Genomic DNA, 55,711 nt, shown 5'->3' on the forward strand with positions numbered 1-55,711 from the left:
CTGATTGGACGCAGAGCTTACAAAGGCGGTTCGCCAAGACCGGCAAGATTTGCTGCCGATCGGGTCTCAAAGGGATAGCGCGCCATCTCAACATAGTCCGGTCGTTCGGCGGCGCTGCTGTTACGGTGCGCGCTTACGACTTGCCCGCGATAGACCAAAAATATACCCGGCATTTGCGTGACGTCGCCCATCACCGGGCCCTGACGAACTCCGCCCAACAGTCGCAATGCAAGAGCGCGCGTCCAGACCTTCCAGCCAAGCATGCGACGGCCCCAACCGCGCTGCAATTGGAAGGCGCGGTAGATCTTCTGTCCGGGATCGCTGAGATGGATTACGTCGCGCAGTCCGTAACGCTCAAAGACTTCGGCAGCCTCTTCTGGCGAACTCATATGCACCAGCACGATTGCCGAACCCTCCAGCTCGATGGCCTGTCTCTGCTTGCCAAGGTCGATCAAGGATTCGCGACAGAAGATGCAGCCCAGCTGTCGCAAAAATACAAAAAGCAGCGGCAGCTCATGAGTCAGCTCAGCTATGTTGTGGCCGCGGTGGCAGTAGTGCGTGCGGAGTATGCCGTCAACGTCCATGAGAAGATTGCTATGGCCGCCTCAACTTTCTGAGCGGCTTGAAACCGACGTTATTGCGGTCAGTATAACACAGCGCCCGCTCGCGGCATTGAAAAAACGTACAGGGCGCATTCATTTGCTTTCAATATTCGCTCGTTCTTGCCGGCTTTCACGTAACAAAAATGCAGTAACTGCACAAAGCGAGGCCAAAGAGGAGGCCAGCAGCCCGTAGAAAAGCGACATGATCCAGACCTGTTCGCGCTGCCAGGCCAGAGCAAATCCGAGGCCCAGCAGCGCGCCGCAGAGGCCGCCCAGCCACCAGGCCAGGCACCGGGAGCAGGAGGCCCAGAGATACGCCAGGCGCCAGCCGCCCCGCAGCTCGCCCCGATCCCGGTGCAGACGACGCAGCAAGCGTGGCTGACCGCGTCGCCCGGCCAACCAGCGCAGTAGACAACGAGTCAAGGCTTTGCTTTCTGCAAGTCGATCCGAGAGCAGGCCCACAAACAGGGCCCCTGCGAACAGCAAAAGCAACAGTGCGGCGTTACGCTGCAGCCAGAGCCGCCAGTCCTCTGCAAGCCGCAGCGGAATCGCTGTCAGCAGCAGCGTGGCCAGAAGATGCCGGAGCAAAGTGCGCGGCGTGTAGTCCATCGCAGTTGTATGAGCAGCGGTGCGCGGCTATTTTACAAACTCAGCGAAATCGCGAAATTTGTAGCCTGGTCCGGGCTTTTGCTCGGTGCCAAAACGCTCCAGATTTCGCGGGTGACGCAAGCCGCCGCTGCGATGTAGCGCTTCGTTTTGCTGGATGGTTGACTTCTCCGGAGCGCCGCCCGGTTTGCAGCAGCGGTAGGCCTCCTGAATCAAGCGAGTGCGTTCATCAGAGTCCCAGATGCGCGCCGCCTTCAGTTCCGCCTGATAGGTCTCGTGCGTCCAGATATCGTCCCAGCGCAGCCCAAAGTATTCGTGGAAGACGGATTCGCGGACGGCCAGGCGACCCGGCTGACATTCCTTGGTGCGCGCAATGTTGATCGGCGTGCGCGATGGATCGATAGGATCCAGCCAGCGTTCATCGCGCGGAGCAAATTCGCAGTGCGCATCCAGCCAGTCTGTAACCATGCTGATCATTCTTTCCCAGCGATCCAGAATTCCCTTCCAGCGAGCCAGGCGCGGCGCGTATTCCCATTCTACCTTCTGGCGCATCAAACGGAATTCCAGGGGATCGGCAATGTGAAAGGGGTGTCTGGCGCAGAGCTCTTCGAATCCCTGCTTGATCTTGCGCTTCATCTCCACTTCCAGCGGATAACCCATGACTTCTGCACAGTGCAGTTCAAATTCAATGTTTGGACCAGGGCTGCCGGCATTCATTTCGGCAAACAGTCCCTGCTCTTCGGCCTTACGCAGAAAGACCGGATAGCTGACGCCAGATTTTCCCAGGGCCAGCAGCTTTTGCAGTGGCGGTAAGAGATGCTGATTTTTGGGATCAGACTTGAGCGTATTGTAGCTGTTTTCGTAAGCGCCTAGACTTTGTTTGAGCAGACTGTCGTCATCTGTGGCCTGTCCCTGACTCTGGGCGGCCGCAGCCAGCGCTTTAGAGTAGGCGTTGCTGAACTTAACAAAAAGATCCTCAGTAGTGAGCTTCGTAGTATAGGAGATGATATCATCCATCTCCTTGGCCAGGCGCTCCATCTCTGCCAGCACGGCGTTCATGTCGTCTACCGCCGGACCGCTCAATTTTCGCGCGGCCACGTCCCTGGCCATTCCACGGAAGGTTCCCAGAATCGAATCGGCGGTACTCTGGTCGATTGGCATCTCAGATCCCCAGATATTTCTTGTGCTCAGGAATGCGGCGTTTCACGCTCTCATCGGGAATCGGAATCAACCGGCGGTGCCGATCTTCCCACACCAGGTCGTGATCCATTTGCCAGTCTGGCTTCCATTCCCTGGCGCGCGGCAGCGTAACCTCGCGAAATAGCTTGTGCGCTTCTTCATAGGCATGGCGAACAGCCTCGTCGCGCTCCTTGCGCCAGCGCGCAGGAACTTCGCCCTTCTCGTCTTCTTCAATGTTTTCGATGCCAATGAAATCGCTATAGAAATAGTCCGCAAATCCATCGACGGAGATCAATTTGCTGGTTTCCTGGCGCAGCAAGTTGGTCGCGTCGATCATTTGCATCACGTCGTCAAAGGAGTCGATGACATCCAGAATGCGCTGGCAACCGGCGGCGCGAATTGGCTCCTTCAATTCTTCCCAGTGCTTCTTTTCCGCTGTCTCCTGATCTTTGACCAGCGCCAGGGCGACCTTGAGATTCAGCTTGCCCGCTTCGAGTTTTGACTTGAATTCGGCTAGTTCTTTGCAGCTGGCAAGCGCTTCGTAAATCGCTTTTTCGGCGGCATAGGAGTGCGGGTACAGCGGATTGCCCTCGTACTTTTTCATCCGCGCTTTGTAGTAATCAATGTAATCCTGGTGTCTTTGATCCATAGGCCAAATCGCTGTGTAAGAGTGCGCTCCCGCTAGCAGCACAGTCTACCAGTTTTTACGGGACGATTGACAGGAGCGGGGCAGGTCGCTGCAATGCAACATGTACCAGAGGGGCAGGAGCTTTGCTGAAATCAACGTCGGCGACAGCGCCTTCTTTGCCAAAACGATCAGCGAGAGCGATATCTATCTTTATGCGGGCATCAGCGGCGACTTCAATCCAGTGCACGTTGATGAGGAATATGCGAGGACCACGCCCTTTGGGGCTCGTGTAGCGCACGGCGGTTTGACAGCGTCCCTGCTTGCTCCGGTGCTCGGCATGCGTTTGCCAGGACTGGGGACCGTTGCCCTCGAGGTTTCGCAGCGCTTCAAACGACCGGTCTATCCCGGCGATACCATTACCTGCCGCGTTGAAGTCATACGAAAGATTGCACGCCTGCAGGCAGTGGAAATGAAAGTTGAATGGAAAAATCAACGCGGCGAAGTGGTGGCCTCGGGCGCCTGTAAGGTTCTGCCGCCGGTTGCGGCGACGGGCGGTCCATGATTAACTGGCGCGCCAGCCAGATCGCGCAGCGAGCTGCGATTCTTGTGCTTATTTCTCTTTTTGCCTTCGCCTGTACGCAGAGCGCAGAGGAGGCCTCGGGCCCGGACGCCTCGCCGCGACGCATTGACCAGTGGGCTTACCTGATTCCGGAATCCTTTCATGCTTCGCATCTGCAGCGAAGACTGGCGGGCTACAGTACGCTGTGCCTGGGCGTTTATCGATTGAATGCGCGGGGCGAACTCTATGCACGACCGCAGCTCAGCGCTGCCGCACAAAGGCAGCTTGCTCAGTTGCGTCGGGGGCGTCGGCTTTTTCCATTGATATCGCTGCGCGGCGCCCGCGATGGCGCGGCGATGCTGCGATCGTCGTCGGCGCGTCGCAATGCCGCTCATCGCCTGGCCGCCCTGCTGGAACGGGAGAGCTTCGATGGGCTGCACATTGATTTTGAATATCTGGGCGCTGCCAGCAGCACGGATTTTATCAGTTTCCTTGCAGAACTTCGCCAGCAAGTCGTCAGGCAAAATAGCGTCTTGAGCATCGCAGCCACGCCGCCGCTACAGGGTACGGCAGATCAGATTGCCTTTTTTGATTTGCCGCGCATCGCTGCGCATGTCGACGAACTGGTGTCAATGACCTACGATTACCATATGCTCAGTCCAGGTCCTGTTACCCATCTGTACTGGGTGCGAAAGAACATGGAGCTCACGCTGCAGGCCTTCCCTGCCGGTCGGATCTGGATGGGCGTGCCGGGCTATGGCTACGAATGGCGCCGTCCCGGAAAAAAGCCGCGCCCGCTCAGCGAATCGCACGGCGAGGAATTGTGCCGTCGTTACAGCTGCCGCCGAGAAGATTCGGGAACGCTCACCGTGATCGGCGCCGCCTATCCTGCCAACTTTGCCGATGCTGAAACGCGCCGGCGTATGCAATCGCTGGCTGGCGAGCTTCACTTGCGCGGCACGGCGCTCTGGCGTATCGGCTTTGAAAAGTTGCCGGCCGAAGCAGACGATGCTCAACCCTGAGGCGGCGGATAGTAAATCAATTCCAGGATCAACGAGCCGTCGAGACGCAGGCCCAGGTTCCAGCCAGTTTTCAAGAAGGCGTCCAAACGTTTCAGTTCGCGCAGACACTCGCTGGCATCGCGACAGGGATAGCGCAGGGCGTGCGGCATGGCGTGATAGGCCCAGTAGCGTGCATGCACAACAAGCATCGTAAGATAGCTGTGTCCGTCTTCGTTCTCTATGAGGATATGACTGACCTGACGCCGGTTGAGGACGCGCGTTTCAAAACTGGCGCCGGGCCTGGGGTAAACGACGCCGCGTTGGAGGCCGACGCTTGGTCCGGAAGGACCTCCAGGCGGCGCATCGGCGCCAGGCAAGGCCTGCGCCGAAACTTCACCGGCGCCCAGGAGCAGCGCAAGCAGGACGCTGCTGCAGGCGGCCCTCTTCATGAACCCGGCTTGCGCTTTTTTAGCAGGTCGCCCAGACCCTCTAGCGACGCGGGCGCGCTTTCTGCGGCGCGTTTGTTCTGTTCCTGGATCTCGCGATAAACTTCGGACCGATGCACGCTGACGTTGCGCGGCGCGCGTATGCCCAGCTTGATCTGATCGCCCTTGATATCGACGACGACGACTTCGATGTCGTCGCCGATCATGATCGATTCGTTAACTTTGCGCGCCAGAACCAGCACGTCAGCCTTCCAGTTGTTCCATAATCGATACGCGTACCAGATGCTCCGGATGATTGGAAATGACCTGGCGACCGCGGCGCGACCCTTTGTGGATCAGTACCGGGCCCTGGAGGTTGGCGGTCATGCCGCGCGGATTGTTTTGCGGAATGGTCACAATGAGATAAACCGAACACTGCTCCACGCCATCGACGCCAAGCGACTCCAATTCGCCAGCCGCCGGTTGCGGACGATAGGCCTGGCGCAGAAAAAGTTCAGGTTCGATCACCACAAAGGCCAGGCCGGGCTCCTCTGTCGACTGCAACCATTTGAAGACCGACTCGCCGGATTCAGCCAGCAGCACAAAGTCGCGTCGATCGCCAAAGCCCAGCAGGCCGTCGGCGAAGGTGATCACATCAGTCGCAGCTATTTCAACTTCGCCAAGCGCTTTCGTTGCCAGTGTCGTCATCTTCTTTGGTTCGAGGGCGTTCAACGGAGGAAGTCCATCAATTGCGGACGTATGATCCGGGCGCCGACATTCATTGCATAGTTGTTCACTGTTTCCAGCCACTTCAGGTTGATGATAGTTTCCGGAACATCAATGCCTTCGCTTTGCGCCAGCAACTCGGTCATATAGCTCTTATCCCACGAGACCCGCTTGTCATGTTCATCGACGCGATTCTGTCGTGCGCCCACTTCGGAACGATAGCGGAGAACATTGTTCAATGACTCATCGAGGTTGCCCAGGTCGCGGCCGGAAATCTCCAGCTGATCGCCGGCCAGGAGGTCATTGCGAAATTTGATCAGAACATCAAAGATCGACAGGCCGGACAGGCGCGCCGTTTCGCTGTAGTTGTTGGGCGGCTGCGATTTCTCGGGATTGATCAGTCCGATGTCGCGCAGCGTGGTGCCGCCCTCGACATCCTCCAGCCAGATCTGGTGCGGCGTCGTCGTATGCAAGGAAACAAAATCCTGACCAATCTTGGAGGCGCGTACTTCCAGATTGGCATTGTTGATTTTGTCGATGATATCATCGATGGTGTCGCCGGCCGCCACGCGAATTTCTACGCCGTCGATTTTGAAACTCTGGTCGGTGGTCGCGCTGTAGCCGGAATTCTCGACGCTGCCAGTGAGCGTCATGTTTGTTCCCCAAAAAACGCGGTTGCCCGGGATGTTTACGTCGAGGTACTGCCCGCGTTCTACTTCACGCAACTGGCGACCAATATCGCCGCGGTATTCTACAGAAATGATCTGGTTGGCCAGTTCCACGCCGCGCAAACCGCGGATGTTCGATTCAATGGGCTCGAAGGGCGGACGCTCCGCCACGTGGCCGCCAAAAAGCGGCCGGCCGACGCCATCGCGTCCATTGGCAATATCGATCAGCGCCCGCAGATGCTGATCTACTTCCTTGGCAATTGCATTCTTCAGCTCAAAAGCATTGTCGCCCTGATAGATGCCGTTAGAGGCCTGCACGGCCAGTTCGCGCACTCGTTGGAAGATCGAGCCAACTCGATCCAGCTCGCCATCCATCAGATTCAGCCGGTTGCGCGCTTCGGAAAGCGTACTGTCGAACTGCGAAAGCTCCTCCAGGCGCGTTCGAAAATGCATCTGGTTGGCGGCGGCTGATGGGTCGTCGCCGGGCCGCTCGATGCGCTGACCGGTGGCCAGCTGATTCTGCACGCGGTCGAATTCGTACTGCTGGCGACTCAAGTTGCGCACCAGTTGTCCGTTTTTCATCAGGTCGGTGACTCGTATCATCGTTCCTGTCCTCTCTGATCGCTCATTTTTGTTTTAGATAACGGGCTCAAATCTTTAGCCGGTTGATGATCGTATCCAGAATCTGATCCTGGGTGCTGATCACCTTCGCCGAGGCATTGTAGCTGTGCTGAAACTGCACCATATTGCTCATCTCTTCGTCGAGACTGACGCCCATGACGCTCTGTCGCATTTTGTTGAGGTGAACAAGGTCGTCCTTCTGGCGCAGCACGTTGTTTTCCGCGGCGCGCGATTCCGTACCCAACCTGGCGATCAGCTGTGTGTAGAATTCCTCGGTATTTGCAGCGTCGCCGATCATACGCCGTTCTTGCTTGAGGGCGGCGGCAATCAAGAGGGCGTTGGAACCATCGCCGGCCCCGCCGGCCTGGTTGTAGTCGCCGGTGCCGCCGATGTCGGCGCCGCGTCCTGCAGCTATGGAGGCCGGATCGCGTGCAACCTGTGCTGAAAGCTGCATATAGGCCGAGGGATGAAAGATCGGCGTCAGAGTGATGTCCTGGAGGGGCGAGCGCAGCTTGGCGATCTCATTGACTCTACGGAAGTCATAGGCGCCGGCTTCTCCGGCGCTATTCAGAATTCCGGCATAGCCGACCAGCAGTTCGCCGGAATCTTCCAGATGGCGGATCATGAAGTTGGAGCGTCGATCATCGCTGGCGGTGAGGGCCTTGATCGCCAGCTGGTTGTCATGGCTCATGTAGGCGACTACGCCAGCATCGCTGTCATTGATACGGCGAATGATATCATTCATCGTGTCGTCGCGCGAGTAGTCGATGCGCACCACTGTATTGGCCGCGTCATTGCGCATCAGAGAAAGCGTACCATCGACGCCAACGCGCCGCGTTGGATCGACCACATTGGTTCCGGTCACGCGAAAGACGGCGGTGACTTCGGCTGTTCCGTCCTGATTCAGGTCAAAATTGGCCGCCGCATTTTGCAGCTGGTAGCTGCCGCGCGCATTGGGCGAAAGCGGCTGCAGATGAAAGAAATCGCGATTGGTCGAGCCATTCAAGCCAAAACCGTCGCGATGCGCTTCATTGACCACGTCCGTGAGGTTTACGGCGAAGGTATCCACGGCATTGATGCGCTCGACGATGGCGTGATCGCGCACGTCAAGCAAGCCCATCAGCTTGCCGCCGCCAAGAATCAAGTCGCGATCATTGTGGGCCCAGACAATGCGCGACATGCCTTCGTTGTTGGCATCCGGCTCGGTGCGCAGCTTATGCAGAATCTCGCCCTGCACCAGCGCCTGCTCGCCGATGAATACAAAGACCTCGTCGCGATCGTTGCGGCCCACGCGCACATTGGCCAGCTGAGAAAGCGACTCCAGCGCCGCATCGCGTCGATCGAGCAGATCATTTGGACTATCGCCCAGCGCCTGACTCTTGAGAATGCGTATGTTCAAATCGCGGATTTCAGTGGCCAGCGAGTTGATCTGATCGACTGTGGTATTGACTTCGTTGTTGGCCTGCTGGCGCAGTTCAGCCAGTTTGGTGTAGATATCGTTGACTCGCGTCGTCAACGCCTGTCCGCGCTCCAGCACAACCTCGCGGTGCGACATCTCCGCCGGGAAGTTTGCCAGCTCCTGCCATGCACCCCAGAATTTGTCGGTCAATGATCGCAGCGTGTTATCGCTGGGTTCATTGAAGACGTGTTCCATCTGGACCAGATAGTTCTGGCGGGCTTCCCACATGTTCTTGGAGTTTTCAAGATCGATGATCTGATCGTCATAAAAGGCGTCGCGCACGCGTTCAATCGATGCGATCTCCACGCCCTGGCCAATCATGCCAGGACCTTGAGCGCGATTGAATGATGGCTCGTAGAGCGGGTCCGTGCTCTGCATGGCAACGCGCTGGCGCGCGTAGTTTGGATTGTCAGCGTTGGAGATGTTATGTCCGACGGTGTTCAGCGCCGTTTGATGAACCACCAGCCCGCGTTTTGATATTTCCAGTCCGCCAAATGTTGAGCCCATGTTGCTCTCCCGGGGATCGCCTGCCATGCATCTTCCCCCATGGACCCATCGGCTTTTGCTCTAAAATCATGATGAATTTCAAAACCGTGCGCATCCGGCGGGAAAGCCGAGCTTCCTTGACGGGATCGCGGAGCATCGCAAGCTGTTCTCATGCGAAGGAACACCATCACCCTGGCCGCGCTGCTTTCATTCGCAGGCTGCGCCCCCGACGACAACTGTCTGCGCAGAGATGGCAATTGCAGCCTGCTGGCGCTCCTGACTTACTACCCCTGGCAGGCCAGTTGCACGGCGGCCGATCCATCCAGCCAGAGCTGGTCGACTTCATTCACCGATGCGGTAGATAGCGAATTTGGGTTCGATGTTTGCGCCCGAGGTGGAACGATTTTTCTGCTCTCCCAGGCGAACGTCCCCTTTGCGAGCTACAGCGGTCTGAACTCGACGACGCCGCAACCTGCCGGCCAATCGATGGCGGCGGTACGCTACAACCTTCAGGGCCAGGCGCTGAGTTTTGCCTACATTGGCGCCGACCCCAACACTGTAAGCGCCGCGCAGATTGCTCCAGCGCTGGATGGCGGCGTACTTCTGCTTGGCATCGTTGACGGCGCCATATCCAATTTGAATATGAACATCCAGAGGCGCGCCTATGTCGCGAGCGTGGATTCGGCTACAGTAAAGATGGACGCAAACGGCGTTCCACAGTGGTTCAGCCACTATGGCGGCGCTGGAAACGACTTCTTGCGAGGCGTTGCTCCGGCGCCTCTAGGAGGCTACTTTTTGGCTGGCGACTCCAATAGCTCCAATGCGTTATCCGATGTCGCCGTGCGTCTTCCGCCAACTGGCGAGCAACAGGCCTGGTTGGTACGTCTGGATGCCGCCGGGAACCCAATCTGGCAAACCTACGTAGGCGGGGCCGGCGCTGACAGCTTCAGCAGCGTGCAAGCTCTGCCGGACGGCGGCGCGCTTGCTGTCGGCGGAACGAACATCAGTTTCACCGCAGGCGGACTTAACCCGTTACAAGCACACAGTGGCGGAAATGATCTGATGCTGGCGCGCTTCAATGCACATGGCGACTTGATGTGGTTCAGCTTCTTTGGCGACGGCGGCAATCAGTTTGGCAGCGGCCTTGCGGTAGTCGATCAAACAATCGTTGTTAGCGGCAATACAGCAGGCGGTCCTGCCAGCTTCAATGGATTATCGCCCTATACCCCGGCTGGCGGCGCGTCCGACGGCTTGTATGTCGAATTTGATTTTTCAGGGAACACCACTCGCTACGGCATTGTGGGCGGCGCCGGCAATGAACAACTGAATTCCGTGCTGGCCCTTGCCGGCGGCGGCTATCTGCTGGTCGGCGACTCGACTACGATCGGCAGCCTGGCTGGCAAATCGCCGCTCCTCATTAATAGCGGGTCAAATGACTTCGTGCTGGTGCGATTTGCCGGACCCGGCGCCGGGATTGATTGGTGGAGCTTCTATGGCAGCGCCGCCGCAGAGAACGGGGGTCGGGTAGCGGCGACTGCAAGCGGCGATTTAATTTTAGCCGGCAATAGCGTGGGCGTCATCTCCGGAGCGCCGACGCCAATCATTGCACCCCTTGGCGGCGGCGACGATGCTGCGCTTTTTCGGCTGCGATCCAACGGCCAATTTTAAAGACCGCGACTCAGGCGCTGGCATTGATCAATGCCGAGCGCGGCTTTCCGCGGCGGGCGCCGCTTTGCTCGCGCGGCGCGTAGGTGGTCCGCGCAGAATCGGGCTCTTCGGCGAGGCCGGTCAAAACGCTGTGCACCCGATCGTTCGCGACTTGAAGCAGGCGCTGATTTTCCTCGCTTTCCAGCTTGAGCTGTCGAATGACGATTCGGTATTCCTCGGCAAGATCGCGTAGCTTTCCGCTGGCCTGTGGTTCATGGCTCGCGGCAAGTTCGATCAATTCGGAGAGGCTGACATTTTCGGAATCAATCACCATATCGCGGCTTTCCAGCAGCGTGCGTATCAACAGTGCGCGCTGCTTTTCCAGTTCCGCGATTTCGCCAAGCAAGGACTCCGTCTTCTGCGTCAGGGTTTGCAACCGTTTGCCATCGGCCGTAAGTATGGCGCGCCGCTTGATTCGCTCGGTTTCTAGACTGGCCCGAAACAGCGCCAGCTCTTGATGAAGCGTATCGTATAGAGTCGCCATGGTTGCAGTCTCCCCCTTTCCCTTTCGGCCTTCCTGTTCAAGTCATGAGTGAAAAAGGCGGCGGGAATTTGATTGACCCACGCATGGCCAGGCGCCGTCTGAAAGACATGTATCTTCGCCCTGTTTCAGCTGCCCTTATTCTAGTTCCGGCGTTGCTGTCGGCTGGGCTGGTCCAGTGTGCCGGCGGCGGCGGAAGCGGCGGCGGGCCGCGTGGCGACGACATTGAGTGCCGCAGCGGTCAGATTTCGGTCTGGGGGGAAGCGCCCATCTTTACCAGCATTGCTGCGTCGCGGGACAAGGCCAAAGAAGACGCCTGTCGCAAGGCGGTAGAAAAATGCATCGGCGAGGAGATCGCCAGCGCCACTGGCGTGCAGGACGGCCAGTCGATTGGCAATGAGATATTTACCCAGGCCCGGGCCATCTGTCGCAACGATCAGGTGCTCGATGAGAATCAATACTCGCTGGATACCGTCAAGATGCTGCGCGTCTTTGTTCGCTTCGAAGTGGCGCCCTCCGATATCCGTAACAGTATCAATACGATGCGCGAACTGATCGGCAACCCCAAGGTGATGGTCATGATTCGCGAAGAGTACAGCCTGGGTTCCAAGGTTGTCCAGGGCTTTGCGTCGACCGAAGGCCGAGCTTCAGCTCTCATTCGCGACTCGCTCATTCAGAAGGGCTATACGGTGCTGGATTCTACCTCAATTGCGCGCAGTATCAGCAATGAGGCCGCCGTTGCCGACAATCCGGACCTCTTGAGCGACGCTTTGAAAGATCGCGCGGCGGCCGCCGGCGCCGACGTCCTGATCATCGGGCGCATTGAATCCACGCCGCAACAGATCAGCGGTCTGGCCGGCACGGATTTCAGAAGCTACCGCGCCGCCGGAAATATCAAGGTACTGACGCTCTGGGGCTATGGCCGACTGATGGGCGAGTATTCGCAAAGCGCCCCCGGCGCACAGGTGCAGGCCAGCGAAGCAGCCCGCATGGCCGTGCAGAACCTGACCATCGGCCAGGGGCGATCGGCCTCCAGTCCTGGCGGCTTTGTTGATTGGTTGCACCGCCGCCTGCAAGACGAGTGGGCCCAGATCTCGCGCAACAATCAGATCAAGATGACGATACGCGGCCTTGACCAGCGCGAGGCGGGAATCTTTCGCGACAACCTGATCGAGTCGACCGCTGTAAAAAAGGTAAATGAAATCAGCTTCAGCGGCTCAGAAATTGTCTGGGACATCTACTACGCTGGCCGCAGTTTCGCGCTGGCCGATACGCTGGGCTTTTATGCTGACAATCCACAAATGTTCAGCGTGCTCAAACTGAACTGCAAGCGAATCAATGTGCGCAATGTCTCGCGCGGTGAAATTCGCCTGGAGTTTACTGGCGCCGGATGCGCCCAATAGCGATGCTACGAATGCCGCGATGCTCGATGCGTTCACTTGCTGCGGCAGGCTTGCTCTTTGCAGTTTTGACCTGCGACCATGGCCCGGCGGGCGCTCAGTCGCCCCTTGCCGAGCATCGCAATCCTGTTGAAGTCATTCAGGTTGGCGCCCGCAACGTCGAGGCGGAAATTGTCTCAACGTACCCCGCTCGCGAACGCGGCCTGATGGATCGCGGTTATCTGGGCGGCGACCGGGGAATGCTCTTTATTTTCAAAGAGGAGCAGCCGCTGGCCTTCTGGATGAAGAATACGTTGATTCCGCTTGATATTGGCTTTTTCGGCAGCGATGGCGTGTTGTTGAATATTGTGACAATGCAACCTGATCCGCCAGGGACGCCGGACGAGGATCGTCGCACTTACCTGTCGGCGGCGCCGGCGATGTATGCTCTGGAGGTCAATGCCGGCTGGTTTGCGGAGCGCGGCGTCCGGAGAGGGGCAAGATTGACGTTGCCTCCTTCCATTCGCGACCTGCGCGGCGAGTGACGCCGAAACTATCTTATGGCCGAGCCGGTATTGTTGGGACTGCTCTTTGCCGATCGGGTCATCACTGAAGACAATGGCAAGCGCGGAATCATTGGAACCTTTACGCGCTTCTATGCTCAGAACTATCCGATCGTCTTTGCACCCTGGGCAATTTACGTAGCATTTACTAATGCTGCGGGCGAGCATGAGTTCGCGTTGAATCTGGTGCATCCGGACACCAACCAGGTGATCGCGCCCATTTCCGGCCGTGTTCAAGCGAGTTCCGCAGACGATGTAATCGAACTCAGCTTTGTAATGCAGAATGCGCTTTTTCCACGGCCGGGCCGCTATGTTGCCTCCGTTTTTATCGATGGCGACCTTCTGGCATCGCGAATCCTTCAGGTAGATCAATCGCCAACGCCGCCGCATTCTCCCGCTGGCTGATGTTCGGCGGGCCCCCCGGCATTACACGCCAAACAGGCTTTCTTGAACTGGCGCCAGGTTCGATGAGGCAGAAGTCAATTGCTCCGTTGCTGCAGCAAGCGAGGTAGACTGGAGGCAAACCTCCTCTCGAGTCTGCAGCAGGCGATAGCGCGGCGGCCGGCCAAAGACCTCGGATTCTTCGACGACCACGAGACGACCCTCACGCAACTGCCCAAGCAATACCAGCTGGTCCACGTTTCTTGTCTGTCGAGCCTGCACTTCGGCTTCGCGCAGGCATTGGTAGAGCGGCAAGATACCGCGCAAGAACCAGGCGACCGGATTGTTCAATGGATCGTCGCTGAATACCTGATCCAGATGCTCAGGGAAATGGGACGAAGGCCTGTCTTCAGGATCGGCGCGCCGCAGACTGGCAATCTGTCGGTAGATACGCAGCGATTGATCGCGCTGACAGGCCGCGGGATCGTAGCAATCGAGCCATTGCGCCCACTGGCGTCGTTCGCGACTGCGGAGGCGCAACAATCTGGCAAGCAGCAGGTCTTCGCAGCGCATCGCCGGGTCGGCCATCATGGATTCAAAGGCCTCCACGCTCAGACTGCAACTGTGCTCATCGAGAAATAGCGTGTACGGACAACGCTCGAGGGCAGCGCGGATTTGCTCGTCCTCATTGCGCAGATCAAGGACGCCAAAGGACTTCAGCAGCCGGTCGACAGCCTGGCCAAGCTGCAAGGACTCAATGACCTGTGATGGCCGTCCCAGCCGACCGTATGCATCAAATAGCGTCTGGCGTAACTTCTGGGGCGTAGCGGCGCGCAGGATGGTTTTGAGATGCTTCTGGATGCGCAGCAGCTCGCGCGCTGGAAGACGGACAGAAACCTCAGCAAGACTCACAGCCATTTCAGCGCTTTCTCCCCGATATCCTTTCGGTAAAAAACGCCTTCGGCGCGGATGCTTTTGAGCATCGCATAGACCTGGTTCCTGGCGGCGACGAGATCTGGACCGATGGCGGTTACGCCCAGAATCCGCCCGCCAGCGCTCAGCAAGCGCGACCCCTCGCGGCGGGTTCCAGCATGAAAAGTGATTATGTCGCCTGAGAGATTGTCAATCCCTTTCAGCTCTATGTCTTTCTGATATTGATCGGGATATCCTTCCGCTGCTACCACCACCACCAGAGCCGCGCCCGGCAGGAAGCGCAACGGCCGGTCCGGCAGATGACCGGAGGCCGCCTGCAGGGCCAATTCTGCCAGATCTTCATCCAGAACGCGCATCAGCGCCTGGGTTTCCGGATCGCCAAAGCGGACATTGAATTCCACGACGCGGGCCCGGCCGTCCTTAATCATCAGGCCGGCATAGAGCAGTCCGCGATAAGGCGTACCGTCGGCCTTCATCCCGGCCACAGCGCGATCCAGCACCTCGGTCTGTACCTGCTGCATGAGCTCCGGACATACAAAGGGGGTCGGCGTGTAGGCGCCCATGCCGCCTGTATTTGGTCCGCGGTCGCCGTCGAAAGCTCGCTTGTGGTCCTGGCAGGCTTGCATGGCGAGGGCGTGTTCGCCATCGCAAAGGGCGAAGACGCTTGCCTCTTCGCCTTCCATGAACTCCTCAATCAAGATGCGATCTCCGGCGCTGCCAAAGATTCGACGCTCCATGCGGTCGCGAATTGCAATTTCCGCTTCGCGGCGATTCTCGGCCACGACCACGCCCTTTCCGGCGGCCAGTCCGTCGGCCTTTATGACATAGGGCGCCTGAAGTTCGTCCAGGTATGCCAGCGCCGACTGAAGATCCATAAAACTACGCGAAGCCGCCGTCGGAATGCCGTGACGCTGCATGAAGTCTTTGGAGAAATCCTTGGACCCCTCCAGCCGCGCCGGGGCGGCCATTGGTCCAAAGACGGCGCAGTTTTCGCGCAAAGCATCGGCAACTCCTGCAACCAGCGGCTGCTCGGGGCCGACTACAACCAGATCGTATTTTTCTCTGGCAACGAATTGGGCGACGGCCAGCGGATCAGCGATGTTCAACCCCGCGGAAGAAGCGAGTGCAGACGGTAGACTGTTTGCCGGAAAGCCGCCATTGCCTGGCCAGGCATGCAATGCCTCCACCATTTGACTCTGTGCCAGCTTCCAGTACAGGGCATGCTCGCGGCCGCCGCTTCCAAGCAGTAGGACCTTCATCAAGGCATCGGCCCGGCCGAGGCCCTTTCTGTAAACTGAATCGAATGCGCTTGCCGATGTTGCACTTCCCTTGCCATGCTGCTATTGTTGGCGGGATAAAGCCGCTGCAAGGAGTCCTCATGAAATCCGGGATGGTAGTATTTACTTCGATTCTGACGCTGTACGCGGCCGCTGCTTTGAACGGACAACCGGCCAGTCATCCGCCACAGGGAGGCGACTGTTCGATGAGCGGGCCGCCAGCGGACGGCGCTCATGGAGCGATGGCGCGGATGGACGCCAATGGCGACGGAATGATTTCGCGAGCCGAATTTGACGCCTTTCACGCCATGATGTTTGGCAAGATTGACGCCAACGGAGATGGCCAGTTGTCGCGCGAGGAAATGCAGCAACATATGCAGCACATGCATGAAATGCATGGCGGTCATTGATCTGTAGAAGTTGTCGGCGAATTCAATCCATCGACTAGTTTGACGGAATGCAAGCACTCCGTCGCCTCGCGCCCTTTTTGAGCCCGTATCGCGGCGTGGCGCTGTTAGCGGCGGCGGCGCTGTGTGTCTCCGCCGGGGCCACGCTGGGTCTGGGCCAGGGTTTGCGCTGGATGGTCGACAGCGGCTTTGCCACGGGATCGGAAAGCGCCCTGCTTGTCTCAATCATCATTCTGGCCCTTGCCGGAATCTTGATGGCTGTGGCCACCTTTGTTCGGCACTACACCGTATCCTGGATCGGCGAAAGGGTCAGCGCCGATATTCGTCGCAAAGTATTTTCCCATCTGGTGGAAATGGACCCCGCCTTCTACGAAACCAATTCGCCCGGCGAGATCCAGTCGCGATTGACTGCAGATACGACGCTGATTCAAAGCGTGCTTGGTTCCTCCGCATCAATAGCGCTGCGCAATCTGCTGATGTTTACCGGCGGCGTCGTTTTGCTGTTCATCACCGGCTGGCAATTGACTCTGATCGTCCTTGCCGGGACGCCGCTGGTTGTCGCTCCAATCCTGTTTTTTGGACGGCGAGTGCGCTCGCTATCGCGCAGCAGTCAGGACCAGTTGGCCGGCGCCGGCGCCTTTGTATCTGAGTCGCTTGGCGCCATCAAGATCGTTCACGCCTTCAATCATCAAGATCAGGATCGCCGAAAATTCGATGCTCTGGCCGAAGGCGCCTTTAACGCCGCCTTGCGGACCATACGACTGCGTTCCTTTCTCATTCTGAGCGCTATGATCCTCGTGTTTGGCGCCGTCGCTATAATGCTCTACGTTGGCGGCAAACAGGTGATGGCCGGTCAGATGAGCCCGGGACAGCTAATGGCTTTTGCATTCTATGCGGTGCTGGTGGCCACATCCACCGGCGCAATCAGCGAAGTTGCCGGCGATTTGCAACGCGCTGCCGGCGCCGCCGAGCGAATTACGGAATTGCTGCAGGAAAAGGCCGTGATTGTAGCGCCAGGATCGCCGCGGCCGCTGGAGCAGAGGCCGCAGGGGGCGATCGAATTTCGCGGCGTCCGCTTTGCCTATCCGGCCCGACCGGATTTACATGCGCTGGATGGCTTTGAGTTGAGCGTCGCGCCCGGAGCAACCACTGCGCTCGTCGGCCCTTCGGGCGCAGGGAAATCTACGGTCTTCGAATTGCTGCTGCGCTTCCATGATCCGCTGGAGGGCGGCGTGTATCTTGACGGCGTGGACATTCGCGAATTTGATCCGCTGCAGTACCGACGCTGGCTGGCCATAACGCCGCAGGAGCCGCGTCTCTTTTCGGGCACAGTGGCCGAGAATATTCGTTACGGAAAGCCGGAAGCTACGCTGGCTGAAGTACAAAACGCAGCAGAAATGGCTCACGCCAGAGAGTTCATCGAGGAGCATCCGCAGGGATTTGATGCGCAGCTTGGCGAGGGAGGCCTGCGACTCAGCGGCGGGCAGCGCCAACGCATTGCAATTGCGCGCGCCTTGCTCAAGGATCCCGCGCTTCTACTGCTCGATGAAGCGACCAGCGCACTGGATGCCGAAAGCGAGCGCGCCATCCAGAACGCATTGTCCAGATTGCGGCAGGGACGAACAACTTTTATCATCGCACACCGCCTGAGCACCGTACTGGATGCCGATCGGATCATCGTTCTGGACCAGGGCCGCGTGGCTGGCGCCGGCACGCATGAGCAACTGCTGGAAAGCTCGGAGACCTACCGACGCTATGCGCAGTTGCAGTTTCGCGGCGAACGCTTAGCGACTGGAGGACTGGCCAGCCGCAACTAGGCCAATCTTCAGCCGCCGAGGCGGGCCAGCGCCGCCGCGATCGCCGCTAGCTTTTCTTCCATTTCGGCCAGCTTCAGTTTTTCCTTCTCTACGACTTCTACTGCCGCCTTGCTGAGAAAAGCTTCATTGGATAGTTTCGCGGCTGTCGATTGTTTACTCTTTTCAATTTTATTTCGCTCGTTTTGCAATCGCGCGCGCTCTTTGTCCAGATCCAGAACGCCGGCCAGCGGCACAAATACCTGTCCTTCGCTGAAGGCAGCCATGGCATCGTCGCGGGCAGCTTCATAGTTGTGCACCGCCCGGATTTCGCTGGCCCGGGCCAGGCGCTCAATTGCGGCAGACTTTTCCAGAACGGCATCAGCAAGGTCTTGATTATCAGTCTGAACAATGATAGGGACTTTCGCATCCGGCGCAATACTCATGTCGCCCCGAATCTGACGCACCCCGCCGATCACTTCCTGCAACAGCCGCAGCGCCTGGGCGGGACGCCGCATCTGAGGCGGCAATTCCGGCGGCATGGGCCAGGGAGCGGTGATCAGCAGAGTTTCAGCATCGTTAGCTGGAGCGAAGAAGCGCTTCAGGTGATCGTAGATCTCTTCGGTAATGAAAGGCATAGCAGGATGGAGCAGCCCAAGCAGCGATCGAAGCACGTAAAATGAAGTCTGTCTGGCGGCCTCGGCCGATGCCGGCGCGCCCTTGCCAAAGAGCCTTGGTTTGATGAATTCAATGTACCAATCGCAAAAGCTGTTCCAGGCAAAGCTGTACAGTTCCTCAGCGTAAATGTGGAAACGATACTCATCCAGAACGCGCGCACATTCGGCGCTGACGCGTTGCAACTCGAAGAGAATCCAGCAATCTTCGGCTTCCAGCGCCTGGCCATAGGGCCCTTCCGGCGCCGCCCGAAAATCATCGGGAAGGTTCATCAGTACAAATCGCGAACTGTTCCAGATCTTATTGGCAAAATTCTGATAAGTCTTCAGCTTCGCTTCATTGTAGTTGGTGTCCTTTCCTTCCGACAGCGTGCCAATCAAAAAGAAACGAAAGGCATCGGCGCCCGTAGTCTCGATTACTTTCAGCGGATCGACGACGTTGCCAATCGTTTTGGACATCTTACGGCCATTTTCATCGCGCATCAGACCGTGAATGTAGATATCGCGAAAGGGCGGCGCCTTCATGAAATGGAGCCCCATCATGATCATTCTGGCCACCCAGAAGAAGATGATATCGTAGGCCGTTACCAGTACAGTCGTCGGATAATAGCGTTCGAGGTCGTCCGTTCGATCCGGCCAGCCCATGGTTGAAAAGGGCCACAATGCCGAAGAAAACCAGGTATCGAGGACATCGGCGTCGCGTTCGATCTCGCTCGACCCACAGTGAGCGCAGGCTGCGGGGTCTTCATAGTCCACCGTAACCTGGCTGCATTTTGCACAATGCCAGGCGGGAATCTGGTGGCCCCACCACAGTTGCCTGGAAATACACCAATCGCGGATTTCGCGCATCCAGTGGAAATATGTATTTTCCCAGAGCTTGGGAACGAATCGTATTTCGCCCGATTCTACAGCTTCGATTCCGCGCGTTGCCAGCGGCGCTACTTTGACATACCATTGAGTGGAAATGATCGGTTCGACGACAACGGCGGTTCGTTGTGATTTGCCGACCGCCATCACATGCTCGCGACTGCCGCGCTCCAGTCCAAGATCGGCGAGCGCCTGCTTGACCTGCTTACGCGCTTCGTAACGATCCAGACCACAAAAGCGTCCGCCGTTGGCATTGATGCGCGCCGATTCATCAAATATATTTATAAACTGCAGGTCGTGGCGTTTGCCGGTCTCGTAGTCATTGGGGTCATGGGCGGGCGTAACCTTGACGGCGCCTGTGCCGAATTCGGGATCGACCAGCTGCGCATCGGCGATGATTGGAATTTCGCGTTCCAGGAAGGGATGCTGAACGGTCTTGCCGATCCATTTCTTGTAACGTTTGTCTTCCGGATGTACTGCAATGGCTGTATCGCCAAGCATAGTCTCCGGACGAGTAGTGGCGACGACGATCTCCTTCGCCCCATGCTTACCGGCGGCCTGTTGCGCAGCCGCGCTCAGCGGATAGGCAAATTCGTAGAGCTCGCCGCGGTACGTTTCGTCATATTCGACTTCCAGATCAGAAAGCACGGTATGGGAAACCGGATCCCAGTTGACCATGCGCGTGTCGCGATAGATCAAACCTTCGCGATACAGATCGACGAAGACCTTGCGCACTGCGTGCGACAGACCCTCGTCCATTGTAAATCGTTCGCGCGACCAATCGAGGGAAAAGCCCATCCGACGCTGCTGTCGGGCAATGGCGCCGCCCGAGGCGTGCTTCCACTCCCAGACGCGCTCGATGAATTTCTTTCGGCCAAGCTGATGGCGATTCAGCCCTTCAGCAGCCAGATTCTTTTCGACGCGGACTTGCGTGGCAATGCCAGCATGATCGACGCCAGGAATCCAGACACAATCGCGGCCGCGTTTGCGAGCAGCCCGCACCAGTACGTCCTGGATGGTCTGGTCGAGGGCATGCCCAACGTGCAGCTCGCCGGTAACATTCGGCGGCGGAATCACAATCACAAAAGATGCGGCGTTGCGCGACCGATGGTCAGCCAGACGCTCCGGCCGAAAGGCCTGGGCATCCTCCCAGATACGGTACCAGCGTTCTTCGGTTTTCTGGTGCTCGTAGCGCGAGCTGAGCTCATGGGCCATGATTGGACAGCTGCCGGCAAAAGTGGCCGGCGGCAAAGTGGAAATCCATCCGCAGCCGCGCGAATTCGCTCAGCGCATCAGGGATTCTTCGGCGGATTCGGCGGCCTCGCGCTGGCGGCGCAACAACTCGCGGCGTTGTTCGGCGCTGTAATTTTCGTGTAACGGATCGCAGGGGGATGTGCGCGGATCGTCTTTGATTTCAAACCAGCGCTGGTAGTTGACGCGCCCCTGATCGGTCACAAAGTCTCGTTCAAAAAAATGGGTGTTGTCGTCGTAGACATTGACCCCGGCGTCGCATGGGTCCGGATCGCTGATGCCTGCGCTCCAGATTTGATGGAATATGTCGCACGAGTTGCCGCAGATGAGGATCGCGGCAAGGGAAGCAAGTAGAAGGCCGCGAACGGTCATATCCTAATGAAACTCAACCCAGCAGGTTCAGCAAGAGTCCTTTTTGTGGAGCGCCCCGGCCGCTGAAGGCTCGGTCCTGGTAGATGTTGTCTTGCTGCTGTCGCCCGCGCCATTCGCGCAAGGCCTCGCTGGAATCGATCGGAGCTTCAAGCGCGCTGCTGAAGGCGCTGATCAGGCGACCCTCGGGACGGCCGCGCACGGCCTGTACCGCTTCCACCGGGCTGTGGGAGTACTCCAGCACCGGGTAGGCATACCAGCCGGGAATGCGACTGGCGTTCATCGATCCGCCCTCGATTCTCACTCTTGATGAATCGGCTGGTCGGCGGCTGACCTCAAGCCACATCAGTAAAAAAAGGTCTGTTACCTGGGTATCGGGCTTTCAGCTTTCACTACAAACTATTTTAGTTTTCAACGGTTTCGGATTCGCCGCTGATCTCTTCTGCTTCGCTGTCCTCTGCAAGGCCTTCTTCGCCCTCCACATCCTCGGACAGATTTTCTCCTTCCAGATCTCCGCCCTGTTCCTTTTCCAATTTGCGCCGCTTCTTTTCTTCGAGCTTAGCTTGCTTCTTCTCTTGTTTACGCTTTTCGCGCGCCCGCTTTTCGAATGAATAGTTCGCTCTGGCCATGGTTTACTCCAGGGGGCGTCGCCCGCTGGACGGCGCAGAAAGTCTAGAAAACCGGCGATATTTTGCGCTGCAGAGCGCGAAATCCGGGCGTCCTGTTGTTACAGGACGCCCGGCAGGCCGGCGCACAATCAATAGTCGCGACGACCGCGTCCGCCGCCGCCATGACCGCCGCCATGGCCGCCGCCATGGCCGCCGCGTCCGCCGCCACCGCCCCCGCCGCCTTCGCGACGACGTTCCTGGGCTGCATCAACGCGGATCGTGCGGCCATCCAGCTGCGCTCCGTCCATTTCAGCGATCGCCTGCTGTGCGGCTTGCTCGTCATTGAAGCTGACAAAACCAAAGCCGCGCGAACGGCCGGTATCGCGATCCACGACAACCGTTGCTTCGCGAACCTCGCCAAAGCGCGAGAAGGAGCGGACGAGCGAGTCGTCGGTGGTATCCCAGCTCAACCCGCCCACAAATAGTTTCTTCGACATCGTATCCTCCATCGGTCCCGACGAAGTCTCTCTACTCGAGCGCACCTACATTCGACTCAGACTGTGCACTCGCACCCACGATGTCGCATGAAGCCGGGAATCCGTCTTGTACGAGCACGATTTGGGGAGGGCCCCGGATCGGCAACATTTTTGCCCGGCGGCAAATCCGGCAATGCCGCCGACAGAGTGCAACATTCTGAAGGGCTTGACCGCCGCAGGCGGAGGTCACAGAAGCCGGCTGTGAGTCGCTCGGGCTTCCGACTGCCACCTCGGGACTGGACCGGCATCTGCCTCTTGCAAGCTGCGGCGCTGGCGGCGGTCGCCGCATTTTCCAGCGCTTGCCAAGCGCCCTGGGAGCGCACGCCCGGTCCGCGTGATCGCAATGACTTGCCGATCCGCGTCAGCCAGGTTCGCGGGGCCGTCTACGCGGCAGAGGACTTTAATTACTGGAAAAACAATACGGCTTTTTACGTCGACCAGAGCGGCATCTTTTTCTTTGACGCCGGTTGGTCTCATCGCAGCGCGGGGGCTGCCATCTGGAAGTCAGCAACTGCAAGCGTAGCCGATTTTCAATCGGTATTGCTTACGTCCTATCCTGTGGACCGTAGCGGCGGGCTCTGGGAATTTCGCCGACACGGCATTCCGATCATCATGAGCGCCGACACTTCTCGACTGATCCGACGCTACTGGCAGCCAATGCAGGAACAGATGGCGCACACTTTTTCCAGCTGGCCGCAAACGCCAGAAGCGGAACTGCCATCACAGCTATTTCAAGGCCGGATGAAGTTGCTGGGCGGACGAATCGAGGTCATTCAATTGCCTCCCTCCGTTGCTCCCGATGCATCGGTGGTCCTCTTCGTAGAGGAACGCGTGCTCTACGGCGGCGCACTGCTTGGCGAGCCGCTACTCTGGACCCGACTGGCCGACGCCGAGGGCGCGCAGCGCGCACTGGATACCATTGCCGCCCTGGACTGGGACCTTGCCATTTGCGGGCATGGTCGCGCAGTACAGGATCGCGAAGTTCTGACGCGGATGCGACAGGTCTTCCGGCAATTGCCAACGCTCAATCGGGAATGAAGAGATCCAGCACAGGTTCGAGGCGCCGGCTGCGGATTCGACGAACCTTATCGAGCTGCACTCCATTCAGCAAGGTGCGCGCCTGCAGTCCCTCATCCGGAAGCAACGTTTCGCCAAGGACGCTTTTCACCAGCCTCTGGCGCGCCAGGAATACCCGGGCCTGATAATCCGGGTCCATATCTTCATACAATGCATCGTGCAACATCCCGCGCCTCCTTGCGCTGAAATCATCCCTTTGGTCTTTTTACAGTCCGACTCGCGTCCGTGCGAACTCGGGCTGATGTACAGATCGGCTGCGAATCCCAGGACTGTAGGAAAAAAGCCGGCAAAAAAAGTGGAAAAGGGGGGATAGAATCTGGTGACAAATTTCGTCCAGCGCCCGCGCCGAATGAAACAGGCGACGAAGCAGGCGGCTACCGCGCGAAATCCCTTGACCGGCGGCCCGTGATCCGGACAACTCGGGCCCATGCGTACCAAGTTTGTTGCAGGTAACTGGAAAATGTACAAGACTCCCTCGCAGGCCGAGCAGCTTGCGCGCGAGTTGAAGGAAGCGCTGAGCGGCGTCAGCGGCGTTGAAATTGCCGTCTGTCCTCCGTATACCGCCCTGGATCGCGTAAAGAAAACGCTTGGCGCGGGCAATATTCGAGTTGGGGCGCAAGATCTGCACTGGGAAGAGCAGGGCGCGTTTACCGGGAAAATTAGCTGGGATATGCTGCAGGATATCGGCGTGGATCTGGCAATCATCGGCCACTCCGAGCAGCGTCAGTATTTCCACGAAACAAACGAGACAGTAAACAAAAAGACGCGCAAGGCGCTGGAAAAGGGGCTGCAGCCAATCATCTGTGTTGGCGAAACGCTGGCTGAGCGCGAATCTGGACGACTCTATGAGGTCGTCGAATCTCATGTGCGCGGCGCTTACGATTCAGTGAACGCCGCCGATGCGGCGCGCACTGTGATAGCTTACGAACCGGTCTGGGCTATTGGCACCGGCAAGACAGCTACGCCAGCTCAAGCCCAGGAGATGCATGTATTCATTCGCGGCCTTCTGGTGAAGATGTACGGCGACGCATTGGCCAGCGGCCTGCGCATTCAGTACGGCGGTAGCGTAAAGCCGGACAATGCCAGAGAACTTTTCTCGCAACCGGACATTGATGGCGGGCTGATTGGCGGCGCCTCGCTGAAGACAGCGGACTTTTCAGCTATCGTTCGCTCGGCGCAGTGACAGCGCTTCTTTCCTCCCATTCGGCGCCGGTGAGTCCATCAAATAGGACAACCCGGTCGCCGCGCAGCCGGTAGGTATAGATTGGAAAGAGCGGATAGTTGGGTTCGGCATTGCGCAACCACTGTCCGGTCCAGGAGTCCGTAAACGGTTCGCTGGAAAGCGCGCCCAGCTGTAGCCGCGCCGATGCTACCGACGATCGCTGCGAGAGTGCGGCAAGCATGAGATCTCGGAAAAGAGGAAAGTCCGGTGTCGCCAGACCGCGTCCGCCGCCGTACAAGAATGCCTGACTTCGAATCTGCCGGCCGCCAAGTCCGGCCACAGCCAGAACGGGCGCTCGTTGCGACAGCTGCTCAATCGCCTGCGCTACCTGACTTTCTGTAGCGGCGCCTTCGTAGTGCATCCATAGAACATTGTGTTTTTCGCCGTAGGCTTCGAGCATCTCCAGTGCGTGAGAGCTTGCCGCGGCCAGCGTTTCATCACTGCTATCGCTGCGCGATTCTGTGACCTGACATCCGCCATCCAGCTGACTGCCGCGCCAGTCGGGAGAATCGGGAACGGTGCAGATCGTGCGGTAGCCACGGGACGATAGTTCTGTAAAGATGGAGGGACCCTTGATTCCCCGGCGCTCGTCGACGCCATCGATCCCTTGAAACAGGGCGCGCAAACTGCGGCGGCTTTGGTCCGAAGGCGCCAGCAATGGAAAAAATCGCGCGCTTCGCTCGCCGTTTAGGCCGCCGCTTTGAGTTTGCGGAAGCGAGCACTGACTCATTGTTAGCAGGATCAAGTTGCCGCTGGCGGTTGTATCCGGCTCCTGCTGCGCCAGCTGTGATACCGGTCCGGATGGCGGCGTCGATTGGCCCTCAATCTGACAGCGATCTCGAAAATCGGCGCGGACGCAGGGATTGGCGTCGTCCGGATCTCGGCCTGGCCAGGCGGAGTTGCCGTCGCGGTCCCTGTCCAGCAGGTATCCGATGGCGCTGACCAGTTCACTGGCAGCGCCGCGCCCGGTCGCAATGCCGCCCAGAGCTCTCGATGGCGATGGATGAAGCATGACGATCAGCACGGAAATCGATGCCGCAGCCAGGGCAGCGGCGGTCAACAATGCCGAGCCGCGCAGCGCCGCACGTTGCCGTGCCAGGGTGGGCAAGCGGTGACGATACAGGGCGAAGGCCGACAGCGACCATTGGTTTAACATTAAAATAAAGAAGACGCCGGGCAATCCCTGTCGGGCGTCGCCGCCAAAGTATACTCCGTCAAAGGCGGCGCTGGGTTGCGAGCTGGCAGTCCACAAACGCTCCAGCATCCAGAGCATCGCTGCGCTTGCGGCCAGTGCTGCGCCTCCCGCGAGCAGCGGCGGCGTTACCAGCAGACGTTCGTAGTTGGGCGAAAGCTGAAGACGGTAGCGAATCTGTAGATTGGCAAACAAGAGAAATGCCGCCAGCAGAAGCCCGAAGAGCAGGATAGCAAAATCCGATAGATCGCCCACGGCCACAGCGTGGGCCTGGGGCAGGAGCAGAATTCGCGCCAGCAATGCCGAAAAGAGGAGAAAGACGCTGTTGTAGCCCCGCAATTGAGGCAAGACGCCGACCAACAAAGCGCCGGCCAGAAATGAAAGCGCCAGCGCAACTAATGCGGCCAGGCTTGCGCCCAGGGCTTCATCGGCAGGCAGGTGACGAAGGGCTAAGTCCAGACTTGGCGAGCCAATCAGAAAAAAGGCGGCGAGGCCAGGCGCAACTCGACTGCTGATTCGTTCTAAATGCGATGCCAGCGCGGCGGCCAGTCGGATCATCGAATAAAGCAACTGAAAGAGAAGGGCGTAGCTCAGGGCGCCGAGCGCCAGAAGTGAGCTCTGGTAGATCGCCGCCGCGAGTGCATCAGGGGCGCCGCGGAGTATCAGCAGGCCGGCATCGGGTGCGGCCAGAAGCAATAGGGCCAGAAAGGCAGCGTTGAAGCCAGCCAGCAGAGGGGCCCACAAAAAAGGAAGGTGTAAGGGTTCCTGTCCCGAACTCATCGAAGGTTGAGGGTGTGCGGTCGGGAAACATAGAGCGCTCGGGGCACGCCGGAGATTTCCCAAAGCTCTCCTTGAATGATGATCGGCCCGGGCGCGCTTTGTGCTCCGGAAATTTCGAGGATCAACTCTCCCTCGCCTCGATCTTGATCAAAAAAAGGCCGACCCCTGATAGCCAACGGGGACGCCGAAAGGAGCCGGCGGCCGGCGCCTGATTGCGCAGCCTGTCGCAGCGCCTGAAAGGTTACCTCAAAATCCTTACCGCTTGCCTGGTATCGAAACCGGACGCGGATTCGCCTTCCTTGGGATGATGTGCCCAGATCTTCCAGCTCCAGAATTTGCAGAGTTTCGGCAGACAACGCGGGAGTTCCCTGGTCAATCTCCGATTCGCCGGTCGGCGTCTCGGCAACGTCGCGTACAACGCTTTGCTGTATTGCAGCTTCAAAATCTGTATGATTGCGGACATGGAAATATCTTCCTCGCCCCTGGCGAGCAATCTCGCCCAACTGCAGAGCGGTTTCGGCATCCACTGCAAGTCCAATGACATTGACCTGCACGTTCGCGCCGCGCAATTGTAGCGCGGCTGCTTCTGCACCGGGATTGCCGCCGCAGCTTTCGGCGCCGTCCGAGATCAAGACAATTAGCAGTCCGGGGTTCGACGGGACCAGTGCTGTACCGATCAGGCGCAGCGTGTTGGCGATGGGCGTGGCGCCTGCTGCCGCCATATTTTGAACCTGCAGATTGATCCGTTCATGATTACCGATGGCGATGGGATTGTAGAGCCGCTGCGAGCTGCAACCAGGCAGTCGATTCCCGTAGGCAGCCAGCCCGACAGGCACGCTTCGATCGAGTCGCGAAAGCTGTTCTTCCAGCATCACGCGGGCTGCGGCCATGCGAGTAACGCCGCCGAACATTTCGTTCATTGACCCGGACGCATCCAGAATAAAGAGCACCGGACGCCGATCGCTGGAGCGGCCGGACTCGACCTCGCTGGAAGCAGGATGCAGAGCAAATACAGTCAGGCACAGAGCGACCAGCACGTACGCGCCTGCAATCTTTCCTGTTCTTGTTACGCCCATGGCTTGCCTGTCAGCGGCTGAACGTCGGCCAACATTCAGACGCACGACGCTTGCAGGTACTAACGGCAGAAAAAGCCGGCAGCCTGAGCGCGCCGGCAGTCGGAATCTTTGGTTCATTTGATTGACGCCGCATAGCAGGCGGAGGGGTATCCGCAATGGCCGTTGAAGTAAGCGAAGCAAACTTTAAGAACGAAGTCCTTGAGGCATCGCAGAAGACCCCGGTACTGGTGGATTTCTGGGCTGAATGGTGCGGCCCGTGTCGCATGCTTGGCCCGGTGCTCGAAAAGCTGGAGAAGGACTACAAAGGCCGGTTCAAACTGGTGAAAATCAACACCGACCTCAATCCCAATCTGGCAATGGCCTTCCAGATCAGCGGCATTCCCGCCGTGAAGTTGGTGATTGGCGGTCGGTTGGCCTCCGAATTTACCGGCGCGTTGCCGGAACCGGCGGTCCGGAAGTTCCTGGATCAGCATTTACCGGCCGCCGGACTTGAGGGACAGGAAGAAATCGGCGAAGAGGACCCACTGGGCGCTGCCGAGCGAGTCCTGACTGAAAAAACAGAGGGCCCGGAGGCTTCGCGGGCCCTCTGGAATGCTGCACTGCTTTGTTTCGCATCCGGTGAAGCGCCGGCTACCGCGCTTCGCTTTCTCGAGGGGATTCCGGAAAGCGGCGCCAGCGAGTCCGAGGGCCGCAATGGGCTGCGCAGATTGCTGGCCGAAGGCTCTGAAGCCGATCGAGAAAAACTGCGCACGCTATTTCAACCGGGTCGCGAAGAGGAAGCGCTACAATTCTTTCTGCAGCGCGTGGAGGATGCGACCGTCGAGCAACGAGCGGATGCGAAAGCAGGACTGCTGCTTTGCTTTCACATACTGGGTAGCGCCAGCAATCTGGCCAACCAGTACCGGCGCAAACTCGCTGCGCTTCTCTTTTGACTCGCGACCCCGTGCGCTCGCAAGCTATAGGCGCCCTCTTTGTCTGTTTGGGCAATATCTGCCGTTCGCCCGCGGCCGAAGCAGCCTTCCGATTCGCGGTTCGACAAAGAGGCTGGCAGAGTCGCTTTCGCATCGATTCCTGCGGCACTTCTGGCTATCACGATGGCGAAGCAGCGCATTCAGTGACGCGCCGCGTAGGCAAGGAGTTTGGCCTGCAGGTCGACTCAATCTCCAGGCGACTTCAGGCGCGTGACTTTGCAGAGTTCGACTATCTGCTGGCGATGGATTCGTCAAACTACCAGGAACTTTGTCGCCGGGCGCCGGACGATGCGGCGCGCCAAAAAGTTCTCATGTTTCGCCGATTTGATCCACAATGGAGCGGCCACGGCAATCCGCCCGACGTTCCTGATCCCTACTATGGCGGTCGCGAAGGCTTCGTTGAAGTACAGCAAATCGCGCTACGTAGCAGCGAAGCTTTGCTTGACTGGCTTGCCGAAACACATCAGCTGTAGTCATGCAGGCGAGCCAATCCGCCGACTCTGCAGTTCGCTCCGCGCGCGGTCCCCTGCAGTGCAGCGCAATAGCGACTCCAGTCGGTACAATTTACCTGGAGGCGGATCCTCAGGCAATACGTCGCGTCAGTTTCATGGCCGCTGGCGTCATCGAAGCTGAAATCGTGCGTCCGGATGAACCCAGCTGCTATGACCACCTCAGCGAGTGCGCTCGTCAGCTGCTTGAATACTTCCACGGCCGGCGTCGTCGCTTTGATCTGCCCGTTGACTATGAAGGCACCGGCTTTCAGCGCGACGTCTGGGAGAGTATGCGATCCATTCCATTTGGAGAAACGCGTACGTCGAATGAACTAGCCGCAGCCCTGGGCCGGCCACGAGCGGTACGCGCAGTGGGTCAGGCCAATCATGTCAATCGCTGGATGATTCTGGTGCCGTGTCACCGCGTGGTGGGACAGGCCGGGAAACCTGCAGGATTTGCCGCGGGCCTTCCGTTGCAGGTGAGGTTGCTGGAACTGGAAAAGAAGGCCAGCCTCAAGGCCGAGTGATTTGTCAGTGAGCCCTGGCCAGCAATGCCTGGCCGGTCGTTTCGTCGCTGACGATTTCAATGCTTCCGCCGCGACCAATGGCCATGGCCTGGGCCGCTGGCAATCCGCGGCAGCATTCAACTGCGCCATGGAAGACGGTGATGCGAATGGTCCGCTTTCGGGCATGCGCTTCGGTGTCGCAATGCAGTCTAAAGTGAGCTTCGCCGATTCCATCCTGGAGCGATGCCGCGATCGCCGTCGCCCGTACGCGGCCGATCTTGAAAAAGAATCGTTTCTGCGGCTGTTCTGCTGAGAGACGCACTTCAGCGTCGCCGCCGTGCAATTCCCATTCGACCTCCTCAGCCGTGTTACGATTGAGCGAGATCCTGCTGCCGGAATTTAGGTTGATTTCGCCGGATTTATCCAATCCGGTTAGCATCAAGATTCGGTCGCCCGCAAAGTGGGAAGCAAGCTGTTCGCCCTCTGACACCGGCGCCAGACCGCGCCAGGCGTGCATGCCCGCGCTTTGCGATAGAGCGAGAGTGGCAGCAATAACTGGAGCAAAAACCAGTGCAGCGGCAATGGCCCCGAGACGTTTCCAGTTCAGTGTCAGGGAATGATCTGCAGGGCGTGAAGCGGCGCCGGCAATCGGTTGAAGCGCATAGAGACGACGGGCAAGCTCCTGGCAGTGCGCGCAGCGAAGTATCTTGTTGCGGATTCGCTCGGCATCCAGGCTCGAAATCAGTCGACCGCGCGCCGGTGTTGGACGGCCATCTGCGTCGATGGCGCCGCTCCTCAGATAGAGGCCGTCATACAACGTGATGTGGAGTTCATCGTTTGCTTCGTTGCGCGTAGGATCCATTTTGTTTTTCCTGTTTCGGTCGGCGCCAGCGCCTGTGAAAAATCAGCGGCGCACTGTGGCGCCGATGTCAGACAGCGGCCTCCGCAGTGACGCCTGCCTTTCTCAGTTCCGATTCCAGCTGGATGAATAACTTCTCGATCATACGTCGCACGGTGCGTTCCGACTTTCCCAGGCGCTCCGCAATTTCCGTCTGTCGTACGCCGCTTTCCATCAGCAAGTGCAGCAACAGGACAAATTGTCCCTGCGCATCCATCCGCGCAGCGATGGCGAACATCCGGTCGCCAAGCTCTTCTTGAAACAAAAGGTCCAGCGGGGATTGAGCAGCGATTTCTGGCGCGGCGGGCTCTTGTTCATTATCGAGAGCGGTGAGCCGTCGATTCTTCCGGCAGCGATCAACCCAGATGTTTCGCGCAACTTGAAAGAGCCAGGCCAGCTCTTTTCCGCCGCTGAAGCTCAAGCCCTCGTGGTGCTTGATAAATCGTTCAAATGTCTCCTGAACGATATCGTCGGCTTCGTCCTGGGCGCCGAGCTTCAGCAGGAAACGACGGACCGCTGAGGAATGCGCCTGATAAACGCCCTCAATATATGAATCTGCGCTCATGGTCTCCGGGCTTGTCCTATCGGACGCCTCCGGCGCTGCTGGCAGCAAGAAAAAAATGTCCGCTTGGCCGGTCATGGTACGTTGTTCTAACGCAGGCGGCTGGGAAATGCGGACAGCTTTTGTCGCCCAGTTCCTGCTCCTCTGATTGTGTTGACAGCGCTTTTGAGGCGACTTCCGTTGAGTGCAGCCCCCGGGCCGAATGGCCCGGGGTTTTTTTGCTATGGATGCCGTATCCATCTACGAAGTCGGACCGCGTGACGGCCTGCAAAACGAACCCAGACCGGCGTCCGCCGCGCAGAAGGTCGCCTACATTGAGGCTCTGGCCGATGCCGGGCTGCAGCGGATCGAGGCCACGTCTTTTGTGCGCGCCGGCGTTATCCCTCAGCTGTCCGATGCAGACGAGGTCTATCGCGCCCTGCGTCCCCGGACAGATGTGCGCTACATCGCACTAACGCCCAATCGCAAGGGAATGGATAACGCCATCGCCTGCGGCTTGCAGGAGGCGGCAATCTTCACTGCCGCTTCCCAGACTTTTACGCGTAAGAATATCAATGCCAGCATTGAAGAGAGCATCCATCGCTTTCGAGAGGTAGCTGCGCTTGCTGAGGAGCGCCGGATTCCGCTGCGAGCTTATGTTTCCACCGTTGTGGAATGTCCCTATGAGGGACGAGTGCCGCCGGAAGCAACGGCCGATGTCTGCGCTCGGCTCTTCGACCTCGGGGCCTATCAGATTTCGCTTGGCGAAACAATCGGCGTGGCCGCGCCGGACGAGATTGCACGATTGCTGGAAACATTGCTTCGACGCTGGCCAGCGGAGAATTTCGCCGGACATTTTCATGATACGCGGGGCACTGCCCTGGCCAATGTGTTTCGCTCCCTGGACTTTGGCTTACGAGCGTTCGACGCCAGTTCCGGCGGACTTGGCGGCTGTCCCTATGCTCCTGGCGCTGCGGGCAACCTGGCGACAGAAGACCTGGTATATGCCCTGGAGCGCAGCGGATACCAGACTGGCGTGAATCTCGAAAAGCTTAGCGATGCCACAACCCTGATCTGCGCCGCCTTGCAGCGCTCTCCGGCCTCGCGCGTGTATCAAGCCTTGCGAAAGCAAAAGGACGCTTCGCCTTCGTCCAGCTGAGCTTTGTGCGCCTCCATCCTCGGCCGGCCATGACTGCGGAAACGCTGTCGACGGCGCACGCTGGCCCCTTATCTTGGAAATCATGTCCGTTGCAGTGCTGGCCTCCGGCGGCGTCGATAGTTCTCTGGCCCTGCAATTGCTGCGTGAAGAGGGACGTTCGGTCACAGCCTACTACTTGAAGATCTGGCTTGAGGATGAGCTGGACGATCTTGGTCAGTGTCCCTGGGAAGAGGATCTGGAATTCGTAGAGCGACTTTGCGAACAGTGCGGCGCAGACCTGGAAATCGCGCCACTGCAGCGAGAATATCGGGAGCGAATCATCGAATATGCCCTCTCCGAGATTCGCAATGGGCGAACGCCCAATCCGGATATTCTTTGCAACAGCCGTATCAAGTTTGGCGCATTTTTTGATTTCATCTCCGATCGCTACGATAGCGTTGCGACCGGCCACTATGCAGGCCTGCGCAGTTCCGGCGAACGTCGCCTCTTGATTACTGCGCCGGATCCTGTCAAGGACCAGACTTACTTTTTGGCACACCTCAGCCAGGCCCAGCTATCGCGAGCGCTCTTTCCAATCGGCAGGTTTCGCAAGGGCGAGGTTCGAGAGTTAGCCAGAAAATACAAACTCCCTGCGCAAGATCGCAAGGACAGCCAGGGACTTTGCTTTCTCGGGAAGATTGACTTTCGCGAATTCATTCGGCGACAGCTGGGCGAGCGGGCGGGCGAGTTGATCGAACTGGAAAGCGGAAGAAGCCTCGGCGAACATCGCGGTCATTGGTTCTACACGATCGGCCAGCGGCAGGGGTTGCGTCTTTCGGGGGGGCCATGGTACGTTGCAAGTAAAGACATTGAGAGAAATCGGGTGCTCGTTTCGCGGCGTTACTACGAAGCGGACAAGCCGCGCGATAGATTTCGGGCCGCCGCACCGCACTGGATCAATGCCGCGCCCCCGGATGGACAGCGGCTGCGCATCAAACTGCGTCACGGCGAAGGCTCACACTACGGGCGTATCGATTCACTGCACGATGGAAGCTTATTGGTTCAGCTGGAGGAACGCGATCAGGGAATTGCGCCGGGCCAGTTTGCCGTTTTCTATGATAGCGATGTTTGTCTGGGTTGCGCCGTCATTCTGGAGGAAAGCCTGCATGGAGAAGCTTCGTGAACGCAAGACATGCGCTTGTAACGGGAGTCTCCTCGGGACTCGGGGCCAGTCTGGCAGGCGCATTATTGGACCGCGGCTGGCTGGTCTATGGCCTGTCTCGTCGTCTGCCTCCGCCGTCCCTGGCGCAGCAGGCTAACTTTCGATTTGTAGCCTGTGACCTCGCGCGCATTGACCAACTTCATTCCTCCCTGCCAGCCTTGCTTGGCGTTTGCCGGCATCTTGACGTGGCCTTGCTGAACGCTGGCCATCTTGGCGTGCTGGGAGATCTTGCGGAGGAAGCGCCGCTTGAGCTGCTACGCACCCTGCAAGTCAATGTCGTCGCCAATCAAGCCCTGCTGGCAGAGCTTTTTCATCTGGGCGTCGGCATCGGGCAGTGTATTGCTATATCTTCTGGCGCTTCGGTCAATGCAACTCGCGGCTGGTCCGGCTACGGCGTTTCCAAGGCGGCACTGAATATGCTCATCGCACTTTTTGCAGAGGAGCGACCCGACATTCATTTCCTTTCGCTGGCGCCCGGACTGATCGATACGGCGATGCAGACGTATGTTGCCAACGAGGTCGATCTGAAGCGCTTCAGCGGGATGCAGCGACTGGCCGATGCCCGCGGAACTCCGGCCATGCCGCCTCCAGAACTTGTTGCACAGCGCATACTGGATGCGCTGCCTTTGCTACGCGAGCTGCCTTCAGGCAGCTATGCCGATCTTCGCCGCCTGCCGCTGAATTGACAGCTCCGCTCCGGGCCGGCTTGTGGCTGTTCCATGGAGCTGCTGCGGACTCGCCAGGAATTGAAGGAGTACCTCCGTCAACGATCCGGAAACATCGAGCGCAGCGCGCTTGTTCCAACGATGGGCTATCTCCACGAAGGTCATCTGCAACTCATTCGCCAGGCTCGCCAATACGCTGAGCAGGTCGCGCTTTCCATTTTCGTCAACCCGTTGCAGTTTAACAATCCAGAGGACTTCGCTCGCTACCCGCACGATCTGCAGCGCGATCTGCAACTGGCCCGCGAGACTGGCGCCGACCTGGTTTTCGCGCCCACAGTCGAGGAAATGTATCCTGATCCTGCGCCTGTCCTTCAACTCTCAATGTCGCCGCTCGACCAGACGATGGAAGGTCGCTACCGTCCCGGCCATTTTCCAGGAGTTATGTTAGTCGTAGCGCGCTTACTGCATCTGCTGAATCCGGATTTTGCCTTCTTTGGCAAGAAGGACTACCAGCAGTTTCGCATTGTCGAACGGATGGTACGCGATCTGGAAATGTCGGTAGAGGTCATCGGTTGCGAGACAGTGCGTGATGCCGCTGGCCTTGCGTTGAGTTCGCGCAACGCACGCCTGAGCGAACGCGGACTGGAACATGCGCGGTTGATCTACCGAGCGTTGAAGATCGGCGAAAAGAGCTGGCGTGAAGGCATACGCGATGCCGCAGATCTGACCGAAATAGTTCGCGACGTAATTGAAAGCGGAGTGCAAAACAAGGTGGAATATGTGTCGCTTGCCGATTGTGGCGACCTGAGCGAACTGGTCCTGGCGCCAGAGCATGGACCCTTTCTGATTGCTACAGCGGTCTACTGTGAAGGCGTTCGCTTGATTGACAATCTGGAGGCGGGCGCCGAAAGTTAGCGGCGGCGTCCGGCCGTGCTGCGGATTACCGCACTATTGGGGGAACAGATGAGAGTCGCACGTGTGGTTTTGCTGGTCATTGCTATTCTTCTGGCGCTGGCCCCGGTGGTTTCGGCATGGATCAGTCCTCCGCGCGCCGGCCAGGATCATTCTGAGGCGTTGGGAATACCATACCGCGCTGTAGTGGCGCACCGTGGACTGTCCTATCACGCTCCTGAGGAAACGGAACCGGCCTACGTAGCCGCTCGCGAGCTTGGCGCCGACTACCTTGAAGGCGACGTGCAGCGCACTCGCGATGGCGTACTGATTTTGCTCCATGATGATACGCTCGAGCGTACTACCAATGTAAGCGCCATCTACCCGGGAAGGGTTGCCCAAACCGTCGATCAATTCACCTGGGCTGAACTGGAGCGACTGGATGCGGGAAGCTGGTTCAACGCCAGCTATCCGGAACGGGCCCGGGAAAAATACGTTGGCTTGAAAGTGTTGCGTCTGGAACGCCTGCTGGATCTGGCGCGCAGCGGTTCGCACTCGCCGGGAATCTACCTTGAGACCAAGGCAGCTTCGCGCTTTCCCGGAATTGAGGAACAACTGATCGCAATGTTGCGCGCGCGCGGCTGGATTGGCGCCGCGGCGGCAGCCTCCGAAAGCGGCCCGCGCGCCCGGTTGATCCTTCAGTCCTTTGAGGCTGATTCTCTGCGTAAGCTGGCGGCGCTGGCGCCCGAGGTTCCGCGGGTTTATTTGATCGATCAGGATATGGTTAAGGCTCAGGGTTGGGCGCCGCTGCTACAGGAAGCTGGCGCGCTTGGCTCTGGCATTGGGCCAGTTGGCTATGAGGCCTGGCCGTGGCGCACGGGTCCAGCGCACAGCGCCGGACTGATCGTTCATCCCTACACCATCGACAAGGCATGGCAAATGAGGTTGCTTGCTTTCTTTGGCGCTGACGGCTTTTTTACAAACCGCGCCGAATTGCAACTGGTGCTGGAGGGTCGGCGCGACCCGAAGCAGAGAATGGACGACTTCCTGAGCGCGCAGGGATTCTGAACGCTATCAGACCGAAGCCGCAGGAATGCGCTGATCAAGCGACGCTGGCCAGCGCTTCGGCCTGACGTTGAATCAGTTCACTGGACGGCGCCGGCAGCAGACCGGCATCGCCGTCCTTGAGCAATAGAGTTTGAAAAATCGCCCAGGCATGTTCGAACGCAAAGCGTTGGACGCGGCCGCGTAGAATTCCCTGGGCGATGCCAGGGAGCGCAAAGACGGGATGCAGCTGTGCGCCAATCCAGGCCTGGTTGTGCACTTCGGTGCTCATTCGCCGCGGATCGACGCTGGAGCTGAAGCTCAGCAGTACCTGTTCCGGACGAAATCGTTCCTCTTCGAGTCTTCCCTGAAAATCAGGCGTTACGACAACGACATCTGCCGCGTTGTAAACGTGATCGAGGGATGAGGCTATCCCTGCGCCGCGCTCAAAGCGCGTCAGTTGTCTGCTATCGGCATCGATGCCGTAGACGCGAGCAGCGCCAAGGCGAAGACAAAAATCCTTCAGTCCATGCCCGGCAGGCCCCAATCCAATAATAGCCACCGCAGCGCCTTCGATCTGACGGCCGCGCAGTCGGGCCGCATTGGACATGGCTGCTGCAAGTGCGAGCGCCATCTCGCTCTGTTCGGCATGAATGACTGGGATGGGCAATTGCTCGCCCAATCGCTCCGCCAGATCCAGCGCATACTCCGGATTGATACACGACAATCGAATGGCGCAACCATTCGTCGCAAGGGCGACGCAAGTCTTGATAAACTCTTCCTCATTGCGCGGTGCGATGCGCAGTGGCGCCGGCTGCAGGTCCGTCCAACGCGCCAGCAGGAAAGCATCGCGCTCAAGGTGCAAGGAGGCAAGGTGCGGAGCGCGCAGCGCACCGCCCTCTGAACACAACAGAATCCTGCGTCCGGTTAACGCTTTCGTAGAATCTTCAGTGGCATAGAGCGATGACGCAGCCCGTTGCAGCGCCTCCTCGCCGGTAGTTACAAATGCTCTGCGAAAATCAATTTTCCGGGCCGCTCGGACTTCAATCAGCGGCGACCCAAATTGCTCTGGTTCCATGCGCAGGCGATAGATCGCGTCCGGCAAATCGCGCCGAATATCCTGTTCAATCTGCTGGCGCGCATCCTCGTTGGCAAGGGCCTCGATGCGAAAGTAGTCGGCTTGCGGGTCGCTGTACAGCCGCTGGCAGGATATTATGTCAATTCCAGCAGTGGGCCACATGGAGGGGAGCGCACTGCGCGCCGGCCCCTTCCGCGGCGCTTGAAGATCGATGGTGTAAAGCGCCATGGCGCTTAGAGTATCGGCGCCGACGGCAGTGGCGCTGAAGGTCATCGACCTTACTGTTCACGGAATCGGAAGGCTGGTTCGATCGCTGATTTCGTAGTGGATTAGCGCGTAGAGTTGCACCGCCTGCGGCGAAAAGTCGCGGTAGGCCCGGTCTTCGTAGGACATCATCGTGTTACAGCGAAAAGAAAAGAGGAACATGCGTCGTCGGTCTTCTGAAATTCGAAATTCAAGACCATAATCCCAGACCGGAAGGCAGCGCGCCGTAAATTGCGGCTGATAGTCCCGGTTTTGCGCCATCAAGAGCTTGATATCGCGAATCAGCCCGCCGTCGCTGAGCTTACGGATGCTTTGATAGTCGCTGTAGGGGCGTAGCTCATTGACGGTTTCGGCATAGCGGTAAACATAAATGGCAGGCGCGTGCGAAACGATGGCAATTGCCTCGTTGCTGATGGGGCCAGGATTTTGCGCCTCTGATTCAACGCCGCGCTCATTGCGGGCGATAGAAGCCTCCCGATGCTGAGCTTCGCCGAGACTGCAATGCAGCAAGCCCGCAAGGCAGGCCGCCATCCAGATCGTCCGGACGCCACTCATGCTTATTGGAAGCCAGGATTCGACGGACTGTTCACGGACAGGCAACGCCGGCAAATGCGCTTTCATTGCCTGTCCGCGCTCGCTCAGAACATGTGCGATAGTTTTAAGGCCGTAAAGCTCTCATATTGAGAACGACCCTGGAAGATTGTTACGATCGTAGTTTTCTTCCAGACCAGTCCGATGCCCGGACCCCAGGCCTTGTGCAGACCATGCAGATCCCATTCGCGCCAGCTCGGAGCTACTCGGCCGATGTCGTAAAAGTACATAAGCTGTATGTCCATGCCGCCAAGGAATTGGGTGCGCGCGAAATTGTAACGGCCTTCGAAGTTTCCAAGCGCCATCGTCTTATCCACAAATTGATTGGATGGGTAGCCGCGAATCCCGCTTGAGCCGCCAAGTCCTTCGGCCCCTTCGTTCGGATTCATATTATAGATGCGGCCAGCCTCCCAGAATGGGACATCGCCAAAGGTTTGCTGGCCAATCAGCCGGTAGGCAAAGACTGCTTCGTGACCCCAGCTGTTGATGATGCTCGGCAGCACCTCAATGTATTGCCGCCAGGTATATGTAACCCGCTGGAAGCTGTAGTCGCTTCCGGTTCCATGTCCGACGCCCTCGTAGTGAAGGTCCGTAAAGATGCCTTCATTTGGATTGGGCTCTCGCTCCCTGGGCCGAGAGTCATAGGCCAGAGCAACGCGAGCTCCGTTGACGAAACGCGGCTTGTTGTCACGAACAGCATCGTAGCCGTAGGGTTGCTCTACATCGATGAGGGTCGGCGAATTGTACTCGGCCTGCCCGTCTTCTCGTCCGCCGTAGTAGGAATTGATCCGAAAACGCTGACCCCGAAATCCTACAAACCACTTAAAGTTCGAACTGCCGAACCAGTCCTCCGCGCTCAGCTCCAGATAAGGGCGCACGCGGTCGTAGTTATAGTACTTGTCCTGGCGTTCACGAAGAATGCGACGCCCGGGGTTGAGTGCGGTCTGATTCAAAACCGCAGCCGGCCCGCCGAAAAGAACATTTTCATTGAGGTTGATTTCATCGCCGAGCTTGTGGTGTAAGCCGTACTCTTCCGTCAGATCGGCGCCTTGAATGATCGTCCGTTGGCGCGGCACATTGTCGCCTACCGGCGTCTCGCCGCGCCGAATCCTGCCAATGCGCTGGATGTCCTGGTAATTGCCGACGCCATAGTACTGCGCATTCAGAGTGCGCGAGTAGCCTCCGCGCAATTTTACGCGAAAGCCAAGGTCGAAAAAGTCCACCATATCAACACTGAAGGCGTGGTCTTCGTAACCCTTGGTCGAGGCCAGGTACTGCGCCCAGATTTCCATCTGGTAAGGCTTGTAGGGTTCGCCCTGGGCATTCACATCGTAAAAGACAAAAGTGCCGCGCAGACCGTAGATGAAGCCGATGTCGTCGTTGTAGGAAGGCAGTGGCAGAGGAGTAAAGGTCCAACGCTTGGCGGGCGGCGGTTCGTTTGGCTGGGCCAACAAGGATCCGCCGCCGGCAACCAATACCAGTAGCGCGACGAAAATTGCGAAAGAGCGAAGCCGTTGCATCATAGCGATTTCCCCGCGGCAAAATTGATGGTTACGCGCGAGGTTCCGGTTCCGCTGCCGGCCACGTCGAGATCATAGGAGCCTACCAATTGATTTGGCTGCATCTCCGCTCGAAAGCGAGACAGCGCGGCTGTTTGCGAGGGATCGGAAAGGGTCACCGTAGCACTTTGCGTTAGCGTCAGGATCGGCTGCTGGTCTTCAACGCCAGGCGTGACCGAGCCGCGCACTGGAAAAGAAATCGAAGTGATCGTAGCGTTGCGCAAGGGGGCAACTGTATTGAACACACCCTGTATCTGGTTGCCGACAACGTAGACGTTTACGTTCACATTGGGGTCGACATTGGCATTGATGATTGCCTGCAATCCCGGATATGTAACAGCGCAGTAGGTCAGGGCGTCGGCCGTATCGCCAACGCAGGTCTGCATCTGCGCCTGGCCGTTGAAGACGTTGCCGCTGAGGAATTGCACCCCGGCGCCGAACAGGAAAGAATAGATGATGTCCTGCTGGGAGGCTTCCCGTTCCCCCGGATCTTCGTCGCCAGCGCTGCAGGCCGACAACGAAAGCAGTACCATTGAAACAACAGGTAGTAGCTTTCGCATAGCGCGCAAAGATCGAAGACTCAAAGGGTCAGGGTCAATCCTTTTTCCCGATTGCACTTGCACGGGGCGACTTGCCTTCTAACAAGGTCGGTTTGCAGCGCACTAGAATAACCGTCAATAGTAGAGCGATGCACAATTTACGCGAACTCAAGGGCCAGCCGCTGGCCAGCGCCCTGCTTGGCAGCTATGTCGAAAGGCTGCCGCCGCCGCTCCTATTGCTTTACGGACCAGATGGTGTGGGAAAGTTTTCCGCTGCCGAGGCCTTTGTCCAGCAAAGCCTCTGCGAAACCGGTCAGGGTTGCGGTCAGTGTGCGCCCTGCGCCAAGATTCGTGCGCGCAGCCACGCCGACGTCATTGTTTTCCCGGAAGCGCCGACGCCGATCGGAGAACCGGGCAATTCCGAGGAATTCACAGTTCGCTGGCTGCAGGAGAAGCGTCTTCGCTATTCCCCATTTGACGGGAGACTCCGCTTTGTACTTTTTCCGCGCGCCGACCTGATTCAAAACGAAGCCGAAACTGCGCTGCTCAAGACCCTGGAGGAGCCACCGGCTCACACCCGTTTTCTTTTTGTGGCGCGTGATCTGGAGGCCTTGAAACCGACGGTCGTCAGCCGAGCCGTTCTGGTTCCCTTTCGCCGCCTTTCGCAGGAAGTGCTTCGCCAACTGGCTCCCGGATTGAGCGACGAGCAATTTGATCTCCTGGGCGGCAGTCTTGCCATGGCCCCGCTGCTTGTTACCGCCTTCTATAGTGAGCTGCGCGGTTTGCTGCAGCGCGCTTTCCAGCATCCCCTGGCATTGCTGGATTTGGAACGGAGAATCCAGCATTGGGAGCGATCTGGCGTTAGCGAAGCGGAACAACAATTCAGCGGCGCTGAGTGCGTTGGTCTGGCAGCCACTTTGATGCTATATGAACTGCAACAAACTGCAGGCCGCCTTGCGGCGTCTGCGGCGGTCTTCCGATTTCTGGAGCGTTGGAACCGAGAGCAGAGCGGCGAATCAGCCTACATCCTGGGCCGGCTATTCCAGGAATTGAGCCTGGCCTTGTTTCAACCAGATGCAGCCAATCTCAAGCGCTGACATTGATCAATGCCGTCTTCAGTATTTCCATGTCACGCTCTTGCTGCGATGTCCGCCAGGTGATTCCGGCGGGGGTGAGCACCATAGAGCGACCGCCGGCCTGTAGACCGGCGCTCTGACCTGCGCCGCTGCAGATCGCAATCGATATCCCGTGCTGCCGCGACAATTCGAGCAGTCGATTGATCGCATCGTCGGCGTCAAATTCTGGGCCTGAAGTGAGGACAAAGGCCAGCTTCATGCCTTGCTCATTCAGCTCCTTCCAGTAAGATTCGGAGTTAGCCTCTGCGCCGGCCAGTACGGAAAAGCGAAAGCCGCCCAGAATGTATACGCCTGGTTCGTCGCCCGGCGTCGCCAGCGGCGTTTCGGTCTGGCTCAAGCGGCGCTTGCGATACCAATCAATCACCTGGCTGCCCTGAATGATTGGCGTTGCGCAATAGCGGGATCCATTTTCCTGAAAGGACATTAGTCCGCCGAGTATTACGCCGCGGTAAGCCTCGCTGAGCTTAAGTAGCCAATCCAGAGCAACCTGGCTACGATCCAGCGCCGCACGAAGATCCCGGACGCTCTGATCAGCGAAGAAATACTCAGGGAACAAGAGAAAATCGGATTTCAGCGCGGCCAGTTTCTTGAGCACTGTCACATTGAGAGCGTCAGGCAATCTTTTCTGATAGATGCTAACGCGAACGATGCCCATCAAGTTCAGTCCCGGCGATGCCAGATCTGCGTCAATTCCTTTCAATTGATAAGCCCGCTGTTGGCGCTGCAATGAATCTCTGCAGCGCAGCGCTTTTCTATCTGGCCACGCTTTTGCTGCACGATGCAGCAGCCAGGCATGCACATCAAGCCTTCGCTTTTGCTTTCGTTCGATATCTGCTTGGCGCCTTGCTTTTTGCGCCCTTCTTTCTTCGTTCCACTTCGCGATCCTGGCCCCGCGCCTTCACCTGGTCGCGCAGCATTTTCAATGCGGCGGCAGTTGGCTGCTTCTACTATTCCGTAGAAATGGGCGGACCAGCGCGGGCCAACGTCCTGAACATGACTTACCCCGCTTTCGTAGCAGTTTTGGCTGGGCCGATGCTGGGTGAACGACCAGGCGGCGGAACCCTCTTGCTGATTGGCGTCGCCATGCTTGGCGCCCTTGTCCATGCCTGGCGACCGGGTTCCCTGGGTTTCAGCGAGGCCGATCTCTGGGGGCTGGCTTCTGGCGCACTTGCCGGCTTTGCTATTGCCAGCCTGCGCGGCGCTGCGCGGGAGTCCAGCGCTGAGATTATTCTCTTCTGGATGTTCACAGTTGGCGCCCTGCTGACCGCCCCCCTGGCCCTGATGCAGTTGTCGGCCTTGCTCGATGCGGCGCTCTGGCTGTGGATTCTGCCGGCGGCCCTGGCCGGCGTAGCCGGACAATGGCTGCTTACCGTTTCCTATCGCTCGCTTGATGCTTCGATTGGAAGCGTCCTGTCAATGGCGCGCATACCCATTGCTGTGTTTTGCGGCCTCTTCTTCCTCAATGAATCGATTGGAATGGCCGCAGGCCTCGGCGCCGCCTTGATCCTGTTGAGCAATGTTTTGCTTGCCTTTGGTCGGAAGCGCGCCAAAAACGGAGGCACGCCGGCGGCTACAGCGCCGTCCGGCTCGATCGAATGATTGGCGAGGATGCAGCTCTGGTTGGCGGGTTACTTGAACTGGGTCGAGCAGGATGCCAGGGGAACAGCCAGGATTTCGAATGCTGGCTGCGCTATCTTTTGCGGCAGCCTGCGCCCGGCGCCGACGTTTCCCGGACTCTGGACCGACTTGTAGCGGAGGGCCATTTTCTCTCTCACCCTGAATATCCTGGCGAGTATCTCATCGCCGGCCAGCCGGAATTTGACATTGCCATAGAATACCAGGTGTCCGGCAATCTACAGGACTCGCCGATCCAAATGGTTCGCTCGCGGCTGGAACGTTTCCTGCGCTTTCACCGAATTGCTGAAGAGGATGTAATCGATCTGACCATCGCTACCACAGAGGCGATTGAAAATGCAGTCAAGTACAGCGATCATACTGCAATCAATGTCTTCTATGAGCTGCGCGGCGGCGAATTCTTCATTCGCATTGTCAATTGGATGGACGAAGTAATTCCCGAGAAAGATATTGAATCTGGCAAGTACAGTCCGGCCACAACACTGATGCGCGGTATGATGGTCATGGTGAAGCTCTTCGACAACGTGGACCTTGACATTTCCGACGAACGCCGCCAGGTCATTTTCAGCGCCAGCCGCAAGTTGCGTCCAGCTGCCTGAAATTGCCATCGCTGAGCATCAGCGGCGGATTGTCGAAGTCGACGCATGGCGCGTCCTGGTATGTATCGGAGAATCGAATGGCTGTCGGCCGTACCTATAAGCTAATTTCAGACTACAAGCCCGCCGGCGATCAGCCGCAAGCAATCGAGGCGCTGGCCGAGCGCTTCGAATCTGGCAAGGAACAACTCTGTTTGTTGGGCGTAACCGGTTCTGGAAAGACCTACACCATGGCGGCTTTCCTGGAACGAATCAACCGTCCAGCGTTGGTACTTACTCACAACAAGACTCTGGCTGCCCAGCTCTACCGCGAATTTCGCGAGTTCTTTCCAGACAACGCGGTAGAGTATTTCGTTTCCTACTACGATTACTACCAGCCCGAAGCCTATGTCCCGACCAGCGATACATACATAGAAAAAGATGCTTCTATCAATGATGAGATTGATCGGCTCCGATTGCGGGCGACCTCATCCCTGCTGGAGCGACGCGATGTAGTTATCGTCGCATCAGTTTCCTGCATCTACGGACTTGGTTCGCCGGAAGAATACAAACACAGCCTGGTTATCCTCGATCGAGGCATAGAACTGGATCGCAGCACAGTGATTCATCAACTCCTGCACATCCAGTACAATCGCAATGACCTGGATTTTTCACGCGGCAATTTCCGGGTGCGGGGCGATACCCTTGAGATTTTTCCCGCCTACCGGGAAAGCGGCGTGCGCGTGGAATGGTTTGGCGATGAAATCGAACGAATATCGCTCTTCGAGCCGCTGACCGGACGCGTGCTGGATCAGCTGGATCGCGCTGTCATCTATCCCGCCAAGCACTTCATTACCTCGCCTCCGCGTTTGAAGGAGGCGGTCGAAGCCATCGACGCCGAAATGCAGCAACAGATCGCCCGCTTCAAGAGCGAAGGGAAGCTGCTGGAAGCCGAGCGAATCGAACAGCGGACGCGCTACGATATGGAAATGCTGCGTGAGCTTGGCTATTGCAATGGCATCGAGAATTACTCCCGTCATTTGACCGGCCGGGCAGCCGGCGAAGCGCCGGACTGTTTGCTGAACTATTTCCCCGAAGATTTCGTCGTGATTGTAGACGAAAGTCACGTGACGCTGCCTCAGGTGCGCGGAATGTTCGAAGGCGACCGAGCGCGGAAACAAACGCTGGTTGATTTTGGCTTTCGACTTCCATCGGCGCTGGACAACCGTCCGTTGAACTTTGCTGAATTCGAGAAGTTGGCCCGGCGCGCTCTCTATGTGAGCGCGACGCCGGCCGACTATGAATTGCAACAGGCGCAAGCTGTGGTGGAGCAAATCATTCGTCCTACTGGATTGCTCGATCCAGAAGTTGAAGTCCGACCTGTTGCCAATCAAATTGAGGACTTACTGGGGGAAGTCCGACGTTGCGCAGAGCGCGGCGAACGAACTCTGATTACAACGCTGACCAAAAAAATGGCGGAAGATCTTTGTGATTTCTTGAGCGAAATGAACATCAAGGTCGCCTACCTGCACAGCGAGATCCAGACCATAGAACGAGTTGAAATTATTCGGGATCTACGCCGCGGCATTTACGATGCGCTGGTCGGCGTCAATTTGCTGCGCGAAGGGCTGGATATGCCCGAGGTTGCCCTGGTCGCCGTACTGGACGCTGATAAGGAAGGCTTCTTGCGCAATGCGCGTTCCTTAATTCAGACTATCGGGCGAGCCGCGCGCAACAAATATGGCCGAGCCATTCTCTATGCGGACAAGATTACGGATTCCATGCGTAAGGCGATGGAGGAAACGAGCCGGCGGCGGCAGAAGCAAAACGAGCACAACGAAAGGCATGGCATAGTTCCCGAAACGATTCAGAAGGCAATCCACGATATCATTGAGCGAGAAATGGACCCGGAAGGAGAGCAGGAGAAACTGATCGGTCAGCTAGAACAAGAGCTGAATCTGAAGCCGGATTCATCGCGCGGCGAGATACTCTCGGCTCTGCGCGAGGCGATGCTCCGCGCCGCGCGAGATCTGGAATTTGAGAAGGCAGCTCTTTTACGCGATCGAATGCAGGAAATTGAAAATGGCAAGGCCGCAGGCGAGAACGGCGCATCGGGAGCGCGTCCCTTTCGACCAAAATCGGGGACGCGCGGCGGCCGCAGTCGGCGTCGTAGTTAACTATGCCGGGCAGAAGGGCGACGACTTGCGCGTTGTCGAGAAGCTACTCCGGCGCCTAAGTCTGCCGCCGGTCCGGCCTTGAGTTGCTCTACTCAATTGCGCTTGATCAAAGCGTCAATGCGGCCCTGAAGTTCACGAACCTGAGCTACGCTCTGGTCTAAAAGACTGTGCAATTTGATCGCAGGCTCGCTCCGATCGGATGCGCCGCGTTGAACCAGATCGGCGTAGCCGGCTTCGATCTGTGCCTTTATGATGTCCAGCTGTGCATCGAGAGAGCGAACCGCGCCCAGCCCGGCATGTAAAATCTCCCGCGCGCCTGCTTCCAGAGTCCCAAGGGTTTCGGCCATAGTTCTTCTCCAGCACCCGAGGTGCATTGCACTATCTAAATGTGCGCTGCACAAATCGTCAAGGGTATTCTATGGCATTGGTATCGTGCGGCGGTGCTGCAGCGCCGGCAAGCGCTGGCGCGCCTCGCTCAAGCTGCGGTCCTCCAGGTCAGCCAGGAGCGCCTGCTGCTGTGTTCCGCCCTCCGCAAGAATTACGCCCCAGGGGTCGACAATCAGCGAATGGCCGAAGCTTCGCCGCTCGCCGTAGTGCAGTCCGCATTGGGCAGGGGCCACGACAAAGCAGAGGTTCTCGATGGCCCGCGCCCGAATCAGAAGTTCCCAGTGTGCGGCCCCGGTATAGGCTGTGAAAGCCGAAGGAATGAGCAGGACCTCCGCGCCGGCGGCGGAAAGGGCGCGGTAGAGTTCCGGAAAGCGTAGATCATAACAGATGCTGAAGCCACACTGGGCCAGGCCTGGCAGCTGATGGAGCGTCGTCCGGCGGCCAGCGGCAATGTTCCTGGACTCCCGGTAGGCGCCTACGCCGTCGGGAAGCTCAACATCAAATAGGTGCAGTTTGTCGTAGTGGGCCATCGCCCCCGCAGGACCGTAGAGCGACAGGCGATTGTGCAGACGGCCATCCCCGGAATGCGCGTAAATGCCGCCGGCGATGTAGATATCCAGCTCCTCGGCCAGTCTCTGCATCAGGCGCTGCGAATCCTGCTCAATGGCCGGGGCGATGGTCTGAAGCTGGTCTTCCGGTCCCAGGAACGGAAAGGCCTCCGGCAGCACAGCAAGCCGGGCGCCGCCGTCGGCCGCCTCCCTGAGCAAACGCTCCGCCTGTTGCAGATTGCTCTGCAAGTCAGGAACCGAATTCATCTGGATCGCCGCGACTCGGAAGCTCTTCATTTACACGCAACCAGACAATCCCTTGCGCCGCCGGATGCAATTAAATGTGCTTGAAGCTCTGGCCATTCTGCCAGTCTTGAATAGCGTTTCCGAGACTGCCATGGACGAAATGGAGTTCGACCGCACGCGCAAGGCGATTGGCGCCAAGAATCTTGATCGGGCCGATCGCAAGCAGATGATGGATAAGCTGGCGTCGGCTGGCGGTCAGGTGCTGGGCGAGCGGGCCGTGCGCGGGGAGCAAGAGGAAGGCGCCGGCGGTAATCGAAGCGGCCGGAGCGGGGGGGGCGGCGGCGACTTCAAGCTTCCTTCCCAATTGGCCAGAGAAAAGCAGCGCGAAGATGCTGAGCGTCAGGCCCAGATTCGCAAAATGTTGGAAAGCGAGGAGCGCGCTGCCAGCAGCTTCCTGGCTCGTTTCGGCCTTAAGTTTCGCTGTATGATGGCTGGCATCACGCCCTTCGGAAGGGACGTGGCTCGACCGGATTTTCTGAGCAAACTCAACCTCGACGCCAAGCGCGCCATCATGGAATGCCAGATCCTTGGAAATGACCTGTTCCTCAACAATCGGGACGTTGCCATCAAGATCGTCAAAGAGCTGGACCTGAAAAATCCGATTCTGGCGGAATTGATTCAGCGTTCTTCCGATCTTTACGATCGCGCTGAACTGACTGAGATCGTTGGCAGCTACTCACCGTCCAACCCTTCGCCGGTGGCGCTGGACAGCATCCGCGCGCCAGTCTTTTCTCTTCTGCGCAAACTGTACTATTTGAAGCCATTTCAGGAGACCTATATTTCTGCGGCGGAAGCGGCAATCGACATACAGCAGAAAGTGGAAAGGAAGCAAGCAGCGCTCTACGATTCTAAGAAGAAACGCATTCGCGCCGAATGGCGAAAGTTGATGAATGACATATATCCCGATCTGGCGCTTGCGGCGCAGCGGATGGAGATGAAACGCGCCGAACCCGGGACCCGATTGTTTGAGGATATGATCGGATTCGATCCGGCGCTGCGTCCCGGCGGGCGAAAGGCGGGGGACGCGCTTTCCAATCGTCTGGGGCGCATCCAGAGCGAGGCCGAACAAGCCGCTGAAGCCGCGCAATCGGATCAGGCTGATTCAAACGTCGACGAGAATGACCAGGACCAGAATGAGACTGAGGCGGAATCGACAGAGGAGAGCAGCGCGACCGTTGCCGGCGACGGAACGGGCGCGACCGCTGTCGGCGAAGACGGCGTCGGCGACGACCTTGCGCCACAAGCCAAGAAGCAGCCAAAGGAAATTGATCCCAGCAAGGAACTGACCTACGGCTATCGTCTGATGCGTATTCAGTCGCTGCCAACTTTGCGATCCAAGCATGATCCCAAGAGCGAACTCAAAGATTTACCGGAGCGCGACAAGGCCTTCGTCGCCTATCTCTTATTCAAGGAATTTGAAGAGGAGTACTCTTTTATCCTGACTACGCCGCAAATCAAGGTAAACGCCAGCTACCAGGGCGGCGTAAAGATTGACTATCGTCAAAAGATGCGCGATGTATACGAGGAATCCAGGCGAGTTGAGGATCACTTCCGGAAGTACGCCCACGAGGCGCGAGAGCATCTTAAGATTCTGGAAGAAGCTACCTCTCCTCAAAGCTATGTGGAGCACGCCAAAAAGGTGGGGATACTGGAAAGTCGTCGCGGCGTTACCAGCCGCGAAACCCGCCTGCAGATCAAGGAATTCAGCTCAAGGGTGGCCGAGGTTTTGCGGGCCTTAATCCACGATATGCGTGGCGCAAATCAAATTGTGTCCAATCGAGAAGATGCCATACGATTTGAGATTGATCGGGACAAGCGCAAGAGGTTGAATGGGAAGGCCATTAAGGATTGTATCATGCAATCCTACTGCTACAGCGTTGGTCTTGCCGACCGCCTGGAGCACGGCGACCTTTTTGGCGGAGTGCTTGAGCTCAGCGAAGAGGAATTTCAGAGCGCCTTCACTCACGCCGGATGAGCGACGAAATTTTTTCTGAAGTCATCGTTCGATTGCCGGCGGAGAACTCGCTGCTTTTGGTGCAGGCGCTCGATCAAGGCGGGGCGCTGCCGGAGTTATCCGGCTACTACGAAACGCTCTATCAGGAGGATCGGCCGGCTGATGACCAGACGCAGCTTTCGCTCTTCTTTCCTGTGAGCTTCGAGTTGCCTGAGATTCAAGTCGAGCTGCTGCTGGTCGCGCTCGGCATTGATCGGTACGCTATTGAATCACAAAGAGTCCAACGGCAGGATTATCTTGAGGCTTACAAGGAGCACTATCAACCGTTCCATTTGACGCGGCGCATTTTTATCACTCCTTCGTGGGAGCGCGGGGGTCAGGCGGAACAGCAGGCTCGCTGCTCTGGATCGATCCCGCTCTATCTGGATCCTGGGTTGGCCTTTGGAACCGGAAAGCATCCAACGACGCAACTCTGCGCCGCCTGCATTGAGGAGCTAACCGGTCCGGGCATTCGTTTCATTGATGCAGGCGCCGGTTCCGGGATCCTTTCGCTGGTAGCATTGCTGTTGGGCGCGGAAGCCGGTTTGGCCTTCGACATCGATGGCAACGCCGCACTGTCCATACGGCAGAATCTGGAGGCCAATTGTCCGCCGCTGCAAAGCGAACAATTGCAAATCGTGTGCGGCGATTTTACATCGTCGGCCTTCGAAAACTTCAGCGCTGATTGGCTGTTCGCCAATATTACCGCCGCCGGCATTCTTCAGAATATTGATGCGATTGAACGCGGCAGCTTTTCGCGGATGATGCTTTCGGGAATTCTGTCGGAAAAGGCGGAGCAGGTTTTGCAAGCGTTCCAATCGAACTGGCGCTCCCTGGATGCCAGGCATCTCGATGGCTGGAGTTTACTGCTCCTGGAAAGGCGTTCTTGAAGGCGAGCCAGAATCTGTTGACAGGTTGACCGTAGCCCAACCCATACTGGCAGCGCCATGGCAAAGCTCGAGGTCCGAAAGAATGGCAACGCCGTCATTTTGTCGATCAAGGGTCGACACACCTTGCACGACAAGGCTGACTTCCAGGCTATGCTCGAGGACATCAAGGCTAGCGGCGGCAGCACCTTGTGCGTTGATGTCAGTGCTATGGAATACGTAGATTCCAGCGGAATTGGCGACCTGATAAAAGTCAAAATGGAATCGGGAAAGATTTTTGAGCAACTGCTGGTATATGGCATGTCCGAGGCGGTGGCTCGCTCCTTTCGAGTTTCGGGACTCCTGCAATTGTTCGAAATCATCGATGAGGCGCACTTTCGTACTTTATAAGCGAGCGCCTCCCTGCCAATGTCTGAAGATCAGCGCAGCGTCGACCAGGACTCCGCCGGCGGAGGACTCACGTCGCTTGGAGTCTCGCTTGTAGCCCGCCCCGATGGGCGCTGGTTTGTTGACTTAAGCGACATGCGGCTCTTCACCGGCCTGTCGGTGATCGCCCGCACTCTGGCCGATGAGCTGCTCGAGCAATCGCGCGCTGGCGTTGTCGACGCCTATGTGCAGCGTCGCCTTGTATCAGATATTTCGCCAGACCTGGTTGCACTGGGCGTGGGCAGCATAACTGTCTATGCATTGGACGGTTCGCTGCGCGGCGCGGCGGCGGCGCCAGAAGAATTTCATACGCAGCTTCGAACAGTCCTGGGAACGCTACAACGTCCGCGCTGGGCGTCGCAATTGTTTGCGCCGCCGGAAGCGAATTCGCGCCCGTTGCTGTTCCCTTTCCACTCTGTATTCGAACAGCAGGAGATTGACTATTTCTTTCTGGTCGAACTGGATCGCTCCGCGCGCTTCATGCGCATCAGCGTCGAGCGCGTCGGCAGCGGTCGCATTGATCTGCAACGCTTGCAGCCAGTAGTCATTGATGATTTGCATATGCGCACCTACATCCAGGGCCTTTCGAGGATGGCTCAATCGGTCCACCTTGGCATCTTGCGTGAATGCGAAGCAAGTCGAACCGAGTTTTCAGATACGGCGCGCCGCAACGTGCATTTTTTTTCGCAGCTGACTCGCGCTGGATTGCCGGATTGCGATAGCTTAACCGTACATTGGCCGGCGGAAGCCAACGAACTTCTGGTACGAGCCGACTATAGCGTTAGCATCGACTTTCTGAAGCGGGTTTTCATCGTCCTTGAAGATCGAACAATCGTCGAGCGTCTGCTTGCAGGCGATGCTATCGAAATTCGCAGCCGTCGTTTGCGGGCTTTTCTGGATCTTTCGCGGCGCGGAAGGTGCCTGAATATCAGTCTCTTTGAAGCGCGCGACGCAGCCAATATCGAGTATTACCAGAAACGAATGCCCGCTCTGGCGGCGCTTGGCGAGCGTCGTCGCGGCGAGCTGAGCGGCTGGCGTATTTTTCTGATTCATCATATCACCAGCGAAATACTGGGGGTAATCAAGACTCTGGACGCTCTGGGCGCGGAGCGACTGCATACGCTCTTTGTAAAGTATGCCGGCTCTACGCCCTCGGACTATCTGGAAGCCTTGCTCACCCTTCCTGAAGATCGGTTTCGCTTCAGCAGCCTGCAGAAGATCGAATCGTCGACAAGCGTCGATGGCTACTATTTGATTTCTCGGCAGTATTCGCCAATTGACGATCTCGCAGCGCTGGAGGCGGAGCTGGAGATCAATAAGTTGGATTTTTTCTCGGCGATGAGTCTCTGCGCCGGCCAGCTCTTCTTGCGAGAAGCTGCGGCGGCGCGCAAGGCCAGACAGCGATTGTTAGTTATAGAGGATGGCGGCTACTTGATGCCAATGCTGAATGATTTGGCTTTGCAGGGCGTCAGCGTCGAGGCGGCGCTGCAGCATTTTGCGCTGTCGCCGGCGGAGCTTGGGATTGGCAGCGCGGACAGCGAGCTACAGAGCTCGCTTGTGGAGTGGCTTTCGCCTGTGCTTTGTGGTTCGATCGAGCATACGCGCAATGGACTGAATCGACTCGAGGCTGTGTGCCTGCAACGTGGTCGATTGCAGTGGCCGGCGGCCACCATTGCTGTCTCCGATTTGAAGCGCAACCGCGAGTCGCAAGAGGTCTCAGTTTCTATTTTACATGCCGTAGAGAGCATACTGCATGGACTGGGTCTGGTATTGAGCGAACGTCGCGCTCTGGTTCTGGGGAGCTGTGGCGCCATTGGCCGAAATCTGATGGAGGATCTGTTTGCCAGGCTGGGTGCGGGTCGCGTTTCGGGCGTTGATCTTGTAGAAACGCACGATGCAGACGTCGGGTCAGAAGCTCGAAGGGTGCGGGACCTGTCGGAACTCAGCGAACGGTCTTTGCTGGAGTCGGATCTGATCCTTGGAGTCATCGGCGAGTCGATTCTTACAGAGCCCTGGTTGGAGAAGCTGGTTGCCGATCATCGGCGCCGGTCGATCTTTTTTGCCAGCGGATCAACCAAGACCGCAGAGTTCACGCACTTGATCGAATGGTTGCGGCGCCTGCAAACGTCCGCCGCTCCGCAGATTGGCGGGGTTCCGGTTTCCTTGCAGCAAGAGCTGGTCCGCGATCCGCAGACCGCCCATATCACCGGGAAGCGAATCGAGATCCGTTTTGACGATGGCCGTCGTCGCTCGCTGTACTTGCTGGGCGGACTCACGCCGATCAATTTCTTGTTTTACGGCGTCCCTACCGAAACAATGGACGCCATACTCGCTCAGCTCTTGCAGCTCAGCCTGGGCCTGATCCAGCAGAACCGCAGCAGCAATCTGCCTGCCCGAGCGCTGGCCGTAGATCGGGATATTGATGCCGATTGCCGGCCGCTAGCATAAGAGCTGAAGGCGTTGGCATAGCGCAGCACAAAGTTTTGGCCCGGCCTGGTTGACATCGGCCGATACCTGAAGAGTGGGACAGCTGCGATTGTGGATTGCACTGGCCGCTGGGCTGGCGGCCACCCTCTTCTGGGATTCGGAATTGCTGACGCCGATCAGGCTTTTCATTGTATTGATTCACGAATTCTGGCATGGCCTTGGCGCGCTGGTCTCCGGCGCAGTACTCCAGCAAGTGCGGATCGATTTTGATGAGAGCGGGGAGACCTTTGTTCGCGGTCTCACTACGGGCGCCGGATTTGCACTCACTGTGAGCGCCGGATACATTGGCGCAGCGCTGACCGGCGCCATTCTTCTGAGTCGCGGAATCGCCGGGCAGTGGGAGCGTGTTACGCTTGGCGCTTTCTCGATCGTTGTCCTCTACATGAGCTATTTGTTCACCGAACCCGGATCGCCGGCCTTTTACACTGGCATAGGCTGGGGGCTGGGGACGCTGTGCCTCTGTCTTCTGGGTCGCGCTTTTGCCCGGGTTACTCTTCTGACGCTCGGATCGATTGCACTCTGGTACTGCCTTTATGACTTGCTTGATTTTACGCGCGAGCTGCAGCGCACCGATGCCGGAATATTTGCACGCTATATACAGGCGCAAGATTGGCCGCTGGGCCGTGCGCTGTCGTTGCAGCAACTGGCCGGGAGCATCTCGCTGATCTGGAGCGCAATCGTTGTTCTCGCCATCGTAATGACGCTGCGTCCGGTCCTGTTTCCGCCCCGCCAGTTCTTGCCTGCGGAGTCGCCGCCAACGCCCCTTGAAAAAGCATTTCCGGGCGAGATCACGCCGCCGGTTCAGGAGTGGCTATTGTCCAACGGATTTGGACTGGACGGAAAGCCGCTGCCTGCTGAATTGCTTGAAAGCCCGTCGCCTGAGCCGCTGTCTTCCGCCAGCCCATCGCCGACTGCTGCCAAAATCGAATGAAACAAATTGTCAATCTTGTGGCCGGGGGGGCCGGCTTTATTGGTTCGCACCTCTGCCGCGAACTTCTGTCGCGCGGTCAATATGTGATTTGCGTAGATAACTTCTTTACTGGCGCGCACGCAAACATTGCCGACTTGCGCGGCGAGACCTCCTTTGAAGTAATCCGCCACGATATTACAGAAAGCCTTGTCGTTGAAGCGGATCGGATCTACAATCTCGCCTGTCCAGCCAGCCCTCAGCACTACCAGTACAATCCGATCAAGACGATGAAGACCTCCGTGGTGGGGACAATGAATATGCTCGGGCTCGCAACGCGTCTCCGTGCGCGTATCTTGCAGGCCAGCACCTCTGAGGTCTACGGGGACCCGCAAGTCCACCCGCAGCCGGAATCTTACTGGGGAAACGTAAACATTGCCGGCATTCGCTCCTGTTACGATGAGGGAAAGCGGGCGGCGGAAACTCTCTGCTATGACTATCATCGCCAGAATCAAACTGATATTCGGGTAGTACGTATATTCAATACCTACGGACCAAATATGGTGGAAAATGACGGGCGAGTTGTTTCCAATTTTGTTGTCCAGGCCCTTCGCGGAGAGGATATCACGATCTACGGCGACGGTTCGCAAACGCGATCCTTTTGCTTTGTAAGCGATCTGGTTCGAGGCTTTCTAGATTTTATGGACCTGGATGGGTTCATTGGCCCGATGAATCTGGGAAACGATCAAGAACATACTGTACTGCAGTTGGCCACGCGCGTAATCGAGCTGACTGGATCGTCCAGCAAGATCGTTCATCGTCCGCTTCCTCAGGATGATCCACTGCGCCGCAAACCGGATTTGCAAACGGCGCGTCAGCGCATCGGTTATGAGCCAGGGGTGCCGCTGGATGAAGGTCTGCGACAGACCATCGACTATTTTCGTCGCGCCCTGCAGAATTGAAAGCAACAGACGGCCGAGTCCTGGTCTATCGCAGCGGCGCCCTTGGCGACGTTCTGTGTACTTTGCCAGCAATCGAATTCGCACGTCGCAGATTTGCGGAATGCGGGGCGGGATTGGCGCTGGCCGCGCCCGCTGCCCTGATTCCGCTGCTCCGTCGCTGCGAGCCGAATACGCAGCTGATAGCAAGTGAATCGGCGCAGTGGGCTTCGTTGTTCGTTTCGCCGCCACAATTCGAACCGCGTCTATCCGAATATCGCTACGCCCTTGTTTTCGCAGTTGATGCTGCGGTCGAAGCCCAGTTGTGCGCAAGCAGAGTAGAGGCTGCGCTGATTGCAGGACGCCCGGCGCCATTTGATCCGGGTAGAAATGCCAGGTCGCAGCGCGTCGATTGCCAGTACGCCAGATTTGTTTGCGAGGCCTTGCAGAGATTCAAGATTTCCAAAGAAACAGATATTCAAGACGCTCTGCAGCTTTGTGAGACCTTTGTTTTACGAATTCAGAACGGGAATGGCGTCAAGACCGCAGGGGTCGATTCTGATTTGCCGCCGCTGGCAGTATTCGCTGTTGGGGCCGGAAGCCGCGACCGACGATTGCCGGCACAATGGCTGTTGTCCGGAGCTCGGCTCTGGCGTCAGCTCGGAGGTCGTTGTGTCTTTTCGTCCGGCCCGGCAGACGATGAGGCGCTGCGTCTGCTGAGGGCGGAGTCTGCGGCCGAGGAACTCCCCGGTCCTGTATTTTCCGGCGATCTTGAGCAGCTGGCTCTATTGCTGTGCGGCGCTGCGCTTTGCACCGGAGCTGATAGCGGCGTGCTTCATCTTGCGGCGGCGCTTGGTCGGCCAAATCTGAGCGTCTTTACAAACAGCGATGTGCGCATCTGGGCCCCGCGCGGCGTTTGGTCCAGGCAGATTGCTGAAGATCCTGACTGCTGCGAGGAAAAAAGCGCGATGGAACTCTGGTCAAATGCAATCGTTGGATACTATGGTGCTATCAAGCATTCTTAGGGACCGGCGCCGAGGCCTGTAACGCTGAACATTGCCCAGGCATTGTTCAGTGCATGCATCGCTACCGAGGTCCAGATGGAACGACTTTGCATTCTTGCTGCGCCCAACAACAGCCCGACGATGAACAATACGATCAGATAGTACCACTCATACTGTAAATGCAGGGATGCAAACAGAGCCCCGCTGATAACGACCCCTGCCGCCTGCCGGCGTCGACGGCCTTCAAAACTGAACAGTAAGAGACCCCGGAAGAGAACTTCTTCCGAAATTGGCGCAGCAATACAAACGGCGATATAGAGCAGCGGCAGGCTGGCGGCGCTATTGACTATTTCAAATACGGCGTCGGGCGTCAC

At 58.0% G+C, this 55,711-nt stretch carries 59 protein-coding genes (1 of these 59 only partly in view); 29 read left to right on the top strand and 30 right to left on the bottom strand.

Annotated elements, in window-relative coordinates; all coding sequences use genetic code 11:
• Window positions 1-17: 17 nt before the first annotated feature.
• The 4 genes from K1X75_11510 to K1X75_11525 form a co-directional block, all read right to left on the bottom strand.
• Window positions 18-584 carry a hypothetical protein gene (locus tag K1X75_11510; GenBank protein MBX7058682.1) on the bottom strand — a complete coding sequence of 189 codons (567 nt, stop codon included), beginning with the start codon at window positions 582-584 and terminating at the stop codon, window positions 18-20.
• Window positions 585-695: 111 nt separating this feature from the next.
• Window positions 696-1,211: a hypothetical protein gene (locus tag K1X75_11515; GenBank protein ID MBX7058683.1), complete on the bottom strand. Its 516-nt coding sequence runs from the start codon at window positions 1,209-1,211 to the stop codon at window positions 696-698.
• A gap of 27 nt (window positions 1,212-1,238) precedes the next feature.
• Window positions 1,239-2,369, bottom strand: coding sequence for a hypothetical protein (locus K1X75_11520; protein MBX7058684.1), 1,131 nt, complete (start codon window positions 2,367-2,369; stop codon window positions 1,239-1,241).
• A gap of 1 nt (window position 2,370) precedes the next feature.
• Window positions 2,371-3,036 carry a hypothetical protein gene (locus tag K1X75_11525; GenBank protein MBX7058685.1) on the bottom strand — a complete coding sequence of 222 codons (666 nt, stop codon included), beginning with the start codon at window positions 3,034-3,036 and terminating at the stop codon, window positions 2,371-2,373.
• A gap of 100 nt (window positions 3,037-3,136) precedes the next feature.
• On the opposite strand from K1X75_11525, the gene K1X75_11530 reads away from it, so the two are divergent.
• Together K1X75_11530 and K1X75_11535 are read left to right on the top strand one after the other, a co-directional pair.
• Window positions 3,137-3,577 (top strand): MaoC family dehydratase, encoded by a 441-nt coding sequence (locus tag K1X75_11530; protein MBX7058686.1) that lies wholly within the window; start codon window positions 3,137-3,139, stop codon window positions 3,575-3,577.
• Window positions 3,574-4,596, top strand: coding sequence for a hypothetical protein (locus K1X75_11535; GenBank protein MBX7058687.1), 1,023 nt, complete (start codon window positions 3,574-3,576; stop codon window positions 4,594-4,596). Before K1X75_11530 ends, K1X75_11535 begins: the two co-directional genes overlap by 4 nt.
• On the opposite strand, the gene K1X75_11540 is transcribed toward K1X75_11535, so the two are convergent.
• The 5 genes from K1X75_11540 to flgK are packed head-to-tail and all read right to left on the bottom strand — an operon-like array spanning window position 4,587 to window position 8,981.
• A complete protein-coding gene (locus K1X75_11540; protein ID MBX7058688.1) occupies window positions 4,587-5,024 on the bottom strand; it encodes a hypothetical protein in 438 nt (145 codons plus the stop codon). The two genes, K1X75_11535 and K1X75_11540, sit on opposite strands and share 10 nt — an antisense overlap.
• On the bottom strand, window positions 5,021-5,263 hold the full coding sequence (gene csrA, locus K1X75_11545; GenBank protein MBX7058689.1) for a carbon storage regulator CsrA: 243 nt from the start codon (window positions 5,261-5,263) through the stop codon (window positions 5,021-5,023). The genes K1X75_11540 and csrA overlap by 4 nt, the downstream gene beginning before the upstream one ends.
• Before the next feature lies 1 nt (window position 5,264).
• Window positions 5,265-5,708, bottom strand: a complete 444-nt coding sequence (locus K1X75_11550; GenBank protein MBX7058690.1) for a flagellar assembly protein FliW — start codon at window positions 5,706-5,708, stop codon at window positions 5,265-5,267.
• 20 nt (window positions 5,709-5,728) lie between these two features.
• The gene (locus K1X75_11555; GenBank protein MBX7058691.1) at window positions 5,729-6,997 is read right to left on the bottom strand and encodes a flagellar hook-associated protein 3; all 1,269 of its coding nucleotides are present in this window, start codon (window positions 6,995-6,997) and stop codon (window positions 5,729-5,731) included.
• Between the two features lie 46 nt (window positions 6,998-7,043).
• On the bottom strand, window positions 7,044-8,981 hold the full coding sequence (flgK, locus tag K1X75_11560; GenBank protein ID MBX7058692.1) for a flagellar hook-associated protein FlgK: 1,938 nt from the start codon (window positions 8,979-8,981) through the stop codon (window positions 7,044-7,046).
• A gap of 150 nt (window positions 8,982-9,131) precedes the next feature.
• Between flgK and K1X75_11565 the strand changes: the two genes are divergently transcribed.
• Window positions 9,132-10,628, top strand: a complete 1,497-nt coding sequence (locus K1X75_11565) for a hypothetical protein (GenBank protein MBX7058693.1) — start codon at window positions 9,132-9,134, stop codon at window positions 10,626-10,628.
• Between the two features lie 10 nt (window positions 10,629-10,638).
• On the opposite strand, the gene K1X75_11570 is transcribed toward K1X75_11565, so the two are convergent.
• Complete coding sequence (locus K1X75_11570) at window positions 10,639-11,151, bottom strand: flagellar protein FlgN (protein ID MBX7058694.1); 513 nt, start codon at window positions 11,149-11,151, stop codon at window positions 10,639-10,641.
• Between the two features lie 44 nt (window positions 11,152-11,195).
• On the opposite strand from K1X75_11570, the gene K1X75_11575 reads away from it, so the two are divergent.
• The 3 genes from K1X75_11575 to K1X75_11585 are packed head-to-tail and all read left to right on the top strand — an operon-like array spanning window position 11,196 to window position 13,495.
• The gene (locus K1X75_11575; protein ID MBX7058695.1) at window positions 11,196-12,551 is read left to right on the top strand and encodes a hypothetical protein; all 1,356 of its coding nucleotides are present in this window, start codon (window positions 11,196-11,198) and stop codon (window positions 12,549-12,551) included.
• A 26-nt stretch (window positions 12,552-12,577) separates the two neighbouring features.
• Window positions 12,578-13,072 (top strand): DUF192 domain-containing protein, encoded by a 495-nt coding sequence (locus K1X75_11580; protein MBX7058696.1) that lies wholly within the window; start codon window positions 12,578-12,580, stop codon window positions 13,070-13,072.
• Between the two features lie 15 nt (window positions 13,073-13,087).
• Window positions 13,088-13,495 carry a hypothetical protein gene (locus tag K1X75_11585; protein MBX7058697.1) on the top strand — a complete coding sequence of 136 codons (408 nt, stop codon included), beginning with the start codon at window positions 13,088-13,090 and terminating at the stop codon, window positions 13,493-13,495.
• A gap of 21 nt (window positions 13,496-13,516) precedes the next feature.
• Here the strand turns inward: K1X75_11585 and K1X75_11590 are convergent, their stop codons facing one another.
• Complete coding sequence (locus K1X75_11590) at window positions 13,517-14,389, bottom strand: hypothetical protein (protein ID MBX7058698.1); 873 nt, start codon at window positions 14,387-14,389, stop codon at window positions 13,517-13,519.
• Window positions 14,380-15,666, bottom strand: coding sequence for a phosphoribosylamine--glycine ligase (gene purD, locus K1X75_11595; protein MBX7058699.1), 1,287 nt, complete (start codon window positions 15,664-15,666; stop codon window positions 14,380-14,382). The genes K1X75_11590 and purD overlap by 10 nt, the downstream gene beginning before the upstream one ends.
• Before the next feature lie 116 nt (window positions 15,667-15,782).
• Between purD and K1X75_11600 the strand changes: the two genes are divergently transcribed.
• Both K1X75_11600 and K1X75_11605 read left to right on the top strand, forming a co-directional pair.
• Window positions 15,783-16,091: an EF-hand domain-containing protein gene (locus K1X75_11600; GenBank protein MBX7058700.1), complete on the top strand. Its 309-nt coding sequence runs from the start codon at window positions 15,783-15,785 to the stop codon at window positions 16,089-16,091.
• Window positions 16,092-16,138: 47 nt separating this feature from the next.
• A complete protein-coding gene (locus K1X75_11605) occupies window positions 16,139-17,905 on the top strand; it encodes an ATP-binding cassette domain-containing protein (protein ID MBX7058701.1) in 1,767 nt (588 codons plus the stop codon).
• Between the two features lie 8 nt (window positions 17,906-17,913).
• On the opposite strand, the gene K1X75_11610 is transcribed toward K1X75_11605, so the two are convergent.
• The 5 genes from K1X75_11610 to K1X75_11630 all read right to left on the bottom strand — a co-directional run bounded on the left by K1X75_11610 (window position 17,914) and on the right by K1X75_11630 (window position 22,147).
• The gene (locus K1X75_11610; protein ID MBX7058702.1) at window positions 17,914-20,637 is read right to left on the bottom strand and encodes a valine--tRNA ligase; all 2,724 of its coding nucleotides are present in this window, start codon (window positions 20,635-20,637) and stop codon (window positions 17,914-17,916) included.
• Window positions 20,638-20,706: 69 nt separating this feature from the next.
• Complete coding sequence (locus tag K1X75_11615) at window positions 20,707-21,045, bottom strand: hypothetical protein (GenBank protein MBX7058703.1); 339 nt, start codon at window positions 21,043-21,045, stop codon at window positions 20,707-20,709.
• A 13-nt stretch (window positions 21,046-21,058) separates the two neighbouring features.
• The gene (locus K1X75_11620; protein MBX7058704.1) at window positions 21,059-21,346 is read right to left on the bottom strand and encodes a hypothetical protein; all 288 of its coding nucleotides are present in this window, start codon (window positions 21,344-21,346) and stop codon (window positions 21,059-21,061) included.
• Between the two features lie 100 nt (window positions 21,347-21,446).
• Window positions 21,447-21,671, bottom strand: a complete 225-nt coding sequence (locus K1X75_11625; GenBank protein ID MBX7058705.1) for a hypothetical protein — start codon at window positions 21,669-21,671, stop codon at window positions 21,447-21,449.
• 128 nt (window positions 21,672-21,799) lie between these two features.
• On the bottom strand, window positions 21,800-22,147 hold the full coding sequence (locus tag K1X75_11630) for an RNA-binding protein (protein MBX7058706.1): 348 nt from the start codon (window positions 22,145-22,147) through the stop codon (window positions 21,800-21,802).
• A gap of 240 nt (window positions 22,148-22,387) precedes the next feature.
• Here K1X75_11630 and K1X75_11635 point away from each other — a divergent pair, with 240 nt between their 5' ends.
• Entirely contained in the window at window positions 22,388-23,224 is an 837-nt protein-coding gene (locus K1X75_11635; GenBank protein ID MBX7058707.1) for a hypothetical protein, read from the top strand.
• On the opposite strand, the gene K1X75_11640 is transcribed toward K1X75_11635, so the two are convergent.
• Window positions 23,211-23,429: a hypothetical protein gene (locus K1X75_11640; protein ID MBX7058708.1), complete on the bottom strand. Its 219-nt coding sequence runs from the start codon at window positions 23,427-23,429 to the stop codon at window positions 23,211-23,213. The genes K1X75_11635 and K1X75_11640 overlap by 14 nt on opposite strands.
• A 261-nt stretch (window positions 23,430-23,690) precedes the next feature.
• Between K1X75_11640 and tpiA the strand changes: the two genes are divergently transcribed.
• Window positions 23,691-24,446: a triose-phosphate isomerase gene (gene tpiA, locus K1X75_11645; protein MBX7058709.1), complete on the top strand. Its 756-nt coding sequence runs from the start codon at window positions 23,691-23,693 to the stop codon at window positions 24,444-24,446.
• Here tpiA and K1X75_11650 read toward each other — a convergent pair.
• Both K1X75_11650 and K1X75_11655 read right to left on the bottom strand, forming a co-directional pair.
• A complete protein-coding gene (locus K1X75_11650; protein ID MBX7058710.1) occupies window positions 24,424-26,457 on the bottom strand; it encodes a hypothetical protein in 2,034 nt (677 codons plus the stop codon). The genes tpiA and K1X75_11650 overlap by 23 nt on opposite strands.
• Window positions 26,454-27,533 carry a VWA domain-containing protein gene (locus K1X75_11655; GenBank protein MBX7058711.1) on the bottom strand — a complete coding sequence of 360 codons (1,080 nt, stop codon included), beginning with the start codon at window positions 27,531-27,533 and terminating at the stop codon, window positions 26,454-26,456. The genes K1X75_11650 and K1X75_11655 overlap by 4 nt, the downstream gene beginning before the upstream one ends.
• Before the next feature lie 155 nt (window positions 27,534-27,688).
• Here K1X75_11655 and K1X75_11660 point away from each other — a divergent pair, with 155 nt between their 5' ends.
• The 3 genes from K1X75_11660 to K1X75_11670 are packed head-to-tail and all read left to right on the top strand — an operon-like array spanning window position 27,689 to window position 29,522.
• Window positions 27,689-28,465: a tetratricopeptide repeat protein gene (locus tag K1X75_11660; protein MBX7058712.1), complete on the top strand. Its 777-nt coding sequence runs from the start codon at window positions 27,689-27,691 to the stop codon at window positions 28,463-28,465.
• Between the two features lie 11 nt (window positions 28,466-28,476).
• Entirely contained in the window at window positions 28,477-28,977 is a 501-nt protein-coding gene (locus K1X75_11665; GenBank protein MBX7058713.1) for a low molecular weight phosphotyrosine protein phosphatase, read from the top strand.
• A gap of 2 nt (window positions 28,978-28,979) precedes the next feature.
• Window positions 28,980-29,522, top strand: a complete 543-nt coding sequence (locus K1X75_11670) for a methylated-DNA--[protein]-cysteine S-methyltransferase (GenBank protein ID MBX7058714.1) — start codon at window positions 28,980-28,982, stop codon at window positions 29,520-29,522.
• Between the two features lie 4 nt (window positions 29,523-29,526).
• Here the strand turns inward: K1X75_11670 and K1X75_11675 are convergent, their stop codons facing one another.
• Both K1X75_11675 and K1X75_11680 read right to left on the bottom strand, forming a co-directional pair.
• Entirely contained in the window at window positions 29,527-30,363 is an 837-nt protein-coding gene (locus K1X75_11675; protein MBX7058715.1) for a hypothetical protein, read from the bottom strand.
• A gap of 67 nt (window positions 30,364-30,430) precedes the next feature.
• Window positions 30,431-30,964, bottom strand: a complete 534-nt coding sequence (locus tag K1X75_11680) for a sigma-70 family RNA polymerase sigma factor (protein ID MBX7058716.1) — start codon at window positions 30,962-30,964, stop codon at window positions 30,431-30,433.
• Between the two features lie 220 nt (window positions 30,965-31,184).
• Between K1X75_11680 and K1X75_11685 the strand changes: the two genes are divergently transcribed.
• From K1X75_11685 to K1X75_11705, 5 genes are all read left to right on the top strand, one after another.
• On the top strand, window positions 31,185-32,099 hold the full coding sequence (locus K1X75_11685; protein ID MBX7058717.1) for a hydroxymethylglutaryl-CoA lyase: 915 nt from the start codon (window positions 31,185-31,187) through the stop codon (window positions 32,097-32,099).
• A gap of 82 nt (window positions 32,100-32,181) precedes the next feature.
• Window positions 32,182-33,261: a tRNA 2-thiouridine(34) synthase MnmA gene (gene mnmA / locus K1X75_11690; protein MBX7058718.1), complete on the top strand. Its 1,080-nt coding sequence runs from the start codon at window positions 32,182-32,184 to the stop codon at window positions 33,259-33,261.
• A complete protein-coding gene (locus K1X75_11695; protein MBX7058719.1) occupies window positions 33,258-33,986 on the top strand; it encodes an SDR family NAD(P)-dependent oxidoreductase in 729 nt (242 codons plus the stop codon). Before mnmA ends, K1X75_11695 begins: the two co-directional genes overlap by 4 nt.
• A gap of 33 nt (window positions 33,987-34,019) precedes the next feature.
• Entirely contained in the window at window positions 34,020-34,880 is an 861-nt protein-coding gene (gene panC, locus K1X75_11700) for a pantoate--beta-alanine ligase (protein MBX7058720.1), read from the top strand.
• Between the two features lie 48 nt (window positions 34,881-34,928).
• Window positions 34,929-35,924 carry a hypothetical protein gene (locus K1X75_11705; protein MBX7058721.1) on the top strand — a complete coding sequence of 332 codons (996 nt, stop codon included), beginning with the start codon at window positions 34,929-34,931 and terminating at the stop codon, window positions 35,922-35,924.
• Window positions 35,925-35,958: 34 nt separating this feature from the next.
• Here K1X75_11705 and K1X75_11710 read toward each other — a convergent pair whose 3' ends face one another.
• From K1X75_11710 to K1X75_11725, 4 genes are all read right to left on the bottom strand, one after another.
• The gene (locus K1X75_11710; protein MBX7058722.1) at window positions 35,959-37,251 is read right to left on the bottom strand and encodes a hypothetical protein; all 1,293 of its coding nucleotides are present in this window, start codon (window positions 37,249-37,251) and stop codon (window positions 35,959-35,961) included.
• A 12-nt stretch (window positions 37,252-37,263) separates the two neighbouring features.
• Window positions 37,264-37,797 (bottom strand): hypothetical protein, encoded by a 534-nt coding sequence (locus K1X75_11715; protein ID MBX7058723.1) that lies wholly within the window; start codon window positions 37,795-37,797, stop codon window positions 37,264-37,266.
• An 83-nt stretch (window positions 37,798-37,880) separates the two neighbouring features.
• Window positions 37,881-39,356 carry an outer membrane protein assembly factor gene (locus K1X75_11720; protein ID MBX7058724.1) on the bottom strand — a complete coding sequence of 492 codons (1,476 nt, stop codon included), beginning with the start codon at window positions 39,354-39,356 and terminating at the stop codon, window positions 37,881-37,883.
• The gene (locus tag K1X75_11725; protein MBX7058725.1) at window positions 39,353-39,952 is read right to left on the bottom strand and encodes a hypothetical protein; all 600 of its coding nucleotides are present in this window, start codon (window positions 39,950-39,952) and stop codon (window positions 39,353-39,355) included. Before K1X75_11725 ends, K1X75_11720 begins: the two co-directional genes overlap by 4 nt.
• 128 nt (window positions 39,953-40,080) lie before the next feature.
• Here K1X75_11725 and K1X75_11730 point away from each other — a divergent pair, with 128 nt between their 5' ends.
• A complete protein-coding gene (locus K1X75_11730) occupies window positions 40,081-41,028 on the top strand; it encodes a hypothetical protein (protein ID MBX7058726.1) in 948 nt (315 codons plus the stop codon).
• On the opposite strand, the gene K1X75_11735 is transcribed toward K1X75_11730, so the two are convergent.
• Window positions 41,018-41,794 carry a carbon-nitrogen hydrolase family protein gene (locus K1X75_11735; GenBank protein ID MBX7058727.1) on the bottom strand — a complete coding sequence of 259 codons (777 nt, stop codon included), beginning with the start codon at window positions 41,792-41,794 and terminating at the stop codon, window positions 41,018-41,020. The genes K1X75_11730 and K1X75_11735 overlap by 11 nt on opposite strands.
• Between K1X75_11735 and K1X75_11740 the strand changes: the two genes are divergently transcribed.
• The 3 genes from K1X75_11740 (at window position 41,794) to uvrB (ending at window position 45,454) form a co-directional block, all read left to right on the top strand.
• On the top strand, window positions 41,794-42,666 hold the full coding sequence (locus K1X75_11740; protein ID MBX7058728.1) for a DMT family transporter: 873 nt from the start codon (window positions 41,794-41,796) through the stop codon (window positions 42,664-42,666). The two genes, K1X75_11735 and K1X75_11740, sit on opposite strands and share 1 nt — an antisense overlap.
• A complete protein-coding gene (locus tag K1X75_11745; protein ID MBX7058729.1) occupies window positions 42,663-43,301 on the top strand; it encodes an ATP-binding protein in 639 nt (212 codons plus the stop codon). The genes K1X75_11740 and K1X75_11745 overlap by 4 nt, the downstream gene beginning before the upstream one ends.
• Before the next feature lie 77 nt (window positions 43,302-43,378).
• Entirely contained in the window at window positions 43,379-45,454 is a 2,076-nt protein-coding gene (uvrB, locus tag K1X75_11750) for an excinuclease ABC subunit UvrB (GenBank protein MBX7058730.1), read from the top strand.
• 92 nt (window positions 45,455-45,546) lie between these two features.
• On the opposite strand, the gene K1X75_11755 is transcribed toward uvrB, so the two are convergent.
• Together K1X75_11755 and K1X75_11760 are read right to left on the bottom strand one after the other, a co-directional pair.
• Window positions 45,547-45,801 carry a hypothetical protein gene (locus K1X75_11755; GenBank protein MBX7058731.1) on the bottom strand — a complete coding sequence of 85 codons (255 nt, stop codon included), beginning with the start codon at window positions 45,799-45,801 and terminating at the stop codon, window positions 45,547-45,549.
• 69 nt (window positions 45,802-45,870) lie between these two features.
• Window positions 45,871-46,656 carry a carbon-nitrogen hydrolase family protein gene (locus K1X75_11760; GenBank protein MBX7058732.1) on the bottom strand — a complete coding sequence of 262 codons (786 nt, stop codon included), beginning with the start codon at window positions 46,654-46,656 and terminating at the stop codon, window positions 45,871-45,873.
• A gap of 76 nt (window positions 46,657-46,732) precedes the next feature.
• Between K1X75_11760 and K1X75_11765 the strand changes: the two genes are divergently transcribed.
• From K1X75_11765 to K1X75_11795, 7 genes are all read left to right on the top strand, one after another.
• Window positions 46,733-48,670 (top strand): hypothetical protein, encoded by a 1,938-nt coding sequence (locus tag K1X75_11765; GenBank protein ID MBX7058733.1) that lies wholly within the window; start codon window positions 46,733-46,735, stop codon window positions 48,668-48,670.
• On the top strand, window positions 48,667-49,578 hold the full coding sequence (locus K1X75_11770) for a 50S ribosomal protein L11 methyltransferase (protein MBX7058734.1): 912 nt from the start codon (window positions 48,667-48,669) through the stop codon (window positions 49,576-49,578). The genes K1X75_11765 and K1X75_11770 overlap by 4 nt, the downstream gene beginning before the upstream one ends.
• A 57-nt stretch (window positions 49,579-49,635) precedes the next feature.
• Window positions 49,636-49,965, top strand: a complete 330-nt coding sequence (locus K1X75_11775) for an STAS domain-containing protein (protein ID MBX7058735.1) — start codon at window positions 49,636-49,638, stop codon at window positions 49,963-49,965.
• Window positions 49,966-49,983: 18 nt separating this feature from the next.
• Window positions 49,984-52,449, top strand: a complete 2,466-nt coding sequence (locus K1X75_11780) for a hypothetical protein (GenBank protein ID MBX7058736.1) — start codon at window positions 49,984-49,986, stop codon at window positions 52,447-52,449.
• Between the two features lie 73 nt (window positions 52,450-52,522).
• Entirely contained in the window at window positions 52,523-53,419 is an 897-nt protein-coding gene (locus K1X75_11785; GenBank protein MBX7058737.1) for a M50 family metallopeptidase, read from the top strand.
• Window positions 53,416-54,357, top strand: coding sequence for an SDR family oxidoreductase (locus tag K1X75_11790; GenBank protein MBX7058738.1), 942 nt, complete (start codon window positions 53,416-53,418; stop codon window positions 54,355-54,357). Before K1X75_11785 ends, K1X75_11790 begins: the two co-directional genes overlap by 4 nt.
• Entirely contained in the window at window positions 54,354-55,358 is a 1,005-nt protein-coding gene (locus K1X75_11795) for a hypothetical protein (GenBank protein MBX7058739.1), read from the top strand. Before K1X75_11790 ends, K1X75_11795 begins: the two co-directional genes overlap by 4 nt.
• On the opposite strand, the gene K1X75_11800 is transcribed toward K1X75_11795, so the two are convergent.
• Window positions 55,355-55,711 carry the 3' portion of a CPBP family intramembrane metalloprotease gene (locus K1X75_11800; GenBank protein MBX7058740.1) on the bottom strand. Its footprint extends 351 nt past the window's final position, so only the last 357 of its 708 coding nucleotides appear in the window; the start codon falls outside the window, past its right edge; the stop codon is at window positions 55,355-55,357. The two genes, K1X75_11795 and K1X75_11800, sit on opposite strands and share 4 nt — an antisense overlap.

The sequence above is a fragment of the Leptospirales bacterium genome, from assembly GCA_019694655.1.
In the GTDB taxonomy this organism is placed as follows: domain Bacteria; phylum Spirochaetota; class Leptospiria; order Leptospirales; family Leptonemataceae; genus SSF53.

Coding starts and splice junctions, on each gene's coding strand:
- K1X75_11790 (MBX7058738.1), top strand. CDS start 53,416: ATGAAACAAATTGTCAATCTTGTGGCCGGGGGGGCCGGCTTTATTGGT.
- K1X75_11640 (MBX7058708.1), bottom strand. CDS start 23,429: ATGTTGCACGATGCATTGTATGAAGATATGGACCCGGATTATCAGGCC.
- K1X75_11775 (MBX7058735.1), top strand. CDS start 49,636: ATGGCAAAGCTCGAGGTCCGAAAGAATGGCAACGCCGTCATTTTGTCG.
- K1X75_11575 (MBX7058695.1), top strand. CDS start 11,196: ATGAGTGAAAAAGGCGGCGGGAATTTGATTGACCCACGCATGGCCAGG.
- K1X75_11520 (MBX7058684.1), bottom strand. CDS start 2,369: ATGCCAATCGACCAGAGTACCGCCGATTCGATTCTGGGAACCTTCCGT.
- K1X75_11525 (MBX7058685.1), bottom strand. CDS start 3,036: ATGGATCAAAGACACCAGGATTACATTGATTACTACAAAGCGCGGATG.
- K1X75_11625 (MBX7058705.1), bottom strand. CDS start 21,671: ATGGCCAGAGCGAACTATTCATTCGAAAAGCGGGCGCGCGAAAAGCGT.
- K1X75_11570 (MBX7058694.1), bottom strand. CDS start 11,151: ATGGCGACTCTATACGATACGCTTCATCAAGAGCTGGCGCTGTTTCGG.
- K1X75_11630 (MBX7058706.1), bottom strand. CDS start 22,147: ATGTCGAAGAAACTATTTGTGGGCGGGTTGAGCTGGGATACCACCGAC.
- K1X75_11650 (MBX7058710.1), bottom strand. CDS start 26,457: ATGAGTTCGGGACAGGAACCCTTACACCTTCCTTTTTTGTGGGCCCCT.
- K1X75_11730 (MBX7058726.1), top strand. CDS start 40,081: ATGCACAATTTACGCGAACTCAAGGGCCAGCCGCTGGCCAGCGCCCTG.
- K1X75_11710 (MBX7058722.1), bottom strand. CDS start 37,251: ATGACCTTCAGCGCCACTGCCGTCGGCGCCGATACTCTAAGCGCCATG.
- mnmA (MBX7058718.1), top strand. CDS start 32,182: ATGTCCGTTGCAGTGCTGGCCTCCGGCGGCGTCGATAGTTCTCTGGCC.
- K1X75_11715 (MBX7058723.1), bottom strand. CDS start 37,797: ATGAGTGGCGTCCGGACGATCTGGATGGCGGCCTGCCTTGCGGGCTTG.
- K1X75_11655 (MBX7058711.1), bottom strand. CDS start 27,533: ATGGGCGTAACAAGAACAGGAAAGATTGCAGGCGCGTACGTGCTGGTC.
- K1X75_11670 (MBX7058714.1), top strand. CDS start 28,980: ATGCAGGCGAGCCAATCCGCCGACTCTGCAGTTCGCTCCGCGCGCGGT.
- K1X75_11605 (MBX7058701.1), top strand. CDS start 16,139: ATGCAAGCACTCCGTCGCCTCGCGCCCTTTTTGAGCCCGTATCGCGGC.
- K1X75_11590 (MBX7058698.1), bottom strand. CDS start 14,389: ATGGCTGTGAGTCTTGCTGAGGTTTCTGTCCGTCTTCCAGCGCGCGAG.
- K1X75_11540 (MBX7058688.1), bottom strand. CDS start 5,024: ATGAAGAGGGCCGCCTGCAGCAGCGTCCTGCTTGCGCTGCTCCTGGGC.
- K1X75_11770 (MBX7058734.1), top strand. CDS start 48,667: ATGAGCGACGAAATTTTTTCTGAAGTCATCGTTCGATTGCCGGCGGAG.
- K1X75_11755 (MBX7058731.1), bottom strand. CDS start 45,801: ATGGCCGAAACCCTTGGGACTCTGGAAGCAGGCGCGCGGGAGATTTTA.
- K1X75_11705 (MBX7058721.1), top strand. CDS start 34,929: ATGAGAGTCGCACGTGTGGTTTTGCTGGTCATTGCTATTCTTCTGGCG.
- K1X75_11550 (MBX7058690.1), bottom strand. CDS start 5,708: ATGACGACACTGGCAACGAAAGCGCTTGGCGAAGTTGAAATAGCTGCG.
- K1X75_11585 (MBX7058697.1), top strand. CDS start 13,088: ATGGCCGAGCCGGTATTGTTGGGACTGCTCTTTGCCGATCGGGTCATC.
- K1X75_11675 (MBX7058715.1), bottom strand. CDS start 30,363: ATGGATCCTACGCGCAACGAAGCAAACGATGAACTCCACATCACGTTG.
- K1X75_11565 (MBX7058693.1), top strand. CDS start 9,132: ATGCGAAGGAACACCATCACCCTGGCCGCGCTGCTTTCATTCGCAGGC.
- K1X75_11760 (MBX7058732.1), bottom strand. CDS start 46,656: ATGAATTCGGTTCCTGACTTGCAGAGCAATCTGCAACAGGCGGAGCGT.
- K1X75_11515 (MBX7058683.1), bottom strand. CDS start 1,211: ATGGACTACACGCCGCGCACTTTGCTCCGGCATCTTCTGGCCACGCTG.
- panC (MBX7058720.1), top strand. CDS start 34,020: ATGGAGCTGCTGCGGACTCGCCAGGAATTGAAGGAGTACCTCCGTCAA.
- K1X75_11780 (MBX7058736.1), top strand. CDS start 49,984: ATGTCTGAAGATCAGCGCAGCGTCGACCAGGACTCCGCCGGCGGAGGA.
- K1X75_11510 (MBX7058682.1), bottom strand. CDS start 584: ATGGACGTTGACGGCATACTCCGCACGCACTACTGCCACCGCGGCCAC.
- K1X75_11685 (MBX7058717.1), top strand. CDS start 31,185: ATGGATGCCGTATCCATCTACGAAGTCGGACCGCGTGACGGCCTGCAA.
- K1X75_11720 (MBX7058724.1), bottom strand. CDS start 39,356: ATGATGCAACGGCTTCGCTCTTTCGCAATTTTCGTCGCGCTACTGGTA.
- K1X75_11555 (MBX7058691.1), bottom strand. CDS start 6,997: ATGATACGAGTCACCGACCTGATGAAAAACGGACAACTGGTGCGCAAC.
- tpiA (MBX7058709.1), top strand. CDS start 23,691: ATGCGTACCAAGTTTGTTGCAGGTAACTGGAAAATGTACAAGACTCCC.
- K1X75_11580 (MBX7058696.1), top strand. CDS start 12,578: ATGCGTTCACTTGCTGCGGCAGGCTTGCTCTTTGCAGTTTTGACCTGC.
- K1X75_11745 (MBX7058729.1), top strand. CDS start 42,663: ATGATTGGCGAGGATGCAGCTCTGGTTGGCGGGTTACTTGAACTGGGT.
- K1X75_11530 (MBX7058686.1), top strand. CDS start 3,137: ATGTACCAGAGGGGCAGGAGCTTTGCTGAAATCAACGTCGGCGACAGC.
- K1X75_11725 (MBX7058725.1), bottom strand. CDS start 39,952: ATGCGAAAGCTACTACCTGTTGTTTCAATGGTACTGCTTTCGTTGTCG.
- K1X75_11740 (MBX7058728.1), top strand. CDS start 41,794: ATGAATCTCTGCAGCGCAGCGCTTTTCTATCTGGCCACGCTTTTGCTG.
- K1X75_11600 (MBX7058700.1), top strand. CDS start 15,783: ATGAAATCCGGGATGGTAGTATTTACTTCGATTCTGACGCTGTACGCG.
- K1X75_11680 (MBX7058716.1), bottom strand. CDS start 30,964: ATGAGCGCAGATTCATATATTGAGGGCGTTTATCAGGCGCATTCCTCA.
- K1X75_11660 (MBX7058712.1), top strand. CDS start 27,689: ATGGCCGTTGAAGTAAGCGAAGCAAACTTTAAGAACGAAGTCCTTGAG.
- uvrB (MBX7058730.1), top strand. CDS start 43,379: ATGGCTGTCGGCCGTACCTATAAGCTAATTTCAGACTACAAGCCCGCC.
- K1X75_11610 (MBX7058702.1), bottom strand. CDS start 20,637: ATGGCCCATGAGCTCAGCTCGCGCTACGAGCACCAGAAAACCGAAGAA.
- K1X75_11535 (MBX7058687.1), top strand. CDS start 3,574: ATGATTAACTGGCGCGCCAGCCAGATCGCGCAGCGAGCTGCGATTCTT.
- K1X75_11615 (MBX7058703.1), bottom strand. CDS start 21,045: ATGACCGTTCGCGGCCTTCTACTTGCTTCCCTTGCCGCGATCCTCATC.
- flgK (MBX7058692.1), bottom strand. CDS start 8,981: ATGGGCTCAACATTTGGCGGACTGGAAATATCAAAACGCGGGCTGGTG.